This is a genomic window from Pseudomonas sp. 05N432 (assembly GCF_056396945.1).
Map to the genome: position 1 here is coordinate 338065 of NZ_JBFTMM010000001.1, position 57671 is coordinate 395735.

Below are 57671 nucleotides of genomic sequence, written 5' to 3' on the forward strand. Positions count from 1 at the left end.
AGCTGTGCGAGCACATGCTGCCGGGCTATCACCAGCTGGAGTTCGACTTGCGGGTGTACCTGACGTGGCGGGATATGCAGTAATTATCGGAATCGGGAGTGTGGGAATGGATGTCAGCAAGACCAAAAGCAGCTTCTACCGCCGGCTGTACGTGGCGTACCTGATCGACCGCGGTCTGGCCAGCAATGTCCCGGCACTCACCGACGTCACCGGCATGCCGCGGCGTACAGCCCAGGACACCATTGCCGCGTTGGCCGATCTGGATATTGTGTGCGAGTTCGAGCAGGAAGAGGGCGCGCGTAATCATGCCGGGCGGTACAGGATTCGGGAGTGGGGGGCGATTGATCCAAGCTGGATCGAGCGCAATCTTCAGCAGATCAAAACGGTGCTGGAATACCCCTGAGCTTTTGCGGCGTCGCAACTGACGCCTTCGCGAGCAGGCTCGCTCCCACAGGGGACCTTCGTCGTGTCATAGATCAGTGTGGGAGCGAGCCTGCTCGCGAAGAGGCCCTCAAGAACGGCGCATCCCGATATGCGGAATGTCATCCTCCAGGTATTCCTCGCCCACCACGACAAACCCGTACCTCCCGTAATACCCCTGCAAATGCGCCTGGGCCGACAGATAGATCGGCACTTCAGGCCAGTATTTCTCAGCCTGCTTGAGCCCCTGCGCCATCAACTCATGACCCAGGCCCTGGCCCCGAGCAAGAGGGGCGATCACTACCCGACCGATCACCACGTCGCCACCCTGTGAAATCGGGTCGAGCAAACGCAGGTAGGCCACCAGCTGATCGCCATCCCAGGCCATCAAGTGGCAGGTGTCACCGTCCAGGTCCAGTCCATCGACTTCCTGATAGGCGCATTTCTGCTCAACGACGAACACTTGCGTGCGCAACTGCAGAATGGCGTACAACTGCTCTTTGCCCAGATCGCTGTGGTGTTTGCAGACCCAATCGATTGTCATCTTCACATTCCTTGAACAACGTCGCTCCGATACTAAGCGTCCCGCAGCGGGATGTCTTGTGGCATAAAAAACTGTGACAAAGGCCAAAATGCCATCATTCATTTCTCGCGACGTTGTCTTCTTTGTGTAATCTGATTTTTAGCGGTTTGTTGTGACTTCAATGAGCTACTGTTAGGGCCTGGGTTGTGGCCGCGATTCGGCACACCGGCCTTCGAGTTTTGGCTAAAAACACGCTGGGCTGCCCGCCCGCTAAGGATTTTTTAGCATGCCGCGATTGCATCGAGCTGTTGCTTTGATTGGATTGCTGTTGCTGAGCCAGACCGCCGCAGCAGAAAAACTGCGGCTGGTGGCTGATGCCTGGCCACCGTTTACCGATGCCACGCTGGTCAATGGCGGGGTGGCGACTGACATTGTCAGCACCGCGCTGGCGCGGGCGGGTTATGCCAGTGATTTCGAGCAGGTGCCTTGGGCCAGAGCCTTGCTGGGGGTGGGCGAAGGGCGTTACGACGTGCTGGTCAACGCCTGGTTCAACGAAGAGCGCACCCACATCGGGCAGTTTTCCAGCGAGTATCTGCTCAACCGGGTACGCTTCCTCAAGCGCAAAGACACACCGATCGAATACAACAACTTGCAGCAACTGCACACCTATCCGGTTGCGGTGGTGCGTGGCTACGCCTATTCACCCGCGTTTGACGGTGACGCCGCCTTGCAGAAAGTGCAGGTGCACAGCTTCCCCATGGCCGTGCGCATGCTCGCCGCTGACCGGGTGAAGCTGACCCTGGAAGACGAATACGTCGCCCGTTATTACCTGGCACGCGAATCACCCAAGGTGCGCAATGCCGTGGAGTTCCTGCCCAATCCTTTGAGTGAGAACAGCCTGCATATTCTGGTCAGCCTGAAGAATCCCGACCATGAACAGATTGTTGCCGGATTCGATCGCGAGATTGCAGCGATGAAGGTGGATGGCAGCTACGAGCGATTGCTCAGGCAGCATGGGATGTAACGTCTCGGAAAGTCACGGTGACTGTGCGGGCCTCTTCGCGAGCAAGCCCGCTCCCACAGTAGATCTGTGTCAGGTGTAGATCTCGTGTACACAACAAATCCCCTGTGGGAGCGGGCTTGCTCGCGAAGAGGCCCGCCCGGTCACCACAGATCTCAATCCTCGCTCGTATCCTTGATCAAATGCGCCGCCAGCGTGCGCAACGGTCCCAGTTGTCGGCAGATCAACCCCAGTTGGGTTTGCACCAGACGCTGACCTTCGTCGATCTCGTCAGGCATTTGTTCAAGTCCGGCGGCCAGGGCTTCTTCTTCGTCGCTCTGAATCGCAATCGGCGATTTGCTCGCCAGCCCTTGGGCGATTTCGTCGATGCTGGTCGCCAGACTGACACCCGCACCGCTGATCAGCTGTTCACGAACGTCAGCGGGTAGCTGGATTTCACGGTGCGCACCGAGGCCCGATAGGTAGCTGAGCAAGGTGTGGGAAAGCACCAGGAAACGGAAACCGACGTCAGCCTCCTTACGGAAATGCCCCGGCTCCATGAGCATGTTGGCCAAGGTAGTCGACAGCGCCGCATCGGCGTTGTGGGCATTGCGTCGAGCCAGCCGATAGGCCAGGTCATCACGTTTGCCGACAGCGTATTGCTGCATGATCTGGCGCAGGTAAATGCTGTTGCAGGTGAGGGTGTTGGCCAGCACTTTGTTCAGCCTGCGGCCCTGCCAGTCCGGCAGGAACAGCAGCACCGCGAGCCCCGCAATCAGGCCGCCGAGCAAGGTGTCGAGCAACCTTGGCAGGAACAGCCCGTAGCCGTCGCCGACCTGGTTGAAGCAGAACAGCACCATCAGGGTGATTGCCGCCGTCGCCAGCGTGTAGCGGGTGGTGCGGTTGATAAAGAACACCACGCCGGCGGCAATCGCGAAACTCGACTGCACCAGTGGGTTGGGGAACAGATCGAACAACGCCCAGGCCAGGGTCAGGCCGATCGCGGTGCCGAGGATCCGCTGACCGAGTTTGCGCCGAGTGGCGCCGTAGTTCGGTTGGCAGACAAACAGCGTGGTGAGGATGATCCAATAGCCCTGCGAGGGGTGGATCAAATGCACCATGCCATAGCCGACGGTCAGGGCCAGAGGCAGACGCAGGGCATGCCGGAACAGCAGCGAGGTCGGCGTCAGCTGTGTGCGCAGGCGCGTCCAGACGTCCTTGAGGTTACGCGGTGAACGGTCGAGCAGGCTGCTGTCGGTGGCGTCGGCCAGGGCGTCGGGGTTACTCGCGTCGCTGAGCAAACGATCCAGGGTGCTGAGGTTGGCTGCCAGTGCGCGCAATGAGCGCAGCAAACCGCGCCAGGCCGGGTTGCTCTGGATGCGCAGGTGTTCGAGGGAAGCGTGGAGGTCGCTCAGGGCTTCGGCAAAGCTGTCGTCGTAGATGAACGGCTGGCGCATCTGGATCGACTCGGCCAATGCCCGGCAGGCTTTGCCTTGCTGGCGCAGCAGGCGTTGGCAGCGGAATAGTACGTCGCTGTGGAAAAAGGCTTCGGCCAGGGCGTTGTACGGATAGTGCGAAGAGCTGGCGCGTTCGTGGATGTCCTGGGCGAGGAAATACAGCTTCAGGTAACGACTGACTTTCGAGCCCGGCCGACCATTGCCGACCCGGTGCAGGATGATTTCCTTGGCGGCGTTGAGCGCCGCGACCACTCGGCCATTCTGCTGCGCCAGTTCCAGCCGCCGGGCTTCGACGTCCATCTGGCGGATCGGCTCGAACAGCGACGATTTGAGCTTCAGGTAAAACCCCAGCTCGCGAAACAACCGGGCCAGGCTCTGCTGCACCGGCTGGTTGGAAAACAGCGCCTGCCACAGCACCGAGAGCAAGCCATACCAGGCGGCACCGGCCACCAGCAACACCGGTTCATGCCAGAAATCGGTGACCGCGCCGCCGCGCTGGTCCACACCGATCATGGTGTACACCGACAGAATCAGCGTTGCCGAGGCAATCGCGCCATAGCGTTCGCCCAAGGCGCCGAGCATGGTCAAGCTGAAACTGGCCAATGCCAGGGCGACCACGAAGATGTATGGGTAGGGGAATAGCAGCTCGACCGAAAACGCGGCAACGCTGAAGCACACCAGCGTCACGGCCAGCGCGTTGAGACGGCCTTGCCAACTGTCGTCGGTTTCGGCCAGGGCGCTGGCGATAATCCCCAGGAACAGCGGGATCAGCAGGCCCATTTCATTTTGATACCAACACAGCGCCATGGTGCCGGTCAGGGCGATGAACACCCGTACGCTGTAGCTGAATTTATCCAGCGCCCAAAGGCGACGCAGAGTCTGACGAAACGAGGTTGATGGCATGAAGTGCGGAGGCCTTCCGGGGCAATGCAGCTAAATTGAGCCAGTAATGACGACGATGCAATGGCGCCGATCACATCTGACAGCAAAAACTGTTCCTTATGGATCAACACATAACAAAGTGGGAGCGAGCCTGCTCGCGATGAGGCCAGCACATTCAACATCCATGTTGACTGTCAGACCGCTATCGTCGGAACGCCGCCCGGAGCCGGCTCGCTCCCACATTTTGTTTTGTGTACGACGTTGGATCAGACGTACTGCGCCGCCGCATAACCCGAGGCCCAGGCCCATTGGAAGTTGAAACCGCCCAGGTGCCCGGTGACGTCCAGCACTTCGCCGATGAAGTACAGGCCGGGGCTTTTCAGCGATTCCATGGTTTTGGACGAGACTTCATGGGTGTCGACGCCACCGAGCGTGACTTCGGCCGTGCGATAGCCTTCGGTACCGGCCGGGACCAGTGTCCAGTTCGCCAGTTTGGTGGCGATATCGGCCAGCTCGGCGTGGGTGTACTGCTTCATCGGCTTAGAGACGAACCAGTTGTCGGCCAGCAGATTGGCCATCTTCTTGGTGAAGATTTCGCCGAGCAGGGTTTTCAGTTCGCTGTTCGGGCGCTCGGCTTGCTGCTGTTGCAGCCAGCTCGGCACGTCGTGGTCGGGCATCAAATTGATTTCGACGGCGTCACCGGATTGCCAGAACGAGGAAATCTGCAAAATCGCCGGGCCGCTGAGGCCGCGGTGAGTGAACAGGATGTTTTCGCGAAAGCTCTGATCGTTGCAGCTCACCAGACAATCCACCGACGTACCGGAGAGCTCGGTGCACAGCTCTTTTAGTTGGTCGGTGATGGTGAACGGCACCAGGCCGGCGCGAGTTGGCAGCAACTGGTGACCGAACTGCTTGGCCACTTGATAGCCGAAACCGGTAGCGCCCAGGGTTGGAATCGACAGGCCGCCGGTGGCGATCACCAGCGATTCGCAGGTCAACTGGCCCAACGTGGTTTCCAGCAGGTAGCCGTTTTCGATTTTTTCGATCTGCTGGATCGAGGTGTCGAGGTGCAGGTTGACGCCGACCTGATCGCACTCGTCGAGGAGCATGCCGAGGATGTCGCTGGATTTGTTATCGCAGAACAGCTGGCCGAGTTTTTTCTCGTGGTACGGCACGCCGTGCTTGGCCACCATCCCGATGAAATCCCACTGGGTATAGCGCGCCAGTGCGGATTTGCAGAAGTGCGCGTTTTGCGAGAGGAAATTGCTCGGCTCGGTGTACATGTTGGTGAAATTGCAGCGGCCACCACCGGACATGAGGATTTTTTTGCCGGCCTTGTTTGCGTGGTCGAGCAACATCACCTTGCGCCCGCGCCCGGCGGCGGTCAGTGCACACATCAACCCAGCGGCGCCAGCGCCAATGATCACGACTTCGGTAGAGCGCAAAACGGTGTCCTCTTAACGTATCACCACAAAACAAACCGTGGGAGCGAGCCGGCTCCGGGCGGCGTTCCGACGATAACGGTCTGACAGTCAACATAGATGTTGAATGTGCTGGCCTCATCGCGAGCAGGCTCGCTCCCACAGGGAAGTGCGCTGTTCTTACAAAATCCGTACGCGCAGCGAGCGGCCTTTGATCTTGCCGTCGTTCAGGCGCTGCAAGGCTTGCTTGGCGATCCCGCGCTCCACGGCGACATAGGCCTGGTAGTCGAAGATCGCGATCTTGCCGACCTGGGCGCCAGGAACACCGGCATCACCAGTCAGTGCGCCAAGGATGTCGCCCGGGCGAACCTTGTCTTTACGGCCAGCGCCGATGCACAGGGTGCTCATGGCCGGCAGCAGCGGGGCGCCGCCCTGTGAGGTCAGGCTGTCCAGTTGATCCCAGCTCAGCGGCGACTTCTGCAGTTGCTCGATGGCTTGGGCGCGATGGGCTTCGGACGGCGCGACCAGGCTGATGGCGATGCCTTTCTCACCGGCACGACCGGTACGGCCAACGCGGTGGATGTGGATTTCCGAGTCGCGGGCCAGTTCGACGTTGACCACCATGTCCAGCGCATCGATGTCCAGACCACGGGCGGCGACGTCGGTAGCGACCAATACGGATGTGCTGCGGTTGGCGAACATTGCCAGTACCTGGTCGCGATCCCGCTGTTCCAGGTCACCGTGCAGGCCAACGGCCGAGATGCCTTTGGCCGTCAGGTGGTCGACGGTTTCCTGCACTTGCTGCTTGGTGAAGCAGAAAGCGACGGTGGACTGCGGGCGGTAATGGGCGAGGACCTTGACCACGGCGTCCATGCGCTCTTCCGGCGAAATCTCGAAGAAACGCTGTTCGATCTGCGTGTCGTCGTGGAACGCCTCGGCTTTCACCTGCTGCGGGTTGCGCATGAACTTCGACGCCAACTGCTTGATGCCCACCGGATAGGTGGCGGAGAACAGCAGGGTCTGGCGACGCTCAGGGCACTGGGCGATGATTTCTTCGATGGAATCGTAGAAACCCATGTCGAGCATGCGATCGGCTTCGTCGAGGATCAGCGTGTTCAGGCCGTGGAGCACCAGCGAACCCTTGCGCAGGTGCTGCTGGATACGCCCCGGAGTGCCGACGATGATGTGCGCGCCGTGCTCCAGCGAGCCGATCTGCGGACCGAACGACACGCCGCCACACAGGGTCAGGACCTTGATGTTGTCTTCGGCGCGGGCCAGGCGACGGACTTCCTTGGCAACCTGGTCAGCCAGCTCGCGGGTTGGGCAGATCACCAGTGCCTGGCAGCCGAAGAAGCGCGGATTGATCGGGTTCAGCAGGCCGATACCAAAAGCGGCGGTTTTGCCGCTGCCGGTCTTGGCCTGCGCGATCAGGTCCATCCCCTTGAGGATCACCGGCAAGCTTTGCGCCTGGATCGGCGTCATCTGGGCATAACCGAGGGAGTCGAGGTTAGCCAGCATGGCGGCGGACAGCGGCAAAGTATTAAAAGCGGTGGCGATGGTGGTCACGGGACTGGCCTGCAAAACAAAATGTCGCGCAGTGTACCAGTCCCGTGCGCTCCACCTGCAAATTCTGGACGAATAGCCGTAGCAAATCGTCGTAGCAGCTGCCGAGGCACGAGGCTGCGTTGGGCTACGAAGTAGCCCCCGAGGGCGGTCCTGCGGACACGCAACGCAGCCTCGTGCCTCGGCAGCTGCTACGAGTTAGTGCTCGACATCGTGCTCGCGGCTGACCATCCGTCGGCCATCCTTTGGGGACAGCTGGGAAAAGATCGTTGCGGCCAGCATTGCCATGATGCCGATGGTGACGAAGGTTAGTTGGAAGGCGCCCAGCACCGTGTTCACGCCATCATTGCCGACCTCCGCCGTGAAACCACCCAGCAGGGCGCCGGCGCAGGCAACGCCGAGACTCAGCGACAACTGCGCGACCACTGACAGCAGGCTGTTGCCGCTGCTGGCGCTGGCGTCGTCGAGGTCGATCAGGGTCACGGTATTCATCGCTGTGAACTGGAAGGAGTTGATCGCCCCGAGTATCGCCAGTTGCACCAGCAGCAGCCAATAAGGCGTCTGCTCACTGACCAGGCCCATGCTCGCCAGCATGATTCCCAGCGCCAGGGTGTTACCGGTCAGCACGATGCGGTAACCCAGGCGCTCGATCAGCGGTCGCGCGATCGACTTGGCGAACATTGCCGCGGCGGCCAGCGGCAACATGCTCATCCCGGCCAGGGACGGCGAGTAGCCCAAGGCGACCTGTAGCAGCAATGGCACCAGAAACGGCAGGGCGCCGCTGCCAAGCCGGGCGAACAGGTTGCCGAGAATGCCCACGGCAAAAGTCCGGGTCTTGAACAGCGCCGGTGCGAACAACGGATTGTCGATATGCCCGGCCCGCAGCCAATACGCCGCCAGGCACGCCATACCGCCAAACAGCAGCAACATCACCCGCAAATGCGGCAGGTGCAGCTCACCCAGGCCTTCCATGGCAATGGTGATCAGCACCATCGCCGCGCCGAACAGCAGGAAACCCAAACCATCGAAACGCGTGCGCTCAGAGCCGCGCAGGTCCGGGATGAATTTCCAGACCGCGTAGCAACCGACCAGCCCGACTGGCAGGTTGATCAGGAAGATCCAGTGCCAGGTCAGGTATTGCACCATCCAGCCGCCCATGGTCGGGCCGATCAGTGGCCCGAGCAGGCCGGGAATGGTGATGAAGCCCATGATCCGCACCAGCTCCGAACGCGGGTAAGCGCGCAGCACCACCAGTCGCCCGACCGGCAGCATCAATGCGCCGCCCAGCCCCTGAATCACTCGGGCGCCGACCAGCATGGTCAAGGTGCTGGAGAGCGCACAGAGCAGAGAGCCGAGGCTGAACAAGAGGATTGCGCCGAAGAAGATTTTCTTGGTGCCGAAGCGGTCAGCGACCCAGCCCGATGCCGGAATCAGCAAGGCGACCGTGAGCATGTAGGCGATGATCACGCCCTGCATGCGCAGTGGGTCTTCTGCCAGGTCGAGGGCCATGGCGGGCAGGGCGGTGTTGAGGATGGTCCCATCGAGGGACTGCATGAAAAACGCAATCGCCACCACCCAGGGGACCCAGCGGGCGGTGATTGCATCAAGAGCCGGAAGGTTGGGCATGGGACCTCTTGTTTTGGAGATGAAACAATCCGCGAGAGCAATGGCGATCCCGTAGCAGCTGCCGCAGGCTGCGTTCGGCCGCGAAGCGGTCGTGAAACCTGACAACCACATTTCTTCAGAGGAAACGCGGTTGCTGATTTTGCGAGGACTCCGTCCTCGAACGCAGGCTTCGCCAGCTGCTACGGATCGTGTTTACAGGGTCAACGTCAGGCGGCTGACCAGCGCTCCGGGCAATACCGCCGAGGCCGTGGCCCGCTGGCTGTAGGTGCTGGGCGACAAAATCAGCTCACGCTCACTCGTCAGTGCTTCCAGCTGCGAACCGAGCAGGCTGTAGGCGCTGTCATCGAAGCGCATGGTGCTGACCGGTGCCTGAATCTCGCCGTTCTCGACCCAGAAGGTCGCGAAACGGGTCATGCCGGTCAAGCGTGCGGCCGGTTGATCCGAGTAGTTCAGGTACCATAGGTTGCTGATGTACAAACCGGTGCCGAGTTGCTTGAGAATCTCGGCTTCCGGCAACGCACCGGCGGCCATGTTCAAGGCACTGGGCGACTCGCCGCCACCGGCACCGTTGGCAGTCAGGCCGTATTCGGCGGCGCTGCGCGAACCCACCAGCCGCTCTCCCGCCTTGCCCGCAACGATCAACCCGAGATCACTGCGCGGGTAGCCTTCGCCGGAAAACGCCGGGCTCAGGGAACCACTGACTTTTTCATCCAGCGAGAGCAAGGGGCTGAAGGTGCTATCACCTGCGTAGAGTTTTTGCAGCGGGCTGCTTTTGCTGGCAATCGACTGCGCGGAGAACCCCCCCCAGCAGAGCATGCCGACGATCTCTTCCAGCGCGGCCGGTGCCAGATAGGCGCGGTACTGACCCGGCGCCAAGGTACGCAGCGGCCGTCCCAAAAACTCCAGCTGCTCGCGGGCCTGCTGGAAGCGTTTGGCGAAACCTTCGCTGTTCCAGTCGTGCCCGGCGTAGCTGGCTTTCACCGCTTGGCCGTTGGCGTGGAACAGGCTGAAGTCGAAATTGAAGCTGTTGGCCTGATGCCAGCCGAAGGCGCCGGACGAACTGGCGAACCCTCGGCTGATCGGCCCGGCGGCGTAGAAACCGACGAGGTCGAGCCCTTCGGCGGCGCGGGCGATTTCGGCGACCACCTGTTCGGTGTCCGGCAACGGGTGGTCCTGCACGTTCTTGCTCTGCCAACCCGTGTGGTTGAGCAGCAGATACGGATCCTGCGGTAACAGCGGCAGGGTCTCGCGCAGCTGTTGCAGGCCTTCGGCCAGGCGCTGAAGGTCGACCTCGGAATCACCGGCGAGGGTGATGTTCAGGTCCGCGTGCCGACCGTCATTGATCAGTTTGAAGCCGACGCTGGCCTGCTGGACCTGGCCGGCCTGACGCACCTTGGCGTGGTTGAAGCGCACGAACGCCGACGATTCGGCGGCGTAGCTCAGGGTGAACTGCTCAGGCTCGCGCACCGCGCTGCGCAACCAGGCCACCAGTCCTTTGAATTGCTCGACCTGACTCAACGTCGTACTCATCAGGCGTCTCCTCCAAACACATCAATGTTGCTGAACACGCAGGCCGGCGAGGCGTGGCCGACGCGGATCACCTGGTTCGGTTCGCCCTTGCCGCAGTTCGGCGTGCCCAGCACCTTGAAGGTGCTGGTGTCGCCAACGGCGCTGAGGTTGCGCCAGAACTGCGCAGAAATACCCCGGTAGTTCGGGTTTTTCACCACGCCTTTGAGTTCACCGTTTTCAATCAACTGGCCCCACTCGCAGCCGAACTGGAATTTATTCCGTGCGTCGTCAATTGACCATGAGCGGTTAGTCGACATCAGCACGCCGTGTTCAATGCCGCTGATCAACTGTTCCAGCGACTGGTCACCGGGCTCGATGTTGAGGTTGGCCATGCGGTCGATGGGCGGACGGTTCCAGCCGCAGGCGCGGCTGTTGGCGACGCCGTCGAGGCCGGCGCGATATTGCGACAGCGCACCACCCAGCGGACGGATCAGCAAACCCTCGCGGATCAGGAATTGTTTGCTCGCCGCCGTGCCGTCGTCGTCATGGCCGTAGCTGGCGAGCTGCTCGGGAATGTCCGGGTCGAAGGTCACGTTGAGCAGTTCGGAGCCGTATTGCAGGCTGCCGAAATCGCTGGTTTTGACGAAGCTGGTGCCGGCGTAATTGCGCTCGTCGCCGAGGATGCGGTCCAGTTCCAGCGGGTGGCCGATGGACTCGTGGATCTGCAGCATCATCTGGTCCGGCATCAGCAGCAGGTCGCGTTTGCCTTGCGGGGTGTTGGGCGCCAGCAGCAATTGCAGCGCCTGGTCGGCAACGAGCGGGCCGGCGCCGATCAGGCCGCAGCGGCTGATTACGTCTGCGCCGCCTTGCTGACCGAAGTTTTCGCGGCCCAGGCTGCGGGTCTGGCTGTCGTTGCCGTCGTAGGCGGTGGCATCCAGCCCCGGGTAGACGAAGCGTTGCGCCTGACGCAATTCGGCGCCGGCGCTATTGAGGTAGATCTGTTCGACATGGGTGATGCCGATACTGACCTGCCAGTTCACCAGTCGCTCGTCCTTGGGCACGGCAGCGGATTCGGCGCCGAGCAGTTGGTAGCAATCGCTGAGGGACGGGAAGGGTTGTTCAAGGTTCGGTGACAGGTAATCGGCGCGCTCGCTGGAAACCGGCTGCTGGCGCAGGTCGAGCAGGGCATGGGCGGCAATCGAACGGGCCTGTCGTTCGGCGCGGTCGAGGGCGGCTTGCAGGCCGGATGGCGACAGGTCGTTGGTCGCGGCATAGGCTTCGACGCCATTGACCCGTGCAGTCAGCATCGCGCCTTCGTCACGACTCAGGCTTGGAGGCTCGGCAACGTTTTTGCGTACCGACAGGTACTGACCCGACTCGCGCACATAGCGCAGCGAAAAAAACTCGGCGCCCGTGCGCAAGGCAGCGAAGCGCTGCTTGAGCTGGGGGTGGAAATCGAACATTGGAGAACCTCCTTGTGAGTGGCTGCGACCTCAAGGGCCTCATCGCGAGCAGGCTCGCTCCCACAGGGTTTGCGCAGTTCTTGTGGGAGCGAGCCTGCTCGCGATGCTTGTGGCGGTTAAACCGGGCAACCCTTGGCGCGCAGGATGGCGTCAAACCGATCCGGGTCCAGCGTTCCGGCTTCGATAGCCGCAAGCGTAGCCTTTTCGCGGGCCAGCAGGTCGTGGCAACGCACCAGCAGCTCTGGCAGTTCGCTGCGCGAGGCAGCTACCACGCCGTCACCGTCGCCAATCATCAGGTCACCAGGAGCAACCAGCATGCCGGCGCAGGAGATCGGTACGTTGATTTCGCCGCCACCGTCGGTGCTCGGGCCACGGTGTACGCCGCCGATGGCGTAGGCCGGCAGTTCACCGGTTTGCCACTCGTCGAGGTCATGCAGGGCACCATTGATCACCACGCCGACGATCCCGGCCTTGAGGGCCATGGCACGCATGATGCCGCCGAACACGGCGCGGGTCAGGTCGGCGCTGCCGTCGATCACCAGCACATCGCCCGGGCGGGCCATCTGCATGGCTTTGAGGATCATCAGGTTGTCACCGGGGCGCACGCGAACCGTCAGCGCACTGCCGAGCATCGGCGCATTGCCGTGGAAGGCTTTCAAACCCAGGCCACCGACGTTGCGACCCAGGCAGTCGCTGACGGCGGCGGCGGGGATCTTGCTGAATTCCTTCAGCCATTTCGGATCGAGGGGTTCTACGTTGGGGTTGATCAGGTAGCCGGTGGGCCATTTGCTCGAAGACACGACATCAAACATGAGTAAGCCTCGTGGCCAGCCAGGTGGCGGCTTGTCGATGGGGGCGGGGGGGTGAAACGTTTGCGCGGTGACTAGAGTAGGCCTGCGCGGGGGGTGGGATCAAGGGTGAAGCGGTGTGGGAAGGATTTACGCCGTGTGAGGTGTCGACCGGCGAATACCCTCGCGGACAAGCTTCGCCGTGGCGTGCCCGCGATGTATCCGGCCCCAGAAAATGCGCCGTGTTTAACGGGCTAGTTCCAGCCATGCAGGTACGCGTTTGCCATCCAGTAAATCAACAAGCACGCGAGAAAACCGGGCAATATTTTTTTTGTTTTCGCAACAATGATAAATATACCAATCAGCAACGCAATTTTTAATGCATCCAGCCCCTGGAATTGCTGCAGCAAACTGACGGCATCCAGTTTGTTGAACGCCGTTTCGTAAATGATCACGCCCAGCATCGCTTGCGCGCTATAGCTGATAAATCGATAGAGCGAGCCTTGAGTGTTGGTCAGCGCAGGATTATTTTTGAATGCAAATGGCAAGGCTCTGAAAGCGAAGGCCGTGAGGGCGGAGAATCCAATGAGTAGCCATATTGTCATTGTGCTGATGCTCCAAGTGCAGTGCGACCGTTGTCGATCAATACCACCAGTCCACCAATGACAAATGGCGTGATCAACAAGTTGTAGTTTCCGAAGAGATAAATAAGCAGCGGCGCGCCAATAAAGCCAAACCAATAACTGGATACGTCGTAGTAATGTGGCCACTGCTTGGCGGCCAATGCGGTAAATTGGAGAGGTAGCAGTATGGTCATCAATGCGTGAATGGCGGGTGAGGTGATATGTGCTCCCGTGGCGAATCCTATGTAAGTGCATGCAATCGATACCGAAAATATGGGTAATCCAATGCCAATTAAGTAAATGAATGAATGGTCGGTGCATCGCTTGAAACGTGTAATGCATGCGGTAAATGTTGACGGTGTTATCAAAATCAATGAAGCCAGAATTTTGGCTGTCGACGTGCTTCTGATATGGGGTGCCAGCGTCGATGAAAGCAGTGCAAAACGAGCATTGAGCACCAAAATGACCGGAATCAATATCCAGCCATCTTGGTAGCTTTGCATAAGCAGAAATTGCAATGGGGTGGAAAATATCAATAACGTCGTCGCCAGTGTCTGGCTCAATGACAACGATTGAGTAGCCCCCAAAATGCCTATGGACACATACAGGAAGATGAACGCGACCCCGAAGGTGATGGAGTCGCGCAAACCTTCTTTAAGCACGTTCGTCGCCGATAAGTGCAAGCCCGGATTGAGAGCGCTCATCAGTTGGATGTCCGGGTGCAGGTGTTTTCACTCAGCAAGTAGTACTGTTTTCTGGGGCCTTTGCTGCGAAACAGCAGGCGGGGTGTCGTTGCAAAGGTCGAAGTGTTTGCCTGCTTTCGAACTTCGTCCGTGCTGATGTTCAGCATCGTGCGTGCGTGCATTATTTTGTGGTTGGCGATGATCAGGAATGTGCCTGTCTCGGCCGTTGAAACACTGTGCTTTGCGCTCGTGAGGCCTGCCCGTATTTTGTCCAGCACCTGCTGGCCGCCGTTGACCGCGCGCATTCTTTCACCGTTATTCGCATCAATACGAAAATCCAGAGAAAACCGATAGCCATAGACGTCTGAATAGTCGACGACATTGCGGATACGCTCTTTGAAGCCCTCGACGTTTTTACCCGAAATAAAGGCCGCTTTCATCGTGAGCAGGGTTTGAATTTCCTCATCCGTCAGGTGACTGAGCACATCACTCGGGAAATAATACGCGGTGGGTGTTTTTGTAGTATCGCGACACACCGTCAATGCCAGATAATCTACGTTCAGGTGTTCATACAAATCGTCTGAATGCGGTGTGATGTCGCCATGACCGTTGCCCCACTCCCGATGTTTTTCTGCTGCCGGTTTCAGGTACAGGGCTTTGTGTTCTTCGTATTCATATTTAATGTCTGTCAGGTGAAATAGATCCGCCAGTGCCTCATGCACCGTCAGGGCCAGCTTCGGTGAGTCCTGGCTGAAAGCATTCTTTATACAGACGGCTGCAACACCGCTGCTCGCCAGACCGACTTTGTCAAAATAGTAGGCGTCTTCAGTGCGGAGATAGGATTGGAAAAGACTAATGAGTTGATTTTTTAAGGTGTGAATGTTGTGGGTGTTGTTCTTTTTCCACCATGATTCGATGGTGCCGGTCAAATAGCTGAAGTCCAGGTGGATTGTCTGTTCCCTGGCGATCTGTTGTTTGAAGTAAGTAATGTTGTTATTCATCTCGATCCTTGAGGTGATGGTTGAATATTGGCGTCTCTTAATTTAAAGGAATGAGGTGAAGTGGGAACTCAATATGTATTGCAAGTTTTGTGAGTTGCTTGGTGAGTTTTGTTCGAGCTCAAATGAAAAACCCGCCAGTTCTAAAAAGAAGTGGCGGGTTTTATGTGTCACTGAAGTTTGAGCTTACTGCCCCGTAGGGCCCACTTCACGCAACGGCTTGCCACGCACCGGGGCGTCGCCCGCGACGTAGTACTTGGCCTTGCTGCGAGGCAGTGGCTGACGACCACGGATCTTGTCGGCGATTTTCTCGGCGATCATGATCGTTGGTGCGTTCAGGTTACCGGTGGTGATCAGCGGCATGATCGAGGCATCGACTACACGCAGACCCTGCATCCCGTGGACGCGACCCTGGCCATCGACCACGGCCATTTCGTCGGTGCCCATTTTGCACGAGCAGGACGGGTGGAACGCGGTTTCGGCGTGTTCACGGATGAACTTGTCGAGTTGCTCGTCGGTTTGCACTTCGATGCCCGGGCTCAGCTCGCGACCACGGAACGCGTCGAGTGCCGGCTGCTGCATGATTTCACGGGTCAGGCGGATGCCGTCACGGAACTCCTGCCAGTCTTGCTCGGTGGCCATGTAGTTGAACAGGATGCTCGGGTGCTGGCGCGGATCCTTGGATTTGACCTGGATGCGGCCACGGCTTGGCGAACGCATGGAACCCATGTGCGCCTGGAAGCCGTGCTCTTTCACACCGTTGCTGCCGTTGTAGTTAATCGCCACCGGCAGGAAGTGGTACTGAATGTTCGGCCATTCGAAGTCCGGACGCGTACGGATAAAACCGCCAGCCTCGAACTGGTTGCTGGCGCCGATACCGGTGCCATTGAACAACCACTCGGCACCAATGGCCGGCTGGTTGTACCAGAGCAGCGACGGGTATAGCGAAACCGGCTGGGTGCACGCGTATTGCAGGTACAGCTCCAGGTGGTCCTGCAGGTTCTCGCCGACGCCTGGCAGGTCGTGAACCACGGGAATGTCGAGGCTCTTGAGCAGCTTGGCCGGGCCGACGCCGGAGCGTTGCAGGATTTGCGGCGAAGCAATCGCGCCGCTGCACAGCAACACTTCTTTGCGTGCACGGGCTTCAACAGGTTCTTCGGCGCTGCCCACCAGGTAACGTACGCCGACCGCACGCTTGCCTTCGAACAGAATCCTGTCGGTCAGGGCGTGGGTGACGATGTTCAGGGTCGAACGCTTTTTGGCGATGTCCAGGTAGCCGCGCGCGGTGCTGGAGCGACGGCCTTTAGGCGTCACGGTACGGTCCATCGGACCGAAACCTTCCTGCTGGTAGCCGTTCAGGTCTTCGGTACGCGGGTAACCGGCTTGTACGCCTGCTTCAACCATCGCGTGGAACAGCGGGTTGTTGCCGGCTTTAGGCGTGGTCACGCTGACCGGGCCTTCGCCACCGTGGTAGTCGTTCGGGCCGATGTCGCGGGTTTCCGCTTTGCGGAAATACGGCAGGCAGTCCAGGTAGGTCCAGTCCTCAAGGCCAGGGTTTTTCGCCCAGCCGTCGTAGTCCATGGCGTTACCGCGGATGTAGCACATGCCGTTGATCAGCGAAGAACCGCCCAGGCCCTTGCCGCGACCGCATTCCATCCGGCGGCCGTCCATGTGTGGCTCCGGATCGGTCTCGTAGGCCCAGTTGTAGCGACGGCCTTGCAGCGGGAACGCCAGTGCCGCAGGCATTTGCGTGCGGAAGTCGAAACGGTAGTCCGGACCGCCGGCTTCGAGCAGCAGGACGGTGACGCCTGCGTCTTCAGTCAGACGGGTCGCCAGGGTGTTACCGGCAGAGCCGGCCCCGATGATGATGTAGTCGTATTCCTGGGACATTGAATGCACCCTCTTTGAAGTTGGTCAGGTTCGGCCATGGCGAGCGCTGCGCACTCGATTCGCGAGCAGGCTCGCTCCCACATTGGAATGGGGTCCCTGTGGGAGCGAGCCTGCTCGCGATGACGGCCTCGCAGGCGAAGTAAATTGCGCCTTAGAACACCGAGGCGTAATCGCCCAGCTCGACCTGTACCGATTTGATGCGGGTGAAGTTGTTCAGCGAGCTGATGCCGTTCTCGCGGCCCACGCCCGACTGCTTGTAGCCGCCGACCGGCATCTTGGCGTCGGACTCGCCCCAGGCGTTGATCCAGCAGATACCGGCTTCCAGTTGATGAATCACGCGGTGAGCGCGGTTCAGGTCGCGGGTCACGACGCCGGCAGCCAGGCCGAACTCGGTGTCGTTGGCGCGGCGGATCACTTCTTCTTCGGTTTCGTAAGTCAGGATGCTCATCACCGGGCCGAAGATTTCTTCACGAACGATGGTCATCTCGTCGGTGCAGTCGGTGAACACGGTCGGTGCCACGAAGGCGCCTTTGGCGAATTCGCCTTCGGTCAGACGCTCGCCGCCGCACAGCAGGCGTGCGCCTTCTTCCTTACCTTTGGCGATGTAGCCGAGCACGCTTTCCATGTGGGCGAAGCTGACCAGCGGGCCGAAGTTGGTGTTTTCGTCTTGCGGGTTGCCGACGCGGATGCGCGCAACGCGTTCCACGATCTTGGCTTCGAAAGCGGCTTTCAGGTGGCTCGGTACGAACACGCGAGTGCCGTTGGTGCAGACCTGGCCGGAGCTGTAGAAGTTGGCCATCATCGCGGTGTCGGCGGCGCGATCCAGGTCAGCGTCGTCGAAAATGATCAGTGGGGATTTGCCGCCCAGTTCCATGGTCACGTCTTTCAAGGACGAACCGGAAGCGCTGGCCATGACCTTCTTGCCGGTGTCGGTGCCGCCGGTGAAGGAGATTTTTTCGATGCGTGGGTGCTCGGTCAGCCAGGTGCCGACTTCACGGCCGCTGCCGGTCAGAACGTTGAACACGCCCGCTGGCAGGCCTGCTTCGGTGTAGATCTCAGCCAGTTTCAGGGTGGTCAGGGAAGTGACTTCGCTCGGTTTGAAGATCATCGCGTTACCGGCCGCCAGGGCTGGAGCGGATTTCCACAGGGCGATCTGGATCGGGTAGTTCCACGCGCCGATACCGGCCACGATGCCCAGGGGCTCGCGACGGGTGTAAACGAACGACGTGGTGCGCAGCGGGATTTGCTCGCCTTCGATGGCCGGCACCAGGCCTGCGTAGTATTCCAGTACGTCAGCGCCGGTAACGATGTCGACGTAACGGGTTTCGGAGTACGCCTTGCCGGTGTCCAGGGTTTCCAGTGCGGCCAGTTCATCGTTGCGCTCGCGCAGGATTTCAACGGCGCGACGCAGGATGCGCGAACGCTCCATGGCCGTCATCGCGGCCCAGATTTTCTGGCCTTTTTCGGCGCTGACGACAGCGCGCTCAACGTCGGCGAAGGTTGCACGTTGCACTTTGGCGAGAACTTCACCGTTAGCCGGGTTGATGGCTTCGAAGGTGGCGTCGCCGCTGGCGTCGGAGTAACCGCCGTCGATGTAAAGTTTTTGCAGTTCGAAACGGGCCATAGAGTCCTCGCAAGTGCATTAGTTATTGGCGTTAACCACTGGGCGTGCCGTACAGCCTGGGCACGTTGATCAGTCGCCGTTCAGGGGCCGAGCGGTTATGTGTGCTCTAGCAGCTCCTGTTTAGCCAGTTGGATATCCATATATTCGTAAGCGATTCGTTGCGCCTGCTCGGTGTCGAAAGCGTCTCCCGACAGCGCGCCGCGCAACCACAAACCATCAATCAGGGCTGCCAGCCCGCGTGCTGCGCTGCGTGCCTGATCAAGCGGCAGCACTCGGCGGAACTCGCAGCACAGGTTGGAATACAGGCGGTGATCGTTGATCCGCTGCAACCTGTGTAAAGACGGTTGGTGCATGCTGGTTGCCCAGAAGGCCAACCAGGTTTTCATTGCCGGGCCATTGACCTGGCTGGCGTCGAAGTTGCCTTCGATAATCACCCGAAGATGAGCCCGCGGGCTGTTATCTCCCAGCGCCAGGCGGCGCGCGGTGACGTTCTCGCTGAGGACGCTCATCAGATACCGCATCGTGGCGGCGATCAGGCCATTCTTGTCCTGAAAATAGTGACTGATGATGCCATTCGAGACACCGGCCAAACGGGCGATCAGCGCAATGCTGGCGTCCCCCATCCCGACCTGATCGACGGCCTGCAATGTGGCTGCGATCAACTGCTGACGGCGGATGGGTTGCATACCGACCTTGGGCATCTTGCACATCTCCTTAGGCCTCCCGGTGGGCGAAAAACGGCTACCGGATTGAGGGCCAGTCTATTTTGTTTTGATTGAACGTTCAATCAACAAAGAATAAGATCTGCGACAAATCGTCGCTGCCTACAGGTTTTTCCTACATGTGGTTGGCGGAAAAACGACATCCGAAAAATGCTCGAAACCCGCACAGGGCATGCTGCGAACCGATTTCAATGGACGCGTTGTATGGGCAAGACGCTCAGGGTCATGCGCTGCGTCATGTACGCGCGCGCGATCATCGAGGTCGGTTTTCAACACGGCTGCCGCGGTTTCGGGCTTTTTTCGGGGTGTCTTTATATCACCCGCAGGTCGGCTGCCAACTAACCGATTGGTCGGGTGCTGCTTTGCCTTGTGTCTTTCTCTCGCACTGCCTGGAGCATCTGTGCAATGAGTTCTGCCTCTCTTATAAAGACCCCACCCGAGAAGGTGGCGGTCAACGGCTGGGTGTTCTACACCTCGACCGCATTGATCCTGCTGCTGACCGCCATCCTCATCGCCGCGCCACAAGAAGCCGGGAGAATGCTGGGGATCGCTCAGGCCTGGTTGTCGCGCAGTTTCGGCTGGTACTACATGGTGGTGATCGCCGCCTATTTGGTATTCGTCGTCGGCCTGGCGTTCTCGTCCTACGGCAAGCTCAAACTGGGCAGCAAGGACGACACTCCGGACTTCAGCTATGGCGCCTGGGCCGGGATGCTGTTCTCGTCCGGTATCGGCATCTCGCTGCTGTACTTCGGTGCATCCGAACCGCTGGATCACTACTTCAATCCGCCGGAAGGCGTGGCGGGCAGCAACTTGGCTGCGCGTCAGGCGGTGCAACTGACATTCCTGCATTGGGGCCTGCACGGCTGGGCGATCTACGCCTTGGTCGGCTTGGCCGTGGCGTACTTTGCATACCGTCATAACCAGCCGCTGGCGTTGCGTTCGGCGCTGTATCCGCTGGTGGGCGAGCGTTGGGTCAAAGGCGCGGCCGGTCATGCGGTGGACGGCTTTGGCATGTTCGTGACCCTGCTGGGGCTGGTGACCAACCTGGGGATTGGTTCGCTGCAAGTGTCGTCGGGTCTTGAGAACCTGTTCGGCATGGAGCACAGCAATACCAACCTGCTGATCGTGATCATTGTGATGAGCACGGTAGCGACCATCGCTGCCGTGTCGGGCGTGGAAAACGGCATCCGTCGTCTGTCCAACCTGAACATCGTGCTGTTCAGCGGCCTGCTGATTTTCGTCCTGCTGTTCGGCCCGACCCTGCACCTGCTCAACGGCTTCGTGCAGAACATCGGCGACTACCTGAACGGGGTGGTGCTGAAAACTTTCGACCTGTACGTGTACGAAGCCGACAACGCCAAATCCGAGCGCTGGTTGGGCCTGTGGACTCTGTTCTATTGGGCCTGGTGGATTTCCTGGGCGCCATTCGTAGGCATGTTCATCGCACGTATTTCTCGCGGTCGTACCGTGCGTGAGCTGGTGGCCGGCGTGCTGCTGATTCCGCTGGGCTTCACCTTGGCCTGGTTGTCGATCTTCGGTAACTCGGCGCTGGATCTGGTGATGAACCACGGGGCGGTGGAGCTCGGGAAGACGGCGCTGGAGCAACCGTCCATGGCGATCTATCAACTGCTTGAGCATTACCCGGCGTCGAAGATCGTGATCGGCGTGTCGATTTTTGTCGGTTTCGTGTTGTTCCTGACCCCGGCCGACTCTGGCGCGGTGATGATGGCGAACCTGTCCTGCAAGGGCGGCAACGTCGACGAAGACGCCCCGCACTGGCTGCGGATCTTCTGGTCGGTAGTGATCACGCTGGTGACCATTGGGTTGCTGTTCGCCGGTAATTTCGAAGCCATGCAAACCATGGTGGTGCTGGCCGGCCTGCCGTTCTCGGTGGTGCTGGTGTTCTTCATGTTCGGCTTGCACAAGGCCATGCGTCAGGACGTGCAGATCGAGCAGGAACAAGCCGAGCTGGCGGCACGTGGTCGTCGTGGTTTTAGCGAGCGTTTGACCCAGCTGGACCTGCAACCGAGCCAGTCGATCGTTCAGCGCTTCATGGACAAACACGTCAGCCCGGCGCTGGAAGATGCGGCGGGGCAATTGCGTACTCAGGGTCTGGATGTGCAAACGTTGCTGGGTAAAGCCAAGCGTTGCATGGGCGTGCGGATCGAGATGGAGGAGGGCAACCCGTTTGTCTACGAAGTGAGCCTGGACGGCTATCTGGCTGCGCCGAGCGAGTCGCCGAACCCGGATGAAGCGCGCACGCGTTACTACCGCGCCGAGGTGTACCTGCACAACGGCAGCCAGGAGTACGACTTGATGGGCTTCACTCAGGATCAGATCACCCGTGATGTGCTCGATCAGTTTGAAAGCCATCGACAGCTCCTGGGCCGTGTCTATAGCTAAGACTTGAGTGACGCGGTGCATATCAACTGCACCGCAATCCTTGTGGGAGCGAGCCTGCTCGCGATAGCAGTGGGTCAGACAACGTTGATGTTGAATGTAAGACCCTCATCGCGAGCAGGCTCGCTCCCACAGGTCAGTGCACTAACAAAAACGCCGCGATCCTCTCGCGGCGTTTTTGTGTCTGCTGTCTTACCCCAGGTTCTTGCCGAGCAGCGCGTGGTACAGCTCGCTGTCGCCGAGAATCCCCACCACTTTATTGTTGTCATGCAGTACCAGCTTGTTGCCGGTCTGATAACGAATCTGCAGCGCGTCGCGCATGCCGATGTTCGAGTCCACCAGCGTTGGGCGACGGCCCAGGCCTTCCACCGCTTGCCCCGGTACCCAGTTCTGCAGGTCCAGGCTTGAGCCGTTCTGGCGTGCACCCTTGATGGTGTTGCCTTCGGCCAGGTCCAGCCACGAATCGCCGCCCGGATCCAGGCACACCGAACCGTTGATGCGTTTGCAGTTGTCCAGCGTGCGCATCAGGCTGCGACCGCACAGTACGTTCAGCGGGTTGGTGTGCGCGACGAAGGTCCGCACGTAGTCATCGGCCGGGTTGAGGACGATTTCTTCCGGTTTGCTGTACTGGATGATCCGGCCGTCTTTCATGATCGCGATACGGCTACCAAGTTTCAGCGCTTCATCGAGGTCGTGACTGACGAAGACGATGGTCTTGTGCAGCTTGCGCTGCAGTTCCAGCAGTTCGTCTTGCAGGCCTTGGCGAATCAGCGGGTCAAGTGCCGAGAAGGGTTCGTCCATCAGCAGGATGTCGGCGTCCATCGCCAGCGCGCGGGCCAGGCCCACACGTTGCTGCATGCCGCCGGAAAGTTCGTCGGGCTTCTTGTTGCGCCATTGGGTCAGGCCCACCAGTTCGAGCTTGTCATCGACCAGCTGGCGACGTTCCTTCTCGGGACGACCCTGCATTTCGAGGCCGAAGCTGATGTTCTCGCGCACCGTCAGCCAAGGCATCAGGGCGAACTTCTGGAACACCATGGCGATGCGCTTGGTGCGCATCATTTTCAGCTCGGCCGGGGTGCAGGAAGCGATGTCGATCTGGCGGCCTTCATGTTCGACGAACAGCTTGCCACGGCTGACCGTGTTCAAGCCGTTGATGCAGCGCAGCAGGCTGGATTTGCCGGAGCCGGAGAGGCCCATCAGCACGCAGATTTCGCCTTTCTCGATGTCCAGGCTGGCTTTTTCAACGCCAACGATTTGCCCGGTTTTTTTCAGGATCTGGTCGCGGGTCATGCCCTGATCCAGCAGCTTGAGGGCCTCGCGTGGATCCTTGGAGAAGATTACGTCGACCTTATCGAAGCGAATTATGCTCATGCGTCACCCCCTACTTTAGCTTCGGGTTGTTTGCAGATACGGTCGAGCATGATCGCCAGCAGTACGATCGCCAACCCGGCTTCGAAGCCCAGGGCGATATCAGCAGTGTTCAGTGCGTTGACCACAGGTTTGCCCAGGCCGTCGGCGCCCACCAGTGCCGCGATCACCACCATCGACAACGACAGCATGATGCACTGGGTGATACCGGCTGCGATGCTTGGCATGGCGTGGGGCAGTTCAATACGCGAGAGCAGTTGACGGCGCGAGCAGCCAAAGGCCTTGCCAGCGTCCATCAGTTCTTGCGGCACATCGCGGATGCCCAGGTAGGTCAGGCGGATAGGCGCGGCAATCGCGAACACTACCGTTGAAATCAGACCCGGGACCACACCCAGACCGAACAGGGTCAGGGTAGGAATGAGGTACACGAACGTCGGTACGGTCTGCATCAGATCGAGCACCGGACGCATCAGCGTGTAGAACATCGGTTTGTGCGCGGCGACGATGCCCAACGGCACGCCGATGATCACGCAGACAAAGGTAGCGAACAGAACCTGGGCGAGGGTTTCCATGGTTTCCTGCCAGTAACCCAGATTGAGGATCAGCAGGAAGGAGGCGATCACGAAAGCGGTCAGGCCCCATTTGCGTTGGATGAAGTGAGCCAGCAGTGCGATCAATCCGATCAGTGCCAGCGGGTTGAACCAGGTCAGCGCAAACGTCACGCCGTGGATCATCGTTTCCAGTGTCGTGGCGATCGCATCGAATGTGCTGGCGCCGTGTTGCGTCAACCATTCAACGAAGGCAGCGATGTACTGGCCTAAAGGGATTTTCTGATCAATCAGCATGGTAGTGAACGTCCGCATGCGAGGAAAAAAACAGCCCGGGCGAGCGAACTCGCCCGGCGTCAACGATTACTGTGCAAGCTTGGCTTTCACGGCTTCCAGGCCAGGTTTACCGTCAATGGTGGTCACGCCAGCGAGCCAGGTATCGAGTACCTGTGGGTTCTTTTTCAGCCAGGCCTTGGCAGCTGCTTCAGGCTTCATCTTGTCGTCCAGGATGTTGCCCATCAGCGAGCTTTCCATGTCTACGGTGAACTCCAGATTCTTCAGCAACTGGCCAACGTTGCTGCATTCCTGGGTGTAGCCCTTGCGGGTATTGGTCAGGACTGTCGCCGCACCGAAATCCGGGCCGAAATAATCATCGCCACCGGTGAGGTACTGGATCTTGAAGCGCTTGTTCATCGGGTGCGGTGCCCAGCCCAGGAACACCACGGCGGTGTTGCGCTTCTGAGCGCGGTCGACCTGGGAGAGCATGCCGGCTTCACTGGACTCGACCACTTTGAAACCAGCGTCTTTGAGGCCGAAGGCGTTCTTGTCGATCATACTCTGGATCAGGCGGTTGCCATCGTTACCCGGCTCGATCCCATAGATTTTGCCGTCGAGTTCTTTCTTGAATTTGGTTATATCGGCGAAGTCATGCAGGCCTTTGTCGTAAAGCGCTTGTGGCACCGCCAGGGTGTACTTGGCGCCTTTGAGGTTGGTGCGCACGGTTTCCACGGTGCCGGCATCGCGGTAGGCCTTGATGTCGTTTTCCATGGTCGGCATCCAGTTGCCGAGGAACACGTCCATGTTCTTGCCGTCGGCCAGGGACTTGTAGGTCACCGGAACGGAAATCATGGTGGTCTTGGTCTTGTAGCCCAGCGCGTCGAGCACGACGCTGGTGGTCGCGGTGGTGGCCGTAATGTCGGTCCAGCCGACATCGGAGAAGTTTACGGTGCTGCACTGCGCCGGTTCTGCGGCATGAGCCAGAAGCGGCAGACTCAGCATCGCGGCCAACAACAACGACGGGGAACCTATTTTCATGGGTGGACTCCTGAGTGTTTTTTATGGCGGTGTTCTGACCGCACTTATGAGTGTTGCGGTTGGTCGGCGTTATGAAGACTGCTCTACCACAGCGCCGTGCAATCGAGTCGAGACTGATCATGGACCAGTGAAATTCTGACGCCTACAGGGTGCGTCGTATCCAGTACAGGGATGGTCGCTTCCAGTGTCGGTGAGGTCGTTTACAGCTTTTTTCAGCGCTTTTTAGTCCTCTGAACTGTAAAAAAACGGCCAAAATATGCCGTCTGCGGCCAGCGGCGTTAGTGGACATGGGTACGTCGGTGTGAGACGTCGAACGACATCGCAAAAGCCCGATGATGGGTTATCTCGGCGGATCGCAGCTTGAGCGTAGCAGCTCCGTCACCGGGTGCTTTGACACCTGGAATCTGCTCATCGAGGAGTCTCGCAAGTCATGGCTATCAGTGTTTTCGACCTGTTCAAAATCGGTATTGGCCCCTCTAGTTCCCACACGGTGGGGCCTATGCGCGCTGCGGCGTTATTCGTCGAGTCGCTGCGCGAGAAGGGGCTGCTGGAGCAGGTGCACCGGATCGAGGTCCAGCTGTTCGGTTCGTTGTCGGCCACCGGCATCGGTCACGGCAGCGACAATGCGGTGATCATGGGTTTGATGGGCGAATGGCCGGACGCGATTGACCCGTCGCAAATCGGCATTCGCATCGAAACCCTGCGTGAAACCCACACACTGTTGCTCGACGGTCGCTTGCCGGTGCCCTTCATCTGGGCCCGGGACATGCGCCTGATCGATGAGAACCTGCCATTCCATCCCAATGCGATGACCCTGGTGGCTGAAGGTGAAAACGGTGAGTTGCACCGCGACACCTACTATTCAGTCGGCGGTGGTTTTGTCGTTGATGAGGCGCAGGCTTCAAGCGGCGTGGTCGATCTGGACAGCACCGTGTTGCCTTACGATTTTTCCAGCGCAGCGGAGCTGCTTGCCCTGTGCAAGAAACACAATTTGCGCGTCGCCGAATTGATGATGGCGAACGAAAAGGTCTGGCGTTCGGAAGAGGAAATCCGCAGCGGCCTGATGAAACTCTGGCGCGCCATGCAGGACTGCGTCGAGCAGGGTCTCAAGCACGAAGGCATCCTGCCTGGCGGTCTGAATGTACGCCGCCGTGCCGCTAAGCTGCATCGCAGCCTGCAAGAGTTGAACAAGCCCAACGTGATCGGCTCGACCTTGAGCGCCATGGAGTGGGTCAACCTGTTCGCCCTCGCGGTCAACGAAGAAAATGCGGCAGGCGGGCGGATGGTCACGGCACCGACTAACGGCGCGGCCGGGATCATCCCGGCGGTGTTGCACTACTTCATGAAGTTCAGCGAGGCGGTGACGGACGCTAACGTCGTCGACTATTTCCTCGGTGCGGCGGCGGTCGGGATCCTGTGTAAAAAGAACGCCTCGATTTCCGGTGCTGAAGTCGGTTGCCAGGGTGAAGTCGGTTCGGCCTGCGCGATGGCGGCGGCAGGGCTGGCGGAGATTCTTGGTGCGACGCCGGAGCAACTCTGCAACGCGGCGGAAATCGGCCTGGAGCACAACCTTGGCCTGACGTGCGACCCGGTCGGCGGACTGGTGCAGGTGCCGTGCATCGAGCGCAACGCGATTGCCGCGGTGAAGGCTATCAACGCTGCACAAATGGCCCTGCGCGGTGACGGTCAACACTTCATCTCGCTGGACCGGGTGATCCGCACTATGCGCGATACCGGCGCCGACATGCACGATAAATACAAAGAGACATCGCGCGGTGGGTTGGCGGTCAGCGCGGTAGAGTGCTGAGACCCAATTGACCCTATCGCGAGCAGGCTCGCTCCCACATTGGCAGCGCAAATCCTGTGGGAGCGAGCCTGCTCGCGAAGAGGGCGAACCAGTCAAAACTGCGCGTTAAGTGAACACTGATCCAACTGAGCGCCACCTTTTAGCGCGTCGCAATCAGGCAACAAATACCCCAACGGTCAGACGTCATTCCGGGCTCTGACCGCTCGTCACCTGTGCCTTGGGTGACACTCTTCCCCGGCACTGTTGATGCGCTTCCAAAAAGTGCTACCGATTTGCTCACACCCCGCGGGGTAGGGCATCTGCCAGCCTGATAACCCTTACGCGTCGACTGAGCTCTATAGACACATATAGACACATCGCGACGTCGTTTTCAGGAGTTATTGAATGCGCATTCAACTTTAGGCATGGCAATTGCTCTGTCATAACAAAGCCCCGTCTCACGCAAGAGAACGATGGCCATAACAAGAGCCTCCGCCTGAGGCCATCACCCGCTTTGTGTGAGGAGATACCGCGATGACGTCGTTCAACTCAGGGGCCCAACCCCAGAACCGTGCGCCTCAATCCATCGGCTTTTTGCTGCTGGACAATTTCACGCTGATTTCCCTGGCTTCTGCCGTAGAACCCCTGCGCATGGCCAACCAATTGTCCGGTCGCGAGCTGTATCGCTGGAGCACCCTCACCGTTGATGGCGGTCAGGTCTGGGCCAGTGACGGCCTGCAAATCACTCCTGACGCCTCCATGCACAAAGCCCCGGCCCTGGACACCGTGATTGTCTGTGGCGGCATCGGCATTCAACGCACCGTAACCCGTGAACACGTGTCGTGGCTGCAAAGCCAGGCCCGTCAGTCGCGCCGTCTCGGTGCGGTCTGCACCGGTAGCTGGGCCCTGGCGTGTGCCGGTCTGCTGGATGGTTTCGATTGCAGCGTGCACTGGGAATGTCTGGCGTCGATGCAGGAAGCTTTCCCGCGGGTGGCCATGAGCACTCGCTTGTTCACCCTCGACCGTAACCGGTTCACCAGCTCCGGCGGCACCGCGCCACTGGACATGATGCTGCACCTGATCAGTCGCGACCATGGCCGTGAACTGTCGGCAGCAATCTCGGAAATGTTCGTCTACGAGCGCATCCGCAATGAACAGGATCACCAGCGCGTGCCGCTCAAGCACATGCTCGGCACCAATCAGCCGAAGTTGCAGGAAATCGTCGCGCTGATGGAGGCCAACCTTGAAGAGCCGATCGACCTCGATGAACTGGCGGTGTATGTCGCCGTTTCACGTCGTCAGCTGGAGCGGCTGTTCCAGAAATACCTGCACTGCTCGCCGTCGCGCTACTACCTCAAGCTGCGGCTGATCCGCGCCCGGCAATTGCTCAAGCAAACGCCGATGTCGATCATCGAAGTGGCCTCGGTCTGCGGCTTTGTGTCCACACCGCACTTCTCCAAGTGCTACCGCGAATACTTCGGCATTCCACCGCGTGACGAGCGCGTCGGTTCCAACACCACCCAACAGGTGGCGATGATGCCGATTCCGCAGGCACTGGTGCTGGCACCGTTGTCCGGGCCGATGTCGGCGTTGAGTCAGGCGCGTAACGAGTCGACTTTCGCTAGTGTAAGGCTCTAAACCGCAGCGCCTTCATCGCGAGCCTGCTCGCTCCCACACTGGATCTGTGAACGACACAAAACCAATGTGGGAGCGAGCCTGCTCGCGATGGTGATCTATCAGGCGCTACGGCTTTGCTGGTACAGCGCCAATGCCGGCAGCAGTTGCTTGTCGATCGCCTGGCGCACGGCGGGCAGAATCGTTGCGCTGCTGGTGTACATGTCCTTGACCATTTTGCGCAGCTCATAGGCTCGCATGTCATCCAGGCCACGTACCGCGCATTCACAGGCCTGCTCTGCAGTGGCCCCCATCGGGACTTCAAATCCGCGTGCCTTGAGCTGGCCCAACAGGTCTTCCTGGTCAATCAAATCAGCGTGCATCATGACGCAATCCTTCTTCAGGGAACGGTGTCGTGGTTCGATTCTGGTAGGGGTGATGGGACGGGGCAAGGACGATTTGTCGCAATGGCCGCTATACCTATGAACAGGTCGTTTTCGACTAACTTGCGTGAGTGGGGAGTCGGCACACTGGACTCAGCTGGCTTCACGAAGGTTTGGTCACCCTCGCGCAACAGCTCCTCAACAGTAACTTCTGCCTCGATCCTGTCACGGCTTGATCGGGGCTTTTTTTTGTCTGTGAATCAGGTCGTTATGGGTGTCCGGTCTACCGCCATCGCGAGCAGGCTCGCTCCCACATGGGATCGCATACCCCTGTGGGAGCGAGCCTGCTCCGGGCGGCGTTCCGACGATGAACGATGACGCGGTCTAACGTTGCAACACCAAAATGCGCGACAACAATTCATCGCGATCGATGTAGCAGCCCTGGAAATGCCGGGCGCCGCTGCTGGGGTCGAAAGCGTTACGGGCATGCAGGGTTCGGCGGTTGTCGAAGCACCACATTTCACCAGGATTGAGTCGGGTGATAAGCCTGAAACGCGCTTCGCGGGTCATGGCGATAAACCGTCGATAGGCCCGGTACAACCTGGGCATTTGCTCGACCGATGCATCGAACGGCCCCCGCAGGAAATTCGCCATGCGGATTTCCGACACGTGCCCCAGCGYATCGAGGGCGATGATCGGTGCCAGGCAGCGGTAGTCGCTGTGGCGGTCCTTGTTGCGAAACTCCACGGGGATCTCGCACAGCGCCCGGAAGGCCTCGGGGTCTTCCTGACGCAAGGCGTCGGCAATGGCAAACCCGTCGACAAAAATGCTCTCGCCACCGTTCGCGTCATTGACCAGGCAATGCAGAAATTGCAGCCCCGGTTGCAACTCTCGTGTCGGCAGATCGCTGTGCAGTGGCAGGTTGAACGCGGTGTAAGCGTTGCTGTCGGCGTCGGCCTTGGATTGCACGTTGAACAAAACGCCGAAATTGCTCTCGCGGATAAACGAAATCCGCTTGGCGATGTGTGTCAGCGAGCCGGGTTCGGTAGGGATGCCGCGTACTTGGGACAGGCCGATATCGCGCAGTGCCAGAAGCCATTGCAGCAGTGCCTTGGGATCGTCCATCACCGCCTGGTACTCGAACACCGGCAGCTTCAGTTGGCTGTTCCACAGTTGGCTTTTCGGTTTGCCGGCACAACGTTCGGCGCGGGATTCATCGTCATAGGCGTGAGCACGCAACCAGCCGGGATCGAAGCGGCTGGTATGGCCGTCGAGCCAGTCGATAGACAGACAGCCCTGCGCATCCACTTGGGCTACGGAGGGGGACAGATCTTCAGCGACATCGACGATTTCCAGCACCTGTTCGCGGGTCACGGCATACACGCAAACCGGGCACGGACAGTTGTCGCGCAACCATTGATGATGAAAGGGGCTGACCCGACCATCGGCCCACTTCACCAGCACGTGATCCGCCAGGGTTTGCACGGTGGTCAACGCACTGATCAAAGGGTAACTGCGGAAGTCGGCAACAGCGGCGGCGGTGTTCATGCGAGCTCCTTGTCTTGATTGTTATTTTTCAGGCGGTAGGGCGATCACGCGGCCAATGTAGGCAGGGGTGGGCAGGTCCGATTGCAATGCGGTCATGGCCAGCAGTTTGTTCAGTACCGGCTCGCTGAACGGTGCCGAGCGTGGCCCCGCGAGGTCGACGTGCAGCAGCATTTGTTCGTTGCCCGCCAATTCCTTTTCGTCGCCGACCAGATGCAGGCTGTGATAGAGGTGCAGGCGTTTACGGTCGTGACCAATGATCTGGGTGTGCACCTCGACCTCGGCGCCGAGCTTCACTTCGTGCAGGTAATTGAGGTGCAGTTCGAGGGTGAACAGCGAGTTGCCGCTGGCTTCGCGGTTGTTGCTGTCCATGCCCAATTGATCCATCAGCGCATCGGTGGCGTAGCTGAAGATCAGCAGGTAAAACGCATCGCGCAGATGGCCGTTGTAGTCGACCCAGTCGGGGGCGATGGTGGTTGTGTAGGTGGTGAGGGTTGGCATTGTTCAGGTTCCGACGTTGGTGGTGACAGGACTGACGCTATCGCGAGCAGGCTCGCTCCCACAGGGTTTACGCTGTCTTTGTGGGAGCGAGCCTGCTCGCGATGGGGGCGGACCTGCTGGCGGGTTATTCGCTGAAGGTCATGCCATGTTTGGCCTTGGTGGTTTTCACTGCCTCCAGCACCGCCAACAAACAGTCATCACGATAGCGCTCCAGCGCCGAAATGCTGTGTTTGCCCAGTTGATCGCTGGTGCCGTCGACCACGTCGTCGATCAGCTTGTCGGTCAGTTCCGGTGCGGGCAGGTAAGTCCACGGCAGTTGCAGCGCCGGACCGAACTGTGCCATGAAGTGCCGCATACCAGCATCGCCACCGGCCAGGGTGTAGGTCAGGAACGTACCCATGAACGACCAGCGCAACCCCGCGCCAAAACGGATTGCATCGTCGATTTCGCCGGTGGTTGCCACGCCGTCGTTGACCAGGTGCAGTGCCTCGCGCCACAGTGCTTCGAGCAGACGGTCAGCGATAAAGCCTGGTACTTCCTTGCGCACATGCAGCGGGCGCATGCCCAGCGATTCGTACACCTTCATGGCTGCCTGCACCGCTTCCGGTGCCGTGTTCTTGCCGCCGACCACTTCCACCAGTGGCAACAGATAAACCGGGTTGAACGGATGGCCGACCACGCAACGTTCCGGGTGGGTCGAGCCCTCGTAGAACTCGCTCGGCAACAGCCCTGAAGTGCTGGAGCCGATCAGTGCATTGGGCTTGGCCGCTGCACTGATTTTGCTGTGCAGTTCGAGCTTCAGTTCAAAGCGTTCCGGGGCGCTTTCCTGGATGAAGTCGGCATCGCGCACGCATTCTTCGATGGTTGCGACAAAGCGCAGGCGATCCTGTGATGCGCCGGGTGCCAGGCCTTGTTTTTCCAGCGCACCCCAGGCATTGGCGACACGTTTGCGCAGCGCGGCTTCGGCGCCAGGCGCCGGGTCCCAGGCCACCACATCAAGACCATGGGCGAGGGCGCGGGATACCCAGCCGCTGCCGATGACACCACTGCCCAGTGCGGCGAATGTTTTGATTTCGGTGATAAAGCTCATGGTGAATTCCTGGAAGATTTGGTGATCCTGTGTGGGAGCGAGCCTGCTCGCGATGGCGGTATTCCTGCCGCAGATATGCGTTGGATGTACTGACGCCATCGCGAGCAGGCTCACTCCCACGGGGGGAAATAGGTGTGGTGTGGTTTAACCGCGCTTGGTCAGGCCCATCTTCGCCCGGCCTTCGGCTGGGGTCAGAACGCGGGCGCCGAGGCGGCTGAGGATTTCGCTGGCACGTTCGACCAGTTGGCCGTTGGTCGCCAGTACGCCGCGATCCAGCCAGATGTTGTCTTCCAGCCCGACCCGCACGTTGCCGCCCAGCAGCACCGCTTGAGCCGCCATCGGCATTTGCATGCGACCGATGCCAAACCCGGCCCAGACCGCATTGGCCGGCAGGTTGTCGACCATGGCTTTCATGGTGGTGGTGTCAGCCGGTGCGCCCCATGGGATGCCCAGGCACAGCTGGAACAGCGGGTCGTCGAGCAGGCCTTCCTTGATCAACTGTTTGGCAAACCACAGGTGACCGGTGTCGAAGATTTCCAGCTCGGCTTTTACGCCCAGCTCTTGAATGCGTTTGGCGCCAGCGCGTAGCTGGGCCGGGGTGGAGACGTAAATGGTGTCGCCGTCGCCGAAGTTCAGGGTGCCGCAGTCGAGTGTGCAGATTTCCGGCAGCAGCTCTTCGACGTGAGCCAGACGGGTCAGCGGGCCAACCAGGTCGGTGTTCGGGCCGAACTCCATCGGGTTCTCGCCAGCGCCGATTTCCAGGTCGCCGCCCATGCCAGCCGTCAGGTTGACGATGATGTCGACGTCCGCTTCGCGGATGCGCTCCATCACTTCACGGTACAGCGCCACATCGCGGCTGAACTTGCCGGTTTCAGGGTTGCGCACGTGGCAGTGGACCACGGTGGCGCCGGCTTTGGCGGCTTCCACGGCCGCGGCCGCGATCTGTTTTGGGGTGACCGGCACGTGTGGGCTCTTGGCGGTCGTGTCGCCAGCACCGGTGAGTGCGCAGGTGATGATGACGTCGTGGTTCATGGTGCGGTTTCCTTCAGACATGATTTTTGGGCGTAGCGGGCCCGCTCGCAGCCGAAACCGGCTGCGAAGAGGGGATTCATTCGGGTTTATTGACTGCTCAGTTGCAGGTTCTCGGCAGCCGGTTTGCCGTCGAAGGTGGTCACGCCTTCAAGCCAGCGCTGCTTGTCTTGCGGGTGATCCTTGAGCCATTGCTTGGCTGATTCGAACGCGTCCTTGTGATCGAGCAGCGGTTGCATCATCCGGCTCTCGTCTTCGGCGGTGAACGTCAGGTTGCTCAGCAAGCGGCTGACGTTCGGGCACTGGCTGGCGTAGTTCGGGGCGGTCACGGTCCAGACGGTGGCCGAGCCTTCATTCGGGCCCAGGGCGTCCTGGCTGCCGGTGAGGTAGGTCATTTTCACGTTGACGTTCATCGGGTGCGGCGCCCAGCCGAAGAACACCACGGCTTCGTTGCGTCGTACGGCGCGATCGACTGCCGCGAGCATGCCGGCCTCACTGGATTCGACCAGCTGGAATTTGCCCAGGCCGAACTGGTTCTTGGCGATCATTTCCTTGATCTGGGTGTTGGCGCCCGAACCCGGCTCGATGCCGTAGATCTTGCCGCCCAGTTCTTTTTCGAACTTGGCGATATCGGCGAAGGTTTTCAGGCCCTTGTCGGCGAGGTAGGTCGGCACGGCCAGGGTGGCACGGGCATCCTTGAGGCTCGGTTCGCTCAGGACGGTCACCTGCTTGCCGGCGACAAACGGAGTGATGGTCTGGGTCATCAGCGGATTCCAGTAGCCGAGGAACATGTCCAGGCGCTGGTCGCGGATGCCGGCAAAGATGATTTGCTGGGAAGCACTGGTTTGTTTGGTCTTGTAGCCGAGGCCATCGAGCAGGACCTGGGTCATGGCGCTGGTGGCGATCACGTCGGTCCAGTTCACCACGCCCATGCGCACGTTCTGGCAGGCGGCGGGGTCGGCAGCCATTGCGCCGGAACTCAAGAAAGCGGTACCACTGAGTGCGAGAACGCAGCTGCTGATCAGTCGTTTCATGGTGGGATCCTCGGCAGGTCGTTATTGTGGGGTCCGGCGTCTCTGTGCGCCGGTGATGTCACGTTACGCAGCTGAACCCTGCAGAAAACGCACAGCGGCGACCAGCTCTTGCACTGCAGCGACCTGTGCTCTTGTCTGTCGCTTGCAAGTGGCGTATCAACGTCCACACGCTGCCCGCCATCCGAGTGCGTTCCATGTCCCAGGATTTCTACTTTCTGTTGATGCCGGGTTTCTCGGCCATCGGTTTCATCTCGGCGATCGAACCGTTGCGGGTGGCCAACCGCTTTCGCGGCGAGTTGTACCGCTGGCATGTGCTGAGCGCCGACGGCGGTCCGGTATTGGCCAGCAACGGCATGTCGCTCAACGCCGATGCGGCGCTGGAACCACTGAAAAAGGGCGCGACCTTGCTGGTGGTCGCGGGGTTCGAGCCATTGAAGTTCGTCAACCCGACACTGGAGCACTGGCTGCGTCGCCTGGATCACGATGGCGTGACCTTGGGTGGCATCGACACCGGCAGTTTTGTCCTCGCCGAAGCGGGGCTGCTCGACGGCCACCGCGTGACCCTGCACTGGGAAGCCATCGATGCGTTCAAGGAGTCTTATCCACAGCTCAGCGTGACCCAGGAGCTGTTCGAGATCGACCGGCGCCGCATCACCTCCGCCGGTGGCACAGCCTCTATCGACCTGATGCTTGACCTGATCGCCCAGGCTCACGGCCCCGAGTTGGCGATCCAGGTCAGCGAGCAGTTCGTGCTCGGGCGCATCCGCCCGCGCAAAGACCACCAACGCATGCAGATCGCCACGCGCTATGGCATCAGCAACAAGAAACTGGTGCACGTCATTGGCGAGATGGAACAACACAGCGAGCCGCCGCTCAGCACGCTGGAACTGGCGGACTCGATCAAGGTGACGCGACGTCAGCTTGAGCGGCTGTTCCGCTTGCACCTCAACGACACGCCGAGCAATTTCTACCTGGGGCTAAGACTGGAAAAAGCCCGGCAACTGCTGCGCCAGACCGACATGAGCGTGCTGGAAGTGAGCATCGCCTGCGGGTTTGAATCGCCGTCGTATTTCACCCGCAGTTATCGGACCCGGTTTGCCCGCTGCCCGCGCGAGGATCGACGGCGATTGGGGGATGGGCGGGAGGTGGTTTGACAGGCATTTACAGTGATTTATACTCGACACTATAAATTATAGTAGTTTCAATAATTGAGTATAAAGCCATGTCGAAAAACACCGGTTTTGTATTTCGTCGCCCCAGCCTGGCTCAAAATATTGCCGATGGCTTGATGGGGACCGGAATCCAGGACTACACCTCTGGCCTGTTCCTGGCCGCGCCACGGCGTACAGGGAAAAGCACCTTCCTGCGCGAAGACCTGATACCGGAATGTGAATCCCGAGGTTGGTTGACGGTCTACGTTGATCTCTGGGCTAACAGGGAAAAAGATCCTGCTGACCTGATTGCCACCGCAATTGCGGGGGCATTGGTGCCGTATGAGAAGGGCATTCGAAAACTGGCCAAGTCGATGGGCGTCGAAAAACTCAGTTTTCTGCGTACGCTGTCCTGGGATTTCAGCAAGCCACAATTGCCCGAAGGCGCGACGCTGACTCAAGCCCTGGAACTGCTGCACAACGCTGCTGGCAAGACTGTTGTGCTGGTGATCGACGAAGCACAGCATGCGTTGAGCACTGACGCGGGAGTCAACGCCATGTTTGGGCTCAAGGCCGCTCGGGACCAGCTGAATCAAGGGCGTGAAGGCGATTCCAGTGGTTTGCGTCTGGTGTTCACCGGCTCCAATCGCGACAAACTGGCTCACCTTGTGCTGAGCCGAAACCAGCCTTTCTACGGTTCCAGCATTACTCCGTTCCCTCTATTGAGCAAAGCGTTCACCCAAGCCTACACCGTTCATTTGAATGCCCATTTGGCGCAGACCAACCAGTTTGTCGCTGAAGACATCGACGAGGCTTTCGAATTAGTGGGGCGCCGTCCTGAAATGCTCCGGACCATTATTGGTGAGGTAGCCCTGGAACTGGGCGAAGCAAGCAATCTGAGCCAATTGCTACGAAGCAGCGCCGAATTGTTGCGTGCCGGCGTGTGGACTGAGTTTGAAAGCGCCTGGAACGCCCTGACCGTTGCACAGCGTGCAGTATTGCAAGTCATGGTCGAGCGTTCGCAGAGCAACGAACCTTTTGCACCCTTCACCGACGCGACGTTGGTTGCGGTGACAAAAGCACTGGAAGCGATGGGCAGTGAGGTGGTGCCGGGCACACAGACCATCCAGGCGTGCATCGATGCCTTGCGTGAAAAGGAACTGGTCTGGAAATCGAATCGCGGCGCTTACGCGCTTGAGGACAAGTCGTTTGCCGACTGGCTCAAGCACTATCGCGCCCAGAAGGCTCAGTAAGCCTACTTCTTCATCAACCCGGAACATGCCGCCTTGTATGCCTCATGCTGATACTTGTTCAGCGTCGTCGGCAGGGCAAAGTCGAACTTCTTGTTCTGTGCATTGATGGTCTGCGGTGAGAGCAGGGTGACGTCGCAGTTGTCCAGCAACTGGAAAACCCCTTCGATCTTGAAGGTGGTCGGGCCTCCGGCGAATTCGCCTTTTTTGCTGCGCTTCTTGATTGCGATGCGCTGAATGCCGTTGTCACGAACAAAGGCGCCGACCTGCGCGGCGAAGGCTTTGACGTTGGCGGCTTCGTCATCGTCGTCGAGGGCGATCTTTTTGGTGCTCAGTGCGACATGAGTCAGCACCTGATTGTCGAGGGAGGCAACGGCGATGATCGCTTCGCTGCCTTTGATTTCGATACCGCAGATTTTCATGGACACGCCTTGAGATGATGGGGCTGTAGCCGGGCCGTAGAACCGCGCTTACTGCTGGCCGATCGATTCCAGAAACTCCGACCGTTCGTCGCTCTTGCTCGCCAGGCAATCGTTCAGGTCCATGGTGTAGGTCTTGCTGCCCACCGCTGCGGGGAACGCTGCAATCGCGCAATCGGCATCCCGCGATTTCATCCAGAGCTGCTCGGCAGTCTGGAGTTTGCCGGTGATGTCTGCCAACTGCGCCTTGTTGTTCGCATATTGGGTTTTCATCCGATCCAGCAACCCCTGGAAATTGTCCTTGAGCAGTTGTTCGGCGGTGTTTTTGCTATAGGTCGAACATTCCAGGGTCTGGACGTCGTTTTCGACCGCATCGCACGGGTTTTTGTCGGCTTCTTCTGCCGCCTGTACGCCGGTCGCTATCAGTGCCAAAGCCAGGAAGATCGATTTCATTGCGTTGCCGCCCCTTGTTCCAGTAATGCATCCAGTGATGCGGCGAATTCTGGCCCAACTATTCGGGAAAGAACAGGAGGGCAAAGGGCCTGCGGTGAGACCCTTTGTCGCGTATTGACGCTTTCGGCAATTCCCCTGTCGTTTTTGCACCCGGCTGCCCCGTCCCTCAAGCATATGCTGACCCAAAGCGCCGGCAGACGATTCGGCGCATGAATCGCTAATAGGGGACTGCCTGATGAGCCCAGCCGAATTGCACGCCGACAGCATCGTTATCGACGGGCTGATTATTGCCAAGTGGAACCGCGAGCTGTTTGAAGATATGCGCAAAGGCGGCTTGACCGCGGCCAACTGCACCGTGTCGGTGTGGGAGGGGTTCCAGGCAACCGTCAACAACATCGCCGCCAGCCAGAAGCTGATCCGTGAGAACAGCGACCTGGTGATTCCGGTGCGCACCACCGCCGACATCCGCAAAGCCAAGGAGCAGGGCAAGACCGGCATCCTGTTCGGCTTCCAGAACGCTCACGCCTTCGAAGACCAGATCGGCTATGTCGAGGTCTTCAAGCAGCTGGGCGTCGGTATTGTGCAGATGTGCTACAACACCCAGAACCTGGTCGGTACCGGTTGCTACGAGCGCGATGGCGGCCTGTCGGGTTTCGGTCGTGAAATCGTTGCCGAGATGAACCGCGTCGGCGTCATGTGCGACCTGTCCCACGTCGGCTCGAAGACTTCCGAAGAAGTCATCCTCGAATCCAAGAAGCCGGTGTGCTACTCCCATTGCCTGCCGTCGGGTCTGAAAGTGCACCCGCGCAACAAGTCCGATGAAGAATTGAAGTTCATCGCCGATCACGGCGGTTTCGTCGGCGTGACCATGTTCGCGCCGTTCCTGGCCAAGGGTATCGATTCGACCATCGACGATTACGCCGAAGCCATCGAATACACCATGAACATCGTTGGCGAAGACGCCATCGGCATCGGCACCGACTTCACCCAGGGCCATGGCCAGGACTTCTTCGAATACCTGACCCATGACAAGGGCTACGCCCGCCGTCTGACCAGCTTCGGCAAGATCATCAACCCGCTGGGCATCCGCACCGTGGGCGAGTTCCCGAACCTGACCGAAACGCTGCTCAAGCGCGGCCATTCCGAGCGCGTCGTGCGCAAGATCATGGGCGAAAACTGGGTCAACGTCCTGAAAGACGTTTGGGGTGAATAACACCATTTTCAACCAACTATCCCTGTAGCAGCTGCCGAGGTACGAGGCTGCGTTGCGGTCCGCAGGACCGCCCTCGGGGGGCCGCTTCGCAGCCCAACGCAGCCTCGTGCCTCGGCAGCTGCTACATATCGCCTCAATACAACGAATTCTGGAGTTTTACGCATGGCCAAGATCGCCCCACAACTGCCAATCGAAGTCGACAGCGAAACCGGTGTCTGGACCTCTGACGCCCTGCCGATGCTGTATGTACCGCGTCACTTCTTCGTCAACAACCACATGGGCATCGAGGAAGTGCTGGGCGCTGACGCCTATGCCGAGATCCTCTACAAGGCTGGCTACAAGTCCGCCTGGCACTGGTGTGAAAAAGAAGCTGAATGCCACGGCCTGGAAGGCGTTGCGGTGTTCGAGCACTACATGAAGCGCCTGTCGCAACGTGGCTGGGGCCTGTTCAAGATCCAGGACATCGACCTCGACAAAGGCACTGCCAGCGTCAAGCTCGAGCACTCGGCATTCGTCTACGTCTACGGCAAGGTCGGACGCAAGGTCGACTACATGTTCACTGGCTGGTTTGCCGGTGCCATGGACCAGATCCTGCAAGCGCGCGGCAGCAAGATTCGCACCGTCGCCGAACAGGTTTACGGTGGCTCTGAAGAAGGCCACGACGACGGCTTGTTCACCGTCAAGCCGTTGTAAGTCGAGGATCCTGCCATGGCTTTCGAAGCAATGTTCCAGCCGATTCAAATCGGCAAACTGACCATCCGCAACCGCGTGCTCAGCACCGCGCACGCCGAGGTTTACGCCACCGACGGCGGTATGACCACCGATCGGTACGTGAAGTACTACGAAGAGAAAGCCAAGGGCGGGATCGGCCTGGCGATTTGCGGCGGTTCTTCCAGCGTCGCCATCGACAGCCCGCAAGGCTGGTGGAAGTCGGTCAACCTGGCCGACGACCGGATTATTCCGCACTTCCAGAACCTGGCTGATGCCATGCACAAGCATGGCGCCAAGATCATGATCCAGATTACCCACATGGGCCGTCGTTCGCGTTGGGATGGCGAGCATTGGCCGACCCTGCTGTCGCCGTCGGGCATCCGTGAACCGGTGCACCGCGCGACCTGCAAAACCATCGAGCCGGAAGAAATCTGGCGGGTGATCGGCAACTACGCCAGTGCTGCTGCGCGTGCCAAGGCCGGTGGCCTGGACGGCGTAGAACTGTCGGCAGTGCACCAGCACATGATCGACCAGTTCTGGAGCCCGCGCGTCAACAAACGTACCGACGAATGGGGCGGCAGTTTCGAGAACCGCATGCGTTTCGGCCTGGAAGTAATCAAGGCTGTGCGTAAGGAAGTCGGTCCGGACTTCTGCGTCGGCATCCGTATCTGCGGTGACGAATTCCACCCTGATGGCCTGAGCCATGAGGACATGAAGCAGATCGCCAAGTACTACGACGACACCGGCATGATCGACTTCATCGGCGTCGTGGGTTCGGGGTGCGATACCCACAACACCCTGGCCAACGTTATCCCCAACATGAGTTATCCACCGGAGCCGTTCCTGCACTTGGCGGCCGGTATCAAGGAAGTGGTCAAGGCCCCGGTGCTGCACGCGCAGAACATCAAGGACCCGAACCAGGCAACCCGTATTCTGGAAGGCGGTTACGTCGACATGGTCGGCATGACCCGTGCGCACATCGCCGACCCGCACCTGATCGCCAAGATCAAGATGGGCCAGATCGACCAGATCAAACAATGCGTGGGTGCCAACTACTGCATCGACCGTCAGTACCAGGGTCTGGACGTGCTGTGCATCCAGAACGCCGCGACCTCCCGTGAATACATGGGCGTACCGCACATCATCGAGAAATCGACCGGTGTGAAACGCAAAGTCGTGGTGGTCGGTGCTGGCCCTGCGGGGATGGAAGCGGCACGTGTAGCCGCCGAACGTGGCCACGACGTGACCCTGTTCGAGAAGAAAGAATTCATCGGCGGACAGATCACTACCGCCTCGAAAGCCCCGCAACGGGACCAGATCGCCGGTATCACCCGTTGGTTCCAGCTGGAACTGGCGCGTTTGAAGGTCGACCTGCGCCTGGGCGTGGCCGCCGACGCGGCGACCATTCTCGACCTGCGTCCGGACATCGTGGTGCTCGCCGTTGGCGGTCATCCGTTCCTGGAGCAGAACGAACACTGGGGCGCGGCTGAAGGCCTGGTGGTCAGCAGTTGGGACGTGCTCGACGGCAAGGTTGCGCCGGGCAAGAACGTGCTGGTCTACGACACCATTTGCGAGTTCACCGGGATGTCGGTTGCCGACTACCTCGCCGACAAGGGCAGCCAGGTCGAGATCGTCACCGACGACATCAAGCCGGGCGTGGCCATCGGCGGCACGTCGTTCCCGACGTACTACCGCAGCATGTACCCGAAAGAAGTGATCATGACCGGCGACATGATGCTCGATAAGGTCTACCGCGAAGGCGACAAGCTGGTGGCGGTACTGGAAAACGAATACACCGGCGCCAAAGAGGAGCGGGTGGTCGACCAGGTCGTGGTCGAGAACGGCGTGCGGCCGGACGAAGAAATCTACTACGCGCTGAAGGAAGGCTCGCGCAACAAAGGCCAGATGGATATCGAAGCCTTGTTCGCGATCAAGCCTCAGCCATCGTTGAGCCAGTCGGGTGACGGCTACTTGCTGTTCCGCATCGGTGACTGCGTGGCCCAGCGCAACACGCACGCGGCGATCTACGACGCGTTGCGGTTGTGCAAGGATTTCTAACGGATTTACCACCATCACCTGTGGCGAGGGAGCTTGCTCCCGCTGGGCTGCGAAGCAGCCCCAAAACCTGCAGTCGAGGTGTATCAGGTGTACACCTGAGACTGTTTTGGGAGCGCTTCGCACTCCAGCGGGAGCAAGCTCCCTCGCCACAAGTAGGTGCGTCGCTCTCATCGGCACGCACATGACCCCGAGGTCTTTGGGAGCTCCACCATGTTAAACACCCTTCTTCCCATCCTGCTGTTTGCTGCCCTGGGCCTGGCTGTCCTGGGCGCGTTGCGGCGGGTGGCCATGTGGCGCCGGGGCCGTGCGTCCAAGGTCGATCTGATCGGCGGCCTGCTGGCCATGCCCAAACGCTACATGGTCGATCTGCACCACGTGGTGGCGCGGGACAAATACATCGCCAACACCCACGTCGCCACGGCGGGTGGTGCGGTGGCGTCCATCGTGCTGGCGATCCTGGTTCACGGTTTTGGCCTGCATAACCGTTTCCTCGGTTATGCACTGTTGTTGATGACGGCAGTGATGTTCGTCGGGGCGATCTTTGTTTACCTGCGTCGGCGCAACCCGCCGGCGCGTTTATCCAAAGGTCCGTGGATGCGCTTGCCGAAAAGTTTGCTGGCATTCTCGGCGTCGTTCTTCCTGGTGACCCTGCCGGTGGCGGGCATCCTTCCGGAAAACTTCGGCGGTTGGCTGTTGGCGGCGATCCTCGGTGTCGGCGTGCTGTGGGGCGTGTCCGAGTTGTTCTTCGGCATGACCTGGGGCGGGCCGATGAAGCACGCCTTCGCCGGTGCCTTGCACCTGGCCTGGCACCGTCGCGCCGAACGTTTTGGTGGTGGTCGTTCTACAGGTCTTAAACCGCTTGACCTGAACGATCCGCAAGCCCCCTTGGGCGTGGAAAAGCCCAAGGATTTTACCTGGAACCAACTGCTCGGCTTCGACGCCTGCGTGCAGTGCGGTAAATGCGAAGCGGCGTGCCCGGCGTTTGCCGCTGGCCAGCCGCTGAACCCGAAAAAACTGATTCAGGACATGGTCGTCGGCCTGGCCGGCGGCACTGACGCCAAGTTCGCTGGCAGTCCGTACCCAGGCAAGCCGATTGGCGAGCACGCCGGTAATCCGCATCAACCGATCGTCAACGGTCTGGTGGACGCTGAAACCCTGTGGTCTTGCACCACTTGCCGTGCCTGCGTTGAAGAATGCCCGATGATGATCGAGCACGTTGACGCCATCGTCGACATGCGTCGCCATCTGACCCTGGAAAAAGGCGCGACCCCGAACAAGGGTGCCGAAGTCCTGGAAAACCTGATTGCCACCGACAACCCAGGCGGTTTCGCGCCGGGTGGGCGGATGAACTGGGCGGCGGACCTGAACCTGACACTGCTCAGCGAGAAGAAATCCACCGACGTGCTGTTCTGGGTTGGCGACGGTGCATTCGATATGCGCAACCAGCGCACCTTGCGCGCCTTCGTCAAAGTGCTGAAAGCCGCGAAAGTCGACTTTGCCGTGCTCGGTCTTGAAGAGCGTGACAGCGGCGACGTGGCTCGCCGTCTGGGCGACGAAGCGACCTTCCAGCTGTTGGCCAAACGCAACATCCAGACCCTGGCCAAATACAGCTTCAATCGCATCGTTACCTGCGATCCGCACAGCTTCCACGTGCTGAAGAATGAATACGGCGCCTTTGATGGCAACTACCTGGTGCAGCACCACAGCACCTACATGGCGGAAATCATCGACGCTGGCGCGCTCAATCTGGGTCAGCACAAAGGCGACAGCGTGACCTACCACGACCCGTGCTACCTCGGCCGCTACAACGGCGAATACGAGGCACCGCGCCAGGTACTGCGTGCGCTGGGGATCGAGGTCAAGGAAATGCAACGTTCCGGTTTCCGTTCGCGCTGCTGTGGCGGTGGCGGCGGTGCGCCGATCACTGACATCCCGGGCAAGCAACGGATCCCCGACATGCGCATGGACGACATTCGCGAAACCGGTGCCGAGCTGGTGGCCGTGGGTTGCCCACAGTGCACGGCGATGCTCGAAGGCGTGGTCGAACCACGACCGCTGATCAAGGACATTGCCGAACTGGTGGCCGACGCGCTGCTTGAAGATGCGGCGCCCAGCAAGTCACCGGCACCGATTAAACGTCAACCCGCGGAGGCCCACTGATGAGCGACATTATCCGCCGCGATCCGCGTGCTGAATGGATCGCCCGCAACCGTCTGCATCCGCTGCATGCCGCCATGCAACCGGTGGAACACAGCTGGATGGGCCCCAACGGGATCATTCGCAAGAATCCTCACGGCATTGGTTTCATCGGCCCCAATGGCATCAAGCGGATCGACCGCAGTGGTGCCCAGCAAGGCGGGGCGACCAAGCGTACGGCCGCCGTTGAAGTGCAATTGCCGCTGCATCAGGTGGCGACGCCTGCGTTCTATATCAGCGTGGTGCCGGACATGGTCGGCGGCCGTTTGAGCAGCCACGACCGCGACCTGCTGGGCCTGGCCCATCAATTGGCCGGCAAGGACGGTGCCGTGTTGGCGGTGGTCTTTGGCGAACACAAGGAAAGCGCCTTCGCCACCGCGGGCGTCGACCGCCTGTTGGTGCTCGATGGCGAAGAATTCGAGGGTTATGCACCGGAACAGCGGGTCCAGGGCCTGCGGGCTGTGGATAACCAGTTCAGTCCTCGTCACTGGTTACTGCCGGACAGCCGCACCGGTGGCGGTGAGCTGGGGCGGCGCTTTGCCGCGGCACTCGGTGAACGCCCGGCCACGCGGGTCTGGCAGGTCAAGGATCAGGAGTGCATCGGCCGCGCCGGTGCCGGTCTGCAAGACTTGGCGCGCCCTGTCGCACGGTTGATTCTGGCGGCGGTGGAATGTGCCGAGCCGGTCAGCGAAACCCGTCATGAAGCGTTGCCGGTGGAGTTATCCACAACGGTTGCGCGCAGTCTGTCGCGGATCGAGGACCTGGGCGCGGTAGCGGTCGACCCGGCCGCCATCCCCATGGCCGAAGCCGAGTTCATCTTCTCGGGCGGCAACGGGGTCAAGGACTGGAATCTTTTCCACAGGACGGCGGCGGCGTTGGGCGCGACCGAAGGCGCATCGCGGGTGGCCGTGGACGACGGTTTCATGGCCCGCGACCGTCAGGTCGGCGCCAGCGGCACCTGGGTCACGGCGCGGGTCTACGTGGCGGTGGGGATTTCCGGGGCGATCCAGCACCTGCAAGGCATCGGTGCCTGCGACAAGGTGGTGGCGATCAACCTCGATCCTGGCTGCGACATGATCAAACGTGCCGACCTGTCGGTGATAGGTGAAAGCGCAGAAATTCTTCAGGCCTTGATCGCGGCGGTAGAGGCTTACCGCAACGACGCCAAGCGCGATGCGGCTTAAGAGAAGGAAAGGGTTATGAGTACTCATGTAATCAGCCTGGTGTCGATCGGCGCCCACCCGACCTCGGGCCGGCCACGCCGCGCCGAGCAGGATGCGCGGGCGGTTGAACTCGGTCTGCAGTTGGCTGGGGATAACCTGCAAGTGCTGCACGCTGGTGATGTCGAGGAACCTGCGCTGCGGGCTTACCTGGGCATGGGCCTGGAACAACTGCTGGTGCTCGAGCAGCCCCAAGGCGCCGATGCGCTGCCAGCGTTGAGCGCTTATTTGCGCGATGCCGGGGCGCAGGTCGTGCTGACCGGCAGTCAGGCGGAAACCGGTGAAGGCTCGGGCATGTTGCCGTTCCTGCTGGCGGAAAGCCTGGGCTGGCCGCTGGTGGTCGGGCTGGCGCAGGTCGAATCCATCGACGGCAGTTCGGCCCTGGTGCTGCAAGCCTTGCCCCGTGGCCAGCGTCGACGCTTGAAGGTGCGCCTGCCGTTTCTCGCCACGGTGGATAACGCCGCGCCCAAGCCCCGGCAAAGTGCCTTCGGCCCGGCTCGACGTGGGGTGTTGCACGCCGAAGACGTTGAAATTATCAACGATGAATTGCTCGCGGTTGCAACGTTGCAACCGGCCAAGCCACGGCCAAAACGCCTGAAAGTGATCAAGGCCAAGAGCGGCGCCGACCGGATGAAAGCCGCAACGGCCAAGGCCAGCGGCGGCGGTGGGCAAGTGCTCAAGGGCTTGAGTGCCGAGGCTGGGGCTGAGGCAATTCTCAAGTTGCTGATTGAAGAAGGCGTGGTTCGCTAACGGTCCTGTGGAGCCCGGTAAATGGCAGTTGAATTTCGTTCGGCCCTGCGCACGGATGCGCGGGAGATTGCTCGCCTGTTTCAGATTTCATCGGAAGGCGCCGCGGATTACATCTGGAGCCAGCTGGCGGAGCCCGGCCAGGACCTGCTGGATGTCGGTGCCAGTCGCTACGCCCGCGAAGATGTGGATTTCTCCTATCAGAACTGCCTGATCGCGCAGGCAGAGGGCAAGGTCATTGGCATGCTGCACAGCTATGTGATGCGTCACGATCCGCTGGCCGCTCCCGTCACTGATCCAGTCCTGGCGCCATATGCCAATCTGGAAATCCCCGACACCCTCTATATATCGAGCTTGGCGCTTCACGAGGGCTGGCGCAATCAGGGCTTGGGCCAACAATTCCTCGCCTACGCTTACGACCGTGCCAACCAGTTGGGGCTCAACGGCTTGAGCCTGATCGATTATGCGTCGAACACCGGTGCCCGTCGGTTTTACGAGCGACATGGCTTCCGTGTCGTCGATACCTGCCAGATCACACCCCATCCGATGATTCGGGTCACGGGTGAAGCCTATTTGATGTATCGGCCTTAAGGCATCAACCAAGTTCCTGTGGGAGCAAACCTGCTCCCACAGGGGTGATGTATTTACCCACAATCCCTGTTAGCGCTTCTGTGGATAACATGTTCACCCCTCGCTGCACCCCACGCATCTCAAGCCCTGCAAGCCCTTGTACGAAAAACAACCAGCCTAACCCCGCGTTTTTTCGAGCTTTTTTCAGTGGATAAGGGCGTGTGTAGCTCACGACTTGCCCCCAATCTCTGTTGGCGCTTCTGTGGATAAGATGTTTGCTGTCCGCTGTAAGCCATACAGGTCGTGGCTTTCAAGCTTCTGGTTAATAAATGACCAAATGCTGGGTTTTACCCTCCGCTGACTGTTCAAACCCACGAAATATGCAGCCTGGACGTGGTTTTCCACAGCGCACTGAATAGTTTGCACAGTTGCCCCCAAAGTCTGTTGGCGCTTCTGTGGATAAGGTGTTTGCGATCCTCTGTGGGCCATGAAAAACGTGGCTTACAGGGTTTTGATCAAAAAATAGGCAGTGGCTGTCGAAAACCGATCAATTGAATAAGTCACGGATTTTCTTCAGTTTCTGTGGAGAAAACTTCCGGCCTTTCCACAGTTGTCCCCATTAGCTGTGGGTGGAGGTGTGGATAACTTGTTCGCGGAAGGCTGTACGCCACGTTCCATATAGGCTGGAACGCGATAGATCATATTTCGTACAGTTCTAAAGACCAGGGGGTGTGTATTCAGGGGCGGGATGTAGTGACAGGTAGGACGCTATCGCGAGCAGGCTCGCTCCCACATTGAATGATGGTGTTCGCAGCATTTGTGAACACCACCAATCCCCTGTGGGAGCGAGCCTGCTCGCGATGCTTTTGGATCTTAACCGTGAACCGGCACGCCTTTGAGGTAAGGCGCAGGTTCTGCACCCAGGTTGTTCAACAGGCGCTCGCTGTACCAATCCACGAAGTTCACCACGCCGAACTCGTAAGTCTTGGAGTACGGGCCTGGCTGGTACGCCGTGGAGTTGATCCCGCGTTGGTTCTCTTCGGCCAGGCGACGGTCTTCGTTGTTGGTCGCATCCCAGACTTCACGCATGCGCTCGACGTCGTAATCCACGCCTTCGACAGCGTCCTTGTGCACCAGCCATTTGGTGGTGACCATGGTTTCCTGCGCGCTGATCGGCCACACGGTGAACACAATGATGTGATCGCCCATGCAGTGGTTCCACGAGTGCGGCAGGTGCAGGATGCGCATGGAGCCCAGGTCCGGGTTCTGGATCCGGCCCATGAGTTTCTTGCAGGCTTGCTTACCGTCGAGGGTCATCGACACGGTGCCCTTGAGCAGCGGCATACGCACGATGCGGTTACGCAGGCCGAAGCTGGCGTGTGCGTAAGGAATCTTCTCGGCTTCCCAGGCAGCGGCAGAAGCGGCTACGTGGTCCTTGAACGCCTGGTCGGCACGCGGGTCGGTGACGTCGTCCCATTCCAGCAGGGTTTTCAGCAGTGCCGGGTGCGACGCGTTGCAGTGGTAGCACTCGCGGTTGTTTTCCAGCACCAGTTTCCAGTTGGCCTGTTCTACCAGGGTGGTTTGCACCGCCACCTTGGTGTTTTCCATGTCGTACGGTTCCATGTAATGGCTCAGTGTCGACAGGAAGTCATCGATGGCCGGCGGGTTTTCCGCGAGGCTGACGAAGATGTAGCCGCCAGCGGTCTTCACGTTGACCGGTTTCAGGCCGTACTGCTTCATGTCGAAGTCGTCGCCCATCTCGGAGCCGGCGAACAGCAGGCGCCCGTCGAGTTCGTAGGTCCACTGGTGGTAATGGCAGACCAGCTTGGCGACTTTGCCTTTTTCGCTGGTGCACAGACGCGAGCCACGGTGACGGCAGACGTTATGGAAGGCATGGACCACGCCTTCTGCGCCGCGAATCACAATGATCGGGTTCTTGCCGATCTGCAGGGTCAGGAAGTTGCCCTTGGTCGGGATTTCGCAGGTCATGCCGGCGATCAACCACTCTTTCTGGAAGATCTCCTGCATGTCGATATCGAACAACCGCTCATCAGAGTAGAACGGCTGTGGCAGCGAAAATGTACGCTCGCGCTCATGCAGCATCTGCGCGGTGGCCTTGCGTGCGGGTTCCAGTGGATCGCCCAAGCTCAAGGTAGTGGTGACGTCCATCGTTTAAGTCCTCATGGCCATCTGTGTGGCCGGCGAATAGTGGCTACGGTTTGTGCAACGCAAGGCAGAAAACAGCGTTTATCTGTTGAAGCGAGTGTGGGGCCGGCGCAGGCTGGAACCTTATCCATGGGCGACATGGCCCAATCTGTTCCCGACGCTCAACCCCCGGTGGTTGTGGGCTGGTCGCGATAAGTACGTGAATGTCGTAGATAGGTAAGTGGCCACTGCACACCTTGAGCAGAATCGGCAACATGAGGTCGACAGTCGACCGTGGAGATCAGCATGTCCAATAGTTTCCTGAACCCGGTAACCACCCAGACCTGGGCCAATGGCCGGCACATTGTCCGTTGCGTCAAAGTCATCCAGGAAACCTGGGACGTGCGGACCTTCTGCTTCATGGCCGACCAGCCGATCATGTTCTTCTTCAAACCGGGGCAGTTCGTCACCCTGGAACTGGAGATCGAGGGCGTACCGATCATGCGCTCGTACACCATTTCCAGTTCGCCGTCGGTGCCTTACAGCTTTTCGGTAACCATCAAGCGCGTACCGGGCGGCAAGGTTTCCAACTGGCTGCACGACACTCTGCACGAAGGCCAGGAGCTGGCGGTGCACGGGCCGGTCGGGCTGTTCAACGCGATGGATTTCACCGCACCGAAAGTGCTCTATCTCAGCGGCGGCGTCGGGATCACCCCGGTAATGTCCATGGCTCGCTGGTTCTACGACACCAACGGCAATGTCGATATGGTGTTTATCCACAGTGCCCGCTCACCAAAAGACATCATCTATCACCGCGAGCTGGAGCACATGGCGTCGCGGATCGACAACTTCAGCCTGCACCTGATCTGCGAGAAGCATGGCATGGGTGAGCCGTGGGCTGGTTATCGCGGTTACCTGAACCACAAAATGCTCGAGCTGATGGCGCCGGACTTCCTTGATCGCGAAGTGTTCTGCTGCGGCCCGACGCCGTACATGAACGCGGTCAAGCGCCTGCTGGAGGCCGCTGGCTTCGACATGAAGCGCTATCACGAGGAGTCCTTCGGTGCCACGCCGCCCGAAGCCCGCGCCGATGCCGTGGAACATGCCGAACAAGCTGCTGACGCGCCGGCAATCGACGCCGCTGACCTGCATCAGGTTGAATTTACCGCGTCCGGCAAAAGCATCCGCGTGGCGCCAGGTGAAACCGTACACGCCGCCGCCGCCAAACTTGGCCTGCTGATTCCGAAAGCCTGCGGGATGGGGATCTGCGGAACGTGCAAGGTGATGAAGCTGGGCGGGGAGGTCGAGATGGAGCACAACGGCGGGATCACCGAAGAAGACGAAGCCGAGGGTTACATCCTGTCGTGCTGCAGCGTGCCGAAAGGGGATGTGCGGATCGAGTTCTGATGTGAAGTTAGACGGGGGGGGCAACTTCAAGAGCCCCCCCTCGCCCCAGCCCTCCCGAAACGTCGGACCGCCCCAGTGGGGAGAGGGGAAAGGGAGCAGATCTTCACGCTTTTCAAACCTGAGTTCGACTCGACATCTCAGGTCGCAGTATCTCGAAAGTGCACAGCCCGATCAGTTCCCTCTACCCCCTGGGGAGAGGGCTAGGGTGAGGGGGGGATTCAGCTGATACTCCACAACCCTATCAAGCGCCTCAGTCCAGTCAGGCGCTCATCACTTCCCGAATATCCGCCGCCAATTCCCGTACGCGTTCTACCTCGGTATCCCACGAGCACATGAAGCGTGCGCCGCCCTTGCCGATGAAGGTGTAGAAACGCCAGCTCCTGGCGGTCAGTGCTGCAACGGCCGATTCCGAGAGTTGCAGAAACACGCCGTTGGCTTGCACCGGGAACATCAGTTCAACGCCCGGAATGTCGCTTACCAGCTCGGCCAGCAACTGCGCGCAGTAGTTGGCGTGACGAGCGTGTTTGAGCCAGGCGTCGTTTTCCAGCAGGCCGACCCATGGTGCCGAGAGGAAACGCATTTTCGACGCCAGTTGCCCGGCCTGTTTGCAGCGGTAGTCGAAGTCTTCGGCCAGCTTGTGGTTGAAGAACAGAATCGCCTCACCCACCGCCATGCCGTTTTTCGTCCCGCCGAAGCACAACACGTCAACGCCGGCTTTCCAGGTCAGGTCCGCAGGCGTGCAACCGAGGAACGCGCAGGCGTTGGAGAAGCGCGCACCGTCCATGTGCAGGTTCAGGCCCAGTTCCTTGCAGGTGGCGCTGATGGCGCGGATTTCTTCCGGGGTGTAGATGCTGCCGACTTCGGTGGCCTGGGTCAGGGTTACGACACGCGGTTTCGGGTAGTGGATGTCCTGGCGCTTGAGGGCGATTTCGCGGATCGATTCCGGGGTCAGCTTGCCGTTTTCAGTACGTGCGATCAGCAGCTTGGATCCGTTGGAGAAGAATTCCGGCGCGCCGCATTCGTCGGTTTCGACGTGGGCGGTTTCCGAGCAGATCACGCTATGGTAGCTCTGGCACAGCGACGACAGCGCCAGGGAGTTGGCAGCGGTGCCGTTGAAGGCGAAGAACACTTCGCAGTCGGTTTCGAACAATTTGCGGAAATCGTCCGAGGCGCGTGCCGTCCACTCATCGTCGCCATAAGCGCGTTGGTGGCCTTGATTGGCCTGTTCCATGGCGGCCCAGGCTTCCGGGCAGATACCGGAATAGTTGTCGCTGGCGAATTGTTGGCTCTTGTCGGTCATGGCCGGCTCCGTGGTCGATGATGGTGCGCACTGTACCCAAGATTGGCAGGGGAGCACACGCCCTGTTTCTGTAGGAAAAATGCAAACAGCTTGGGAGATTATGCGCGTGTCTACTGCAAACCTTGAAACACCTGCTCGCCGCATGATCCTTCAGCATTTTCCCCTTGATCCCGGGTCATGTCGTAAACGCACCTTTGCGTGGCGTCCATAGGCATTTGACCTGTCTGCGCCGGTCATACCATCGCTTCCAAAGGGCACTGCCGCAAGGTACGTGCCTCACCGAGACGAAAGGCGCACAAGCCGCCGCTGGGAGAGACGCGATGTTCAGCAAGCAAGACCAGATCAAGGGTTACGACGATGCACTGCTGGCGGCGATGAATGCCGAAGAGCTGCGCCAGGAAGATCACATCGAGCTGATCGCGTCAGAGAACTACACCAGCAAACGCGTCATGGAAGCGCAAGGCAGTGGCCTGACCAACAAATACGCCGAAGGTTATCCGGGCAAGCGCTACTACGGCGGCTGCGAGCACGTCGACAAGGTCGAAGCGCTGGCCATCGAACGCGCCAAGCTGCTGTTCGGTGCTGATTACGCCAACGTCCAGCCGCACTCCGGCTCGTCGGCCAACAGCGCCGTTTACCTGGCCCTGCTGCAAGCCGGCGACACCATTCTCGGCATGAGCCTGGCGCATGGCGGTCACCTGACCCACGGCGCCAAGGTGTCGTCCTCGGGTAAGCTGTACAACGCCGTGCAGTACGGCATCGACACCAAAACCGGCCTGATCGACTACGACGAAGTCGAGCGTCTGGCCGTCGAATGCAAGCCGAAGATGATCGTCGCCGGCTTCTCGGCTTACTCCAAGACTCTGGACTTCCCACGTTTCCGTCAGATCGCCGACAAGGTGGGTGCGCTGCTGTTCGTCGACATGGCGCACGTTGCCGGTCTGGTCGCTGCCGGCCTGTACCCGAACCCGCTGCCGTATGCCGACGTGGTGACCACCACCACCCACAAGACCCTGCGCGGTCCGCGTGGCGGCCTGATCCTGGCCAAGGCCAACGAAGAAATCGAGAAAAAGCTCAACGCGGCTGTCTTCCCCGGTGCCCAGGGCGGCCCGCTGATGCACGTGATCGCCGGTAAGGCGGTGTGCTTCAAGGAAGCGTTGGAGCCTGGTTTCAAGGCTTACCAGCAACAAGTGATCGACAACGCACAGGCAATGGCCAGCGTTTTCATCAAACGTGGCTACGATGTAGTGTCCGGCGGTACTGATAACCACCTGTTCCTGGTGAGCCTGATCCGTCAGGGCCTGACCGGTAAGGAAGCCGACGCCGCTTTGGGTCGTGCCCACATCACCGTGAACAAGAACGCCGTACCGAACGATCCACAATCGCCGTTCGTCACCTCGGGCCTGCGTATCGGCACCCCGGCGGTCACCACTCGCGGCTTTAAAGTTACCCAGTGCGTTGAACTGGCCGGCTGGATCTGCGACATCCTCGACAACCTCGGCGACGCCGATGTCGAGGCCAATGTTGCCAAGCATGTGGCAGCTGTGTGCGCGGACTTCCCGGTTTATCGCTGAGCGCGGTTTTGGAGCAAATGACTATGCAACGCTACTCAGGCTTCGGCCTCTTCAAACACTCCCTCAGCCACCACGAAAACTGGCAGCGGATGTGGCGCACGCCGACTCCGAAAAAAGTCTACGACGTGGTTATCGTCGGCGGCGGCGGGCATGGTCTGGCGACCGCCTACTACCTGGCCAAAGAACACGGCATCACTAACGTGGCCGTGGTMGAGAAGGGCTGGCTGGGCGGCGGTAACACCGCGCGCAACACCACCATCGTGCGTTCCAACTACCTGTGGGACGAGTCGGCCCACCTGTACGAACACGCGATGAAACTCTGGGAAGGTCTGTCCCAGGACCTGAACTACAACGTGATGTTCTCCCAGCGTGGCGTCTACAACCTGTGCCACACCCTGCAGGACATTCGTGATTCCGAGCGTCGGGTCAGCGCCAACCGCCTCAACGGCGTCGATGGCGAACTGCTCACCGCTCAGCAAGTGGCTGACGAGATTCCGTACCTCGACTGCTCGAAAAACACTCGCTACCCGGTGATGGGCGCTACCGTCCAGCGTCGCGGCGGCGTGGCCCGTCACGATGCCGTGGCCTGGGGCTTTGCCCGTGCGGCCGATGCCTTGGGCGTGGACCTGATCCAGCAGACCGAAGTGATCGGTTTCCGCAAGGAAAACGGTGTGTGCATCGGTGTTGAAACCAACAAGGGCTTCATCGGCGCCAAGCGCGTCGGTGTCGTCACCGCGGGTAACTCCGGGCACATGGCCAAACTGGCCGGTTTCCGTCTGCCGATCGAATCCCACCCGCTGCAAGCGCTGGTGTCCGAGCCGATCAAGCCGATTATCGACAGCGTGATCATGTCCAACGCCGTACACGGTTACATCAGCCAGTCCGACAAGGGCGACCTGGTAATCGGTGCCGGTATCGACGGCTACAACGGCTACGGCCAGCGCGGTTCGTACCCGGTGATCGAGCACACCATCCAGGCCATCGTCGAGATGTTCCCGGTATTGTCCCGCGTACGCATGAACCGCCAGTGGGGCGGCATCGTCGACACCACGCCGGACGCCTGCCCGATCATCTCGAAAACGCCGGTACCGAACATGTTCTTCAACTGCGGTTGGGGCACCGGTGGTTTCAAAGCGACTCCAGGCTCGGGCAACGTGTTTGCCGCCAGCCTTGCCAAGGGTGAAATGCACCCATTGGCTGCACCTTTCTCCATCGACCGCTTCCACAGCGGTGCGTTGATCGATGAACACGGCGCTGCTGCGGTCGCCCACTAACAGGAGAAATCCCTATGTTGCACATCTTCTGTCCTCACTGCGGCGAACTGCGCTCCGAAGAGGAATTCCATGCATCCGGCCAGGCGCACATCCCGCGCCCACTGGACCCGAACGCCTGCACCGACGAGGAGTGGGGCGACTACATGTTCTTCCGTGACAACCCTCGCGGGTTGCACCACGAGCTGTGGGATCACGTTGCCGGTTGCCGTCAGTATTTCAACGTCACCCGTGACACCGTGACCTACGAGATTCTCGAAACCTACAAGATCGGCACCAAGCCGCAGTTCACCGACAAGACTGAAAGTCCGAAAGCGGCCGCGCAGGCTCTGGGAGCGAAGGTATGAGCCAGATCAATCGCCTGTCCAACGGTGGACGGATCGACCGCAACAAAGTCCTGAGCTTCACCTTCAACGGTCAGGTTTACAAGGGCTTTGAAGGCGACTCCCTGGCCGCTGCATTGCTGGCCAACGGCGTCGACATCATCGGTCGCAGCTTCAAGTATTCGCGTCCTCGCGGGATCTTCGCCGCAGGCGCTGAAGAGCCGAACGCGGTGCTGCAGATCGGTGCTACCGAAGCCACGCAAATTCCTAACGTGCGCGCCACTCAACAGGCGCTGTACCAGGGGCTCGTCGCCACCAGCACCAACGGCTGGCCGAGCGTGAACAACGACATGATGGGGATTCTCGGCAAGGTCGGCGGCAAGCTGATGCCACCGGGCTTCTACTACAAAACCTTCATGTACCCGCAATCGTTCTGGATGACCTACGAGAAGTACATTCGTAAGGCCGCAGGTTTGGGGCGTTCGCCGACCGAAAACGATCCGGACACCTACGACTACATGAACCAGCACTGCGACGTGCTGATCGTTGGCGGTGGCCCGGCCGGCCTGGCGGCTGCCCTGGCGGCTGCGCGCAGCGGCGCCCGAGTGATTCTGGCCGATGAGCAGGAAGAGTTTGGCGGCAGCCTGCTCGACTCCCGTGAAAGCCTCGACGGCAAACCCGCCACCGAGTGGGTCGCCAGTGTCATTGCCGAGCTCAAAAACACCCCTGACGTGTTGGTGTTGCCTCGTGCGACTGTCAACGGTTACCACGACCACAACTTCCTGACCATCCACGAGCGCCTCACCGATCACCTCGGCGACCGCGCACCGATTGGCCAGGTTCGTCAGCGTATCCACCGGGTTCGCGCCAAGCGCGTGGTGCTGGCGACCGGTGCTCACGAGCGTCCGCTGGTCTATGGCAACAACGATGTGCCGGGCAACATGCTCGCCGGTGCCGTCTCGACTTATGTGCGCCGTTACGGCGTAGCTCCAGGCAAAAAACTGGTGCTGTCGACCAACAACGATCACGCCTACCGCGTGGCGCTGGACTGGCTCGACGCCAGCCTGCAAGTGGTGGCCATCGCTGATGCACGGAGCAATCCTCGCGGTGCGCTGGTAGAAGAAGCGCGCGCCAAAGGCATCCGTATCCTGACCGGCAGTGCCGTCATCGAAGCACGCGGCAGCAAGCGCGTCACCGCTGCTCGTGTTGCCGCGATCGACGTCAAGGCGCACACCGTCACCAGCCCTGGCGAGTGGCTTGAATGCGATCTGGTTGCCAGTTCCGGCGGCTACAGCCCGGTGGTTCACCTGGCGTCGCACTTGGGTGGCAAACCGATCTGGCGTGAAGACATCCTCGGTTTCATCCCGGGTGAAGCACCGCAAAAACGCGTCTGCGTGGGCGGCATCAATGGCGTCTACAGCCTCGGCGATTCCCTGGCCGACGGTTTTGAAGGCGGCGTGCGCGCGGCCAGCGAAGCCGGCTTCAAAGCGGTCGAAGGCGTCCTGCCAAAAGCCCTGAGCCGTGTGGAAGAACCGACTCTGGCGCTGTTCCAGGTGCCGCATGAAAAGGCTACCGCACGTGCGCCGAAGCAATTCGTCGACCTGCAGAACGACGTCACCGCGGCCGCCATCGAGCTGGCGACCCGCGAGGGCTTCGAGTCGGTCGAGCACGTAAAACGTTACACCGCACTGGGCTTCGGTACTGACCAGGGCAAGCTTGGCAACGTCAACGGTCTGGCCATCGCCGCCCGTTCGCTGAACGTGACCATCCCGCAGATGGGCACCACCATGTTCCGCCCGAACTACACGCCGGTGACTTTCGGTGCGGTAGCCGGTCGTCACTGTGGGCACATCTTCGAGCCAGTGCGTTACACCGCACTGCACGCCTGGCACGTGAAGAACGGTGCCGAGTTTGAAGACGTCGGTCAGTGGAAACGTCCTTGGTACTTCCCGAAAAACGGTGAAGACCTGCATGCCGCCGTCAAGCGCGAATGCTTGGCCGTGCGTGAAAGCGTTGGCCTGCTGGATGCCTCGACACTCGGCAAGATCGACATTCAAGGCCCGGATGCGCGTGAGTTCCTCAACCGCGTCTACACCAACGCCTGGACCAAGCTCGACGTGGGCAAGGCTCGCTACGGCCTGATGTGTAAAGAAGACGGGATGGTCTTCGACGACGGCGTTACTGCATGCCTCGCCGACAACCATTTCGTGATGACCACCACCACCGGCGGCGCTGCACGCGTGCTGCAATGGCTGGAAATCTACCACCAGACCGAATGGCCAGACCTGAAGGTGTACTTCACCTCGGTTACCGACCACTGGGCGACCATGACCCTGTCCGGGCCGAACAGCCGCAAGCTGCTCAGCGAAGTGACCGACATCGATCTGGACCGGGACGGCTTCCCGTTCATGACCTGGAAAGAAGGTTTGGTCGGTGGCGTTCCGGCGCGGGTGTTCCGGATTTCGTTTACCGGTGAGCTGTCGTACGAAGTCAACGTGCAGGCCGACTACGCGATGGGCGTCCTGGAAAAAATCGTCGAGGCTGGCAAGAAGTACAACCTGACGCCGTACGGCACTGAAACCATGCACGTCCTGCGGGCCGAGAAGGGTTTCATCATCGTCGGCCAGGACACTGACAGCTCGATGACCCCGGACGACCTGAACATGGGCTGGTGCGTCGGTCGCACCAAACCGTTCTCGTGGATCGGCTGGCGTGGCATGAACCGTGAAGACTGTGTGCGTGATCAGCGCAAACAGTTGGTCGGCCTCAAGCCGATCGACCCGACCAAATGGCTGCCGGAAGGTGCGCAACTGGTGTTCAACACCAAGCAAACGATCCCGATGAGCATGGTCGGTCACGTGACCTCCAGCTACGCCCACAACTCCCTTGGCTACTCGTTTGCCATGGGTGTGGTCAAAGGCGGCTTGAAGCGCATCGGCGAGCGCGTGTTCGCGCCGTTGGCCGACGGCAGCGTGATCGAAGCGGAAATCGTTTCTTCGGTGTTCTTCGATCCGAAAGGCGATCGCCAGAACATCTAGTGGCCTCGAATCCTGTGGGGTGGCAGCTGCACCGCGTTGACTGCATCGCGAGCAGGCTCGCTCCCACAGGAGATCGCGTAACCCTTGTGGGAGCGAGCCTGCTCGCGATGGCGGCAGAGTTGCCACCACCAGGGCCGGAACCAACAGAATTCAAGACAGGTGCTTTATGACCACAGCCAACGTTTACCAACAGCGCCCAACCACTGGGGCAAAGGCCGAGTCGTCGCTGCACCACGCGGGCCTGCAAAGCCTGGTGGGCAAGGGCCGTAAAAACGCCGGTGTCACCGTGCGTGAGAAAAAACTCCTGGGTCACCTGACCATTCGTGGCGATGGCCACAATCCGGCATTCGCCGCTGGCGTGCACAAGGCCCTGGGCCTTGAGCTGCCGGTCGCGCTGACCGTGGTCGCCAAAGGCGAAACCAGCCTGCAATGGATGGGCCCGGACGAGTGGCTGCTGATCGTGCCGAGCGGTGAAGAATTCGCCGCCGAGAAAAAACTGCGCGAAGCACTGGGCGATCTGCATATCGCCATCGTCAACGTCAGCGGTGGCCAACAGATTCTTGAACTGAGCGGCCCGAAAGTCCGCGAAGTGCTGATGAAGTCCACCAGCTACGACGTGCACCCGAACAACTTCCCGGTAGGCAAAGCCGTGGGCACGGTGTTCGCCAAGTCGCAACTGGTGATCCGCCATACCGCTGTAGACACCTGGGAACTGCTGATCCGTCGCAGTTTCTCGGATTACTGGTGGCTGTGGTTGCAGGATGCGGCTGCCGAGTATGGCCTTAGCGTTCAGGCCTGATCTGTGGCGAGGGAGCTTGCTC

49 protein-coding genes (1 of these 49 running past the window's edge) are annotated in these 57671 nt (G+C 60.0%); 22 read left to right on the top strand and 27 right to left on the bottom strand.

All coding sequences use genetic code 11. The annotated features are described in order from the left end of the window. Positions 1 to 83, top strand: the 3' portion of a protein-coding gene (locus AC1DHT_RS01610; protein ID WP_427545140.1) for a M48 metallopeptidase family protein. It extends 409 nt beyond the left edge of the window; 83 of the gene's 492 nt are visible here — the last part of the coding sequence; its start codon lies off the left edge, out of view; the stop codon is at positions 81 to 83. A gap of 23 nt (positions 84 to 106) precedes the next feature. Next, positions 107 to 403: a winged helix-turn-helix domain-containing protein gene (locus AC1DHT_RS01615; protein WP_427545138.1), complete on the top strand. Its 297-nt coding sequence runs from the start codon at positions 107 to 109 to the stop codon at positions 401 to 403. Between the two features lie 108 nt (positions 404 to 511). On the opposite strand, the gene AC1DHT_RS01620 is transcribed toward AC1DHT_RS01615, so the two are convergent. Next, positions 512 to 964 carry a GNAT family N-acetyltransferase gene (locus AC1DHT_RS01620; protein ID WP_427545136.1) on the bottom strand — a complete coding sequence of 151 codons (453 nt, stop codon included), beginning with the start codon at positions 962 to 964 and terminating at the stop codon, positions 512 to 514. Positions 965 to 1229: 265 nt separating this feature from the next. Here AC1DHT_RS01620 and AC1DHT_RS01625 point away from each other — a divergent pair, with 265 nt between their 5' ends. Next, positions 1230 to 1967, top strand: a complete 738-nt coding sequence (locus tag AC1DHT_RS01625) for a substrate-binding periplasmic protein (RefSeq protein WP_427545134.1) — start codon at positions 1230 to 1232, stop codon at positions 1965 to 1967. Positions 1968 to 2119: 152 nt separating this feature from the next. Here the strand turns inward: AC1DHT_RS01625 and yccS are convergent, their stop codons facing one another. The 13 genes from yccS to betI form a co-directional block, all read right to left on the bottom strand. Beyond that, a complete protein-coding gene (yccS, locus tag AC1DHT_RS01630; RefSeq protein WP_427545132.1) occupies positions 2120 to 4303 on the bottom strand; it encodes a YccS family putative transporter in 2184 nt (727 codons plus the stop codon). Positions 4304 to 4548: 245 nt separating this feature from the next. Then, a complete protein-coding gene (locus AC1DHT_RS01635) occupies positions 4549 to 5727 on the bottom strand; it encodes a BaiN/RdsA family NAD(P)/FAD-dependent oxidoreductase (RefSeq protein WP_427545130.1) in 1179 nt (392 codons plus the stop codon). Positions 5728 to 5883: 156 nt separating this feature from the next. After that, positions 5884 to 7221 carry an ATP-dependent RNA helicase DbpA gene (gene dbpA / locus AC1DHT_RS01640; RefSeq protein WP_427545162.1) on the bottom strand — a complete coding sequence of 446 codons (1338 nt, stop codon included), beginning with the start codon at positions 7219 to 7221 and terminating at the stop codon, positions 5884 to 5886. A 243-nt stretch (positions 7222 to 7464) separates the two neighbouring features. Then, entirely contained in the window at positions 7465 to 8892 is a 1428-nt protein-coding gene (gene mdtD, locus AC1DHT_RS01645; RefSeq protein WP_427545128.1) for a multidrug transporter subunit MdtD, read from the bottom strand. Between the two features lie 192 nt (positions 8893 to 9084). Beyond that, positions 9085 to 10422, bottom strand: a complete 1338-nt coding sequence (locus tag AC1DHT_RS01650; protein WP_427545126.1) for a TldD/PmbA family protein — start codon at positions 10420 to 10422, stop codon at positions 9085 to 9087. Next, positions 10422 to 11864, bottom strand: coding sequence for a TldD/PmbA family protein (locus AC1DHT_RS01655; protein WP_427545124.1), 1443 nt, complete (start codon positions 11862 to 11864; stop codon positions 10422 to 10424). Before AC1DHT_RS01655 ends, AC1DHT_RS01650 begins: the two co-directional genes overlap by 1 nt. A gap of 116 nt (positions 11865 to 11980) precedes the next feature. Beyond that, the gene (locus tag AC1DHT_RS01660) at positions 11981 to 12676 is read right to left on the bottom strand and encodes an RraA family protein (RefSeq protein ID WP_427545122.1); all 696 of its coding nucleotides are present in this window, start codon (positions 12674 to 12676) and stop codon (positions 11981 to 11983) included. Between the two features lie 230 nt (positions 12677 to 12906). After that, the gene (locus AC1DHT_RS01665; RefSeq protein ID WP_427545120.1) at positions 12907 to 13257 is read right to left on the bottom strand and encodes an AzlD domain-containing protein; all 351 of its coding nucleotides are present in this window, start codon (positions 13255 to 13257) and stop codon (positions 12907 to 12909) included. Beyond that, on the bottom strand, positions 13254 to 13979 hold the full coding sequence (locus AC1DHT_RS01670; RefSeq protein ID WP_427545119.1) for an AzlC family ABC transporter permease: 726 nt from the start codon (positions 13977 to 13979) through the stop codon (positions 13254 to 13256). The genes AC1DHT_RS01665 and AC1DHT_RS01670 overlap by 4 nt, the downstream gene beginning before the upstream one ends. Continuing rightward, complete coding sequence (locus AC1DHT_RS01675) at positions 13979 to 14959, bottom strand: hypothetical protein (protein WP_427545116.1); 981 nt, start codon at positions 14957 to 14959, stop codon at positions 13979 to 13981. Before AC1DHT_RS01675 ends, AC1DHT_RS01670 begins: the two co-directional genes overlap by 1 nt. A 183-nt stretch (positions 14960 to 15142) precedes the next feature. Continuing rightward, positions 15143 to 16846, bottom strand: a complete 1704-nt coding sequence (gene betA / locus AC1DHT_RS01680) for a choline dehydrogenase (protein ID WP_427545114.1) — start codon at positions 16844 to 16846, stop codon at positions 15143 to 15145. A 151-nt stretch (positions 16847 to 16997) separates the two neighbouring features. Beyond that, positions 16998 to 18470 (bottom strand): betaine-aldehyde dehydrogenase, encoded by a 1473-nt coding sequence (betB, locus tag AC1DHT_RS01685; protein ID WP_427545112.1) that lies wholly within the window; start codon positions 18468 to 18470, stop codon positions 16998 to 17000. Between the two features lie 95 nt (positions 18471 to 18565). Next, positions 18566 to 19171, bottom strand: coding sequence for a transcriptional regulator BetI (gene betI, locus AC1DHT_RS01690; protein ID WP_427533366.1), 606 nt, complete (start codon positions 19169 to 19171; stop codon positions 18566 to 18568). Between the two features lie 225 nt (positions 19172 to 19396). On the opposite strand from betI, the gene AC1DHT_RS01695 reads away from it, so the two are divergent. Continuing rightward, a complete protein-coding gene (locus AC1DHT_RS01695) occupies positions 19397 to 19534 on the top strand; it encodes a hypothetical protein (RefSeq protein WP_185019776.1) in 138 nt (45 codons plus the stop codon). A gap of 120 nt (positions 19535 to 19654) precedes the next feature. Beyond that, positions 19655 to 21595 carry a BCCT family transporter gene (locus AC1DHT_RS01700; protein ID WP_427545160.1) on the top strand — a complete coding sequence of 647 codons (1941 nt, stop codon included), beginning with the start codon at positions 19655 to 19657 and terminating at the stop codon, positions 21593 to 21595. A gap of 189 nt (positions 21596 to 21784) precedes the next feature. Here the strand turns inward: AC1DHT_RS01700 and choV are convergent, their stop codons facing one another. The 3 genes from choV to AC1DHT_RS01715 form a co-directional block, all read right to left on the bottom strand. Next, on the bottom strand, positions 21785 to 22963 hold the full coding sequence (gene choV, locus AC1DHT_RS01705; protein ID WP_216743937.1) for a choline ABC transporter ATP-binding protein: 1179 nt from the start codon (positions 22961 to 22963) through the stop codon (positions 21785 to 21787). Beyond that, positions 22960 to 23805 (bottom strand): choline ABC transporter permease subunit, encoded by an 846-nt coding sequence (choW, locus tag AC1DHT_RS01710; protein WP_427534632.1) that lies wholly within the window; start codon positions 23803 to 23805, stop codon positions 22960 to 22962. The genes choV and choW overlap by 4 nt, the downstream gene beginning before the upstream one ends. A 66-nt stretch (positions 23806 to 23871) precedes the next feature. Further along, positions 23872 to 24822 (bottom strand): choline ABC transporter substrate-binding protein, encoded by a 951-nt coding sequence (locus AC1DHT_RS01715; RefSeq protein WP_427545110.1) that lies wholly within the window; start codon positions 24820 to 24822, stop codon positions 23872 to 23874. A gap of 430 nt (positions 24823 to 25252) precedes the next feature. On the opposite strand from AC1DHT_RS01715, the gene AC1DHT_RS01720 reads away from it, so the two are divergent. Then, the gene (locus tag AC1DHT_RS01720) at positions 25253 to 26629 is read left to right on the top strand and encodes an L-serine ammonia-lyase (RefSeq protein WP_427545108.1); all 1377 of its coding nucleotides are present in this window, start codon (positions 25253 to 25255) and stop codon (positions 26627 to 26629) included. A gap of 513 nt (positions 26630 to 27142) precedes the next feature. Continuing rightward, positions 27143 to 28246, top strand: a complete 1104-nt coding sequence (gene gbdR, locus AC1DHT_RS01725) for a choline metabolism transcriptional regulator GbdR (protein WP_071553003.1) — start codon at positions 27143 to 27145, stop codon at positions 28244 to 28246. Between the two features lie 98 nt (positions 28247 to 28344). On the opposite strand, the gene AC1DHT_RS01730 is transcribed toward gbdR, so the two are convergent. The 6 genes from AC1DHT_RS01730 to choX all read right to left on the bottom strand — a co-directional run bounded on the left by AC1DHT_RS01730 (position 28345) and on the right by choX (position 33804). Further along, on the bottom strand, positions 28345 to 28608 hold the full coding sequence (locus AC1DHT_RS01730) for a hypothetical protein (RefSeq protein ID WP_427534024.1): 264 nt from the start codon (positions 28606 to 28608) through the stop codon (positions 28345 to 28347). 381 nt (positions 28609 to 28989) lie between these two features. Next, positions 28990 to 30153: a gamma-butyrobetaine dioxygenase gene (locus AC1DHT_RS01735; protein ID WP_477761220.1), complete on the bottom strand. Its 1164-nt coding sequence runs from the start codon at positions 30151 to 30153 to the stop codon at positions 28990 to 28992. 21 nt (positions 30154 to 30174) lie between these two features. After that, positions 30175 to 30651 (bottom strand): thioesterase family protein, encoded by a 477-nt coding sequence (locus tag AC1DHT_RS01740; RefSeq protein WP_442114413.1) that lies wholly within the window; start codon positions 30649 to 30651, stop codon positions 30175 to 30177. 124 nt (positions 30652 to 30775) lie between these two features. After that, entirely contained in the window at positions 30776 to 31741 is a 966-nt protein-coding gene (locus tag AC1DHT_RS01745) for an L-carnitine dehydrogenase (protein ID WP_427545101.1), read from the bottom strand. A 144-nt stretch (positions 31742 to 31885) separates the two neighbouring features. Beyond that, positions 31886 to 32773, bottom strand: coding sequence for a 3-dehydrocarnitine:acetyl-CoA trimethylamine transferase CdhC (cdhC, locus tag AC1DHT_RS01750; RefSeq protein WP_019694008.1), 888 nt, complete (start codon positions 32771 to 32773; stop codon positions 31886 to 31888). 86 nt (positions 32774 to 32859) lie between these two features. Continuing rightward, positions 32860 to 33804, bottom strand: a complete 945-nt coding sequence (choX, locus tag AC1DHT_RS01755; protein ID WP_054594384.1) for a choline ABC transporter substrate-binding protein — start codon at positions 33802 to 33804, stop codon at positions 32860 to 32862. A 194-nt stretch (positions 33805 to 33998) separates the two neighbouring features. Between choX and AC1DHT_RS01760 the strand changes: the two genes are divergently transcribed. Both AC1DHT_RS01760 and AC1DHT_RS01765 read left to right on the top strand, forming a co-directional pair. Next, positions 33999 to 34958, top strand: a complete 960-nt coding sequence (locus tag AC1DHT_RS01760; RefSeq protein ID WP_103322148.1) for a GlxA family transcriptional regulator — start codon at positions 33999 to 34001, stop codon at positions 34956 to 34958. 68 nt (positions 34959 to 35026) lie between these two features. Further along, positions 35027 to 36208 (top strand): ATP-binding protein, encoded by a 1182-nt coding sequence (locus AC1DHT_RS01765; RefSeq protein WP_427545099.1) that lies wholly within the window; start codon positions 35027 to 35029, stop codon positions 36206 to 36208. A gap of 2 nt (positions 36209 to 36210) precedes the next feature. On the opposite strand, the gene AC1DHT_RS01770 is transcribed toward AC1DHT_RS01765, so the two are convergent. Both AC1DHT_RS01770 and AC1DHT_RS01775 read right to left on the bottom strand, forming a co-directional pair. Continuing rightward, complete coding sequence (locus AC1DHT_RS01770) at positions 36211 to 36627, bottom strand: DUF3010 family protein (protein WP_427545097.1); 417 nt, start codon at positions 36625 to 36627, stop codon at positions 36211 to 36213. A gap of 48 nt (positions 36628 to 36675) precedes the next feature. Beyond that, the gene (locus AC1DHT_RS01775; RefSeq protein WP_019694004.1) at positions 36676 to 37077 is read right to left on the bottom strand and encodes a lysozyme inhibitor LprI family protein; all 402 of its coding nucleotides are present in this window, start codon (positions 37075 to 37077) and stop codon (positions 36676 to 36678) included. Between the two features lie 235 nt (positions 37078 to 37312). Between AC1DHT_RS01775 and AC1DHT_RS01780 the strand changes: the two genes are divergently transcribed. The 7 genes from AC1DHT_RS01780 to AC1DHT_RS01810 all read left to right on the top strand — a co-directional run bounded on the left by AC1DHT_RS01780 (position 37313) and on the right by AC1DHT_RS01810 (position 45813). Next, positions 37313 to 38290, top strand: a complete 978-nt coding sequence (locus AC1DHT_RS01780) for a dipeptidase (RefSeq protein WP_007907542.1) — start codon at positions 37313 to 37315, stop codon at positions 38288 to 38290. A gap of 162 nt (positions 38291 to 38452) precedes the next feature. Continuing rightward, positions 38453 to 38983, top strand: coding sequence for a DUF5943 domain-containing protein (locus AC1DHT_RS01785; protein WP_008033249.1), 531 nt, complete (start codon positions 38453 to 38455; stop codon positions 38981 to 38983). A gap of 15 nt (positions 38984 to 38998) precedes the next feature. Further along, positions 38999 to 41059 (top strand): dimethylglycine demethylation protein DgcA, encoded by a 2061-nt coding sequence (dgcA, locus tag AC1DHT_RS01790; protein ID WP_427545906.1) that lies wholly within the window; start codon positions 38999 to 39001, stop codon positions 41057 to 41059. A 210-nt stretch (positions 41060 to 41269) separates the two neighbouring features. After that, the gene (dgcB, locus tag AC1DHT_RS01795; protein WP_427545904.1) at positions 41270 to 43219 is read left to right on the top strand and encodes a dimethylglycine demethylation protein DgcB; all 1950 of its coding nucleotides are present in this window, start codon (positions 41270 to 41272) and stop codon (positions 43217 to 43219) included. Then, a complete protein-coding gene (gene etfA, locus AC1DHT_RS01800) occupies positions 43219 to 44439 on the top strand; it encodes an electron transfer flavoprotein subunit alpha (protein WP_054594378.1) in 1221 nt (406 codons plus the stop codon). The genes dgcB and etfA overlap by 1 nt, the downstream gene beginning before the upstream one ends. A 15-nt stretch (positions 44440 to 44454) precedes the next feature. Then, positions 44455 to 45225: an electron transfer flavoprotein subunit beta gene (etfB, locus tag AC1DHT_RS01805; RefSeq protein WP_145014360.1), complete on the top strand. Its 771-nt coding sequence runs from the start codon at positions 44455 to 44457 to the stop codon at positions 45223 to 45225. 21 nt (positions 45226 to 45246) lie between these two features. Beyond that, positions 45247 to 45813 carry a GNAT family N-acetyltransferase gene (locus AC1DHT_RS01810; protein WP_427545902.1) on the top strand — a complete coding sequence of 189 codons (567 nt, stop codon included), beginning with the start codon at positions 45247 to 45249 and terminating at the stop codon, positions 45811 to 45813. Between the two features lie 852 nt (positions 45814 to 46665). On the opposite strand, the gene gbcA is transcribed toward AC1DHT_RS01810, so the two are convergent. Continuing rightward, entirely contained in the window at positions 46666 to 47961 is a 1296-nt protein-coding gene (gbcA, locus tag AC1DHT_RS01815) for a glycine-betaine demethylase subunit GbcA (RefSeq protein WP_427545900.1), read from the bottom strand. Between the two features lie 282 nt (positions 47962 to 48243). Here gbcA and gbcB point away from each other — a divergent pair, with 282 nt between their 5' ends. Further along, positions 48244 to 49344 carry a glycine-betaine demethylase subunit GbcB gene (gene gbcB / locus AC1DHT_RS01820; RefSeq protein WP_427545898.1) on the top strand — a complete coding sequence of 367 codons (1101 nt, stop codon included), beginning with the start codon at positions 48244 to 48246 and terminating at the stop codon, positions 49342 to 49344. Between the two features lie 259 nt (positions 49345 to 49603). Here gbcB and AC1DHT_RS01825 read toward each other — a convergent pair whose 3' ends face one another. Beyond that, positions 49604 to 50644: a threonine aldolase family protein gene (locus AC1DHT_RS01825; protein WP_427545896.1), complete on the bottom strand. Its 1041-nt coding sequence runs from the start codon at positions 50642 to 50644 to the stop codon at positions 49604 to 49606. A gap of 320 nt (positions 50645 to 50964) precedes the next feature. Here AC1DHT_RS01825 and glyA point away from each other — a divergent pair, with 320 nt between their 5' ends. From glyA to AC1DHT_RS01850, 5 genes are all read left to right on the top strand, one after another. Then, the gene (gene glyA / locus AC1DHT_RS01830; RefSeq protein WP_103315868.1) at positions 50965 to 52218 is read left to right on the top strand and encodes a serine hydroxymethyltransferase; all 1254 of its coding nucleotides are present in this window, start codon (positions 50965 to 50967) and stop codon (positions 52216 to 52218) included. A gap of 23 nt (positions 52219 to 52241) precedes the next feature. Next, entirely contained in the window at positions 52242 to 53492 is a 1251-nt protein-coding gene (locus AC1DHT_RS01835) for a sarcosine oxidase subunit beta (RefSeq protein ID WP_019693993.1), read from the top strand. A gap of 14 nt (positions 53493 to 53506) precedes the next feature. Next, positions 53507 to 53836, top strand: coding sequence for a sarcosine oxidase subunit delta (locus AC1DHT_RS01840; protein ID WP_427545894.1), 330 nt, complete (start codon positions 53507 to 53509; stop codon positions 53834 to 53836). Next, complete coding sequence (locus AC1DHT_RS01845; protein WP_427545892.1) at positions 53833 to 56850, top strand: sarcosine oxidase subunit alpha; 3018 nt, start codon at positions 53833 to 53835, stop codon at positions 56848 to 56850. The genes AC1DHT_RS01840 and AC1DHT_RS01845 overlap by 4 nt, the downstream gene beginning before the upstream one ends. A 166-nt stretch (positions 56851 to 57016) precedes the next feature. Next, positions 57017 to 57649, top strand: coding sequence for a sarcosine oxidase subunit gamma (locus AC1DHT_RS01850; protein WP_427545890.1), 633 nt, complete (start codon positions 57017 to 57019; stop codon positions 57647 to 57649). The last annotated feature ends 22 nt before the right edge of the window (positions 57650 to 57671 follow it).

Bases quoted from the DNA above. Each gene is read 5' to 3' on its own strand.
- AC1DHT_RS01845 (WP_427545892.1), top strand. From the start codon at position 53,833: ATGAGCCAGATCAATCGCCTGTCCAACGGTGGACGGATCGACCGCAAC.
- AC1DHT_RS01655 (WP_427545124.1), bottom strand. From the start codon at position 11,864: ATGTTCGATTTCCACCCCCAGCTCAAGCAGCGCTTCGCTGCCTTGCGC.
- AC1DHT_RS01745 (WP_427545101.1), bottom strand. From the start codon at position 31,741: ATGAGCTTTATCACCGAAATCAAAACATTCGCCGCACTGGGCAGTGGT.
- AC1DHT_RS01740 (WP_442114413.1), bottom strand. From the start codon at position 30,651: ATGCCAACCCTCACCACCTACACAACCACCATCGCCCCCGACTGGGTC.
- AC1DHT_RS01715 (WP_427545110.1), bottom strand. From the start codon at position 24,822: ATGAAAATAGGTTCCCCGTCGTTGTTGTTGGCCGCGATGCTGAGTCTG.
- AC1DHT_RS01620 (WP_427545136.1), bottom strand. From the start codon at position 964: ATGACAATCGATTGGGTCTGCAAACACCACAGCGATCTGGGCAAAGAG.
- AC1DHT_RS01850 (WP_427545890.1), top strand. From the start codon at position 57,017: ATGACCACAGCCAACGTTTACCAACAGCGCCCAACCACTGGGGCAAAG.
- AC1DHT_RS01780 (WP_007907542.1), top strand. From the start codon at position 37,313: ATGAGCCCAGCCGAATTGCACGCCGACAGCATCGTTATCGACGGGCTG.
- dbpA (WP_427545162.1), bottom strand. From the start codon at position 7,221: ATGCTGGCTAACCTCGACTCCCTCGGTTATGCCCAGATGACGCCGATC.
- gbcA (WP_427545900.1), bottom strand. From the start codon at position 47,961: ATGGACGTCACCACTACCTTGAGCTTGGGCGATCCACTGGAACCCGCA.
- AC1DHT_RS01665 (WP_427545120.1), bottom strand. From the start codon at position 13,257: ATGACAATATGGCTACTCATTGGATTCTCCGCCCTCACGGCCTTCGCT.
- gbdR (WP_071553003.1), top strand. From the start codon at position 27,143: ATGACGTCGTTCAACTCAGGGGCCCAACCCCAGAACCGTGCGCCTCAA.
- mdtD (WP_427545128.1), bottom strand. From the start codon at position 8,892: ATGCCCAACCTTCCGGCTCTTGATGCAATCACCGCCCGCTGGGTCCCC.
- AC1DHT_RS01670 (WP_427545119.1), bottom strand. From the start codon at position 13,979: ATGAGCGCTCTCAATCCGGGCTTGCACTTATCGGCGACGAACGTGCTT.
- AC1DHT_RS01765 (WP_427545099.1), top strand. From the start codon at position 35,027: ATGTCGAAAAACACCGGTTTTGTATTTCGTCGCCCCAGCCTGGCTCAA.
- AC1DHT_RS01720 (WP_427545108.1), top strand. From the start codon at position 25,253: ATGGCTATCAGTGTTTTCGACCTGTTCAAAATCGGTATTGGCCCCTCT.
- choV (WP_216743937.1), bottom strand. From the start codon at position 22,963: ATGAGCATAATTCGCTTCGATAAGGTCGACGTAATCTTCTCCAAGGAT.
- AC1DHT_RS01730 (WP_427534024.1), bottom strand. From the start codon at position 28,608: ATGATGCACGCTGATTTGATTGACCAGGAAGACCTGTTGGGCCAGCTC.
- AC1DHT_RS01675 (WP_427545116.1), bottom strand. From the start codon at position 14,959: ATGAATAACAACATTACTTACTTCAAACAACAGATCGCCAGGGAACAG.
- dgcA (WP_427545906.1), top strand. From the start codon at position 38,999: ATGGCTTTCGAAGCAATGTTCCAGCCGATTCAAATCGGCAAACTGACC.
- betB (WP_427545112.1), bottom strand. From the start codon at position 18,470: ATGGCCCGTTTCGAACTGCAAAAACTTTACATCGACGGCGGTTACTCC.
- etfB (WP_145014360.1), top strand. From the start codon at position 44,455: ATGAGTACTCATGTAATCAGCCTGGTGTCGATCGGCGCCCACCCGACC.
- glyA (WP_103315868.1), top strand. From the start codon at position 50,965: ATGTTCAGCAAGCAAGACCAGATCAAGGGTTACGACGATGCACTGCTG.
- dgcB (WP_427545904.1), top strand. From the start codon at position 41,270: ATGTTAAACACCCTTCTTCCCATCCTGCTGTTTGCTGCCCTGGGCCTG.
- betI (WP_427533366.1), bottom strand. From the start codon at position 19,171: ATGCCCAAGGTCGGTATGCAACCCATCCGCCGTCAGCAGTTGATCGCA.
- cdhC (WP_019694008.1), bottom strand. From the start codon at position 32,773: ATGAACCACGACGTCATCATCACCTGCGCACTCACCGGTGCTGGCGAC.
- AC1DHT_RS01660 (WP_427545122.1), bottom strand. From the start codon at position 12,676: ATGTTTGATGTCGTGTCTTCGAGCAAATGGCCCACCGGCTACCTGATC.
- AC1DHT_RS01615 (WP_427545138.1), top strand. From the start codon at position 107: ATGGATGTCAGCAAGACCAAAAGCAGCTTCTACCGCCGGCTGTACGTG.
- choX (WP_054594384.1), bottom strand. From the start codon at position 33,804: ATGAAACGACTGATCAGCAGCTGCGTTCTCGCACTCAGTGGTACCGCT.
- AC1DHT_RS01770 (WP_427545097.1), bottom strand. From the start codon at position 36,627: ATGAAAATCTGCGGTATCGAAATCAAAGGCAGCGAAGCGATCATCGCC.
- etfA (WP_054594378.1), top strand. From the start codon at position 43,219: ATGAGCGACATTATCCGCCGCGATCCGCGTGCTGAATGGATCGCCCGC.
- yccS (WP_427545132.1), bottom strand. From the start codon at position 4,303: ATGCCATCAACCTCGTTTCGTCAGACTCTGCGTCGCCTTTGGGCGCTG.
- AC1DHT_RS01810 (WP_427545902.1), top strand. From the start codon at position 45,247: ATGGCAGTTGAATTTCGTTCGGCCCTGCGCACGGATGCGCGGGAGATT.
- AC1DHT_RS01785 (WP_008033249.1), top strand. From the start codon at position 38,453: ATGGCCAAGATCGCCCCACAACTGCCAATCGAAGTCGACAGCGAAACC.
- AC1DHT_RS01825 (WP_427545896.1), bottom strand. From the start codon at position 50,644: ATGACCGACAAGAGCCAACAATTCGCCAGCGACAACTATTCCGGTATC.
- gbcB (WP_427545898.1), top strand. From the start codon at position 48,244: ATGTCCAATAGTTTCCTGAACCCGGTAACCACCCAGACCTGGGCCAAT.
- AC1DHT_RS01840 (WP_427545894.1), top strand. From the start codon at position 53,507: ATGTTGCACATCTTCTGTCCTCACTGCGGCGAACTGCGCTCCGAAGAG.
- AC1DHT_RS01625 (WP_427545134.1), top strand. From the start codon at position 1,230: ATGCCGCGATTGCATCGAGCTGTTGCTTTGATTGGATTGCTGTTGCTG.
- choW (WP_427534632.1), bottom strand. From the start codon at position 23,805: ATGCTGATTGATCAGAAAATCCCTTTAGGCCAGTACATCGCTGCCTTC.
- AC1DHT_RS01695 (WP_185019776.1), top strand. From the start codon at position 19,397: ATGGGCAAGACGCTCAGGGTCATGCGCTGCGTCATGTACGCGCGCGCG.
- betA (WP_427545114.1), bottom strand. From the start codon at position 16,846: ATGTCCCAGGAATACGACTACATCATCATCGGGGCCGGCTCTGCCGGT.
- AC1DHT_RS01650 (WP_427545126.1), bottom strand. From the start codon at position 10,422: ATGAGTACGACGTTGAGTCAGGTCGAGCAATTCAAAGGACTGGTGGCC.
- AC1DHT_RS01760 (WP_103322148.1), top strand. From the start codon at position 33,999: ATGTCCCAGGATTTCTACTTTCTGTTGATGCCGGGTTTCTCGGCCATC.
- AC1DHT_RS01775 (WP_019694004.1), bottom strand. From the start codon at position 37,077: ATGAAATCGATCTTCCTGGCTTTGGCACTGATAGCGACCGGCGTACAG.